The 57,671-nt window shown below is 35.3% G+C and carries 60 protein-coding genes, 1 pseudogene and 3 riboswitches (2 of these 64 only partly in view); of the genes and pseudogenes, 14 read left to right on the top strand and 47 right to left on the bottom strand.

Going from position 1 to position 57,671, the window contains the following annotated elements; all coding sequences use genetic code 11:
• The 18 genes and pseudogenes from MHH69_RS01680 to MHH69_RS01600 all read right to left on the bottom strand — a co-directional run.
• Nucleotides 1-1,118, bottom strand: the 5' portion of a protein-coding gene (locus tag MHH69_RS01680; RefSeq protein WP_122973451.1) for an MFS transporter. The gene continues 67 nt to the left of window position 1, outside the view; only the first 1,118 of its 1,185 coding nucleotides appear in the window; the start codon lies at nt 1,116-1,118; its stop codon lies off the left edge, out of view.
• Nucleotides 1,108-1,524, bottom strand: coding sequence for a MarR family winged helix-turn-helix transcriptional regulator (locus tag MHH69_RS01675; protein ID WP_341361581.1), 417 nt, complete (start codon nt 1,522-1,524; stop codon nt 1,108-1,110). The genes MHH69_RS01680 and MHH69_RS01675 overlap by 11 nt, the downstream gene beginning before the upstream one ends.
• Before the next feature lie 130 nt (nt 1,525-1,654).
• Nucleotides 1,655-2,116, bottom strand: a complete 462-nt coding sequence (locus MHH69_RS01670; RefSeq protein ID WP_341362939.1) for a GNAT family N-acetyltransferase — start codon at nt 2,114-2,116, stop codon at nt 1,655-1,657.
• An 89-nt stretch (nt 2,117-2,205) separates the two neighbouring features.
• Entirely contained in the window at nt 2,206-2,352 is a 147-nt protein-coding gene (locus MHH69_RS01665; RefSeq protein WP_341361580.1) for a hypothetical protein, read from the bottom strand.
• A gap of 82 nt (nt 2,353-2,434) precedes the next feature.
• Nucleotides 2,435-2,521 (bottom strand): annotated as a pseudogene (locus MHH69_RS19285) (hypothetical protein); the annotation flags it as partial.
• 53 nt (nt 2,522-2,574) lie between these two features.
• Nucleotides 2,575-3,033, bottom strand: coding sequence for a helix-hairpin-helix domain-containing protein (locus MHH69_RS01660; protein ID WP_341361579.1), 459 nt, complete (start codon nt 3,031-3,033; stop codon nt 2,575-2,577).
• Between the two features lie 124 nt (nt 3,034-3,157).
• Nucleotides 3,158-3,568 carry a hypothetical protein gene (locus MHH69_RS01655; protein WP_341361578.1) on the bottom strand — a complete coding sequence of 137 codons (411 nt, stop codon included), beginning with the start codon at nt 3,566-3,568 and terminating at the stop codon, nt 3,158-3,160.
• Nucleotides 3,569-3,573: 5 nt separating this feature from the next.
• The gene (locus tag MHH69_RS01650; protein ID WP_191706449.1) at nt 3,574-3,780 is read right to left on the bottom strand and encodes a helix-turn-helix transcriptional regulator; all 207 of its coding nucleotides are present in this window, start codon (nt 3,778-3,780) and stop codon (nt 3,574-3,576) included.
• Between the two features lie 151 nt (nt 3,781-3,931).
• Complete coding sequence (locus tag MHH69_RS01645; RefSeq protein ID WP_341361577.1) at nt 3,932-4,465, bottom strand: VUT family protein; 534 nt, start codon at nt 4,463-4,465, stop codon at nt 3,932-3,934.
• A gap of 38 nt (nt 4,466-4,503) precedes the next feature.
• Entirely contained in the window at nt 4,504-5,163 is a 660-nt protein-coding gene (queC, locus tag MHH69_RS01640; RefSeq protein WP_341361576.1) for a 7-cyano-7-deazaguanine synthase QueC, read from the bottom strand.
• 53 nt (nt 5,164-5,216) lie between these two features.
• Nucleotides 5,217-5,260, bottom strand: a riboswitch (PreQ1 riboswitch).
• A gap of 11 nt (nt 5,261-5,271) precedes the next feature.
• The gene (gene queF / locus MHH69_RS01635; protein WP_191706446.1) at nt 5,272-5,772 is read right to left on the bottom strand and encodes a preQ(1) synthase; all 501 of its coding nucleotides are present in this window, start codon (nt 5,770-5,772) and stop codon (nt 5,272-5,274) included.
• Nucleotides 5,773-5,889: 117 nt separating this feature from the next.
• Nucleotides 5,890-5,936, bottom strand: a riboswitch (PreQ1 riboswitch).
• 54 nt (nt 5,937-5,990) lie between these two features.
• On the bottom strand, nt 5,991-6,956 hold the full coding sequence (locus MHH69_RS01630) for a nucleoside hydrolase (RefSeq protein ID WP_341361575.1): 966 nt from the start codon (nt 6,954-6,956) through the stop codon (nt 5,991-5,993).
• A gap of 102 nt (nt 6,957-7,058) precedes the next feature.
• Complete coding sequence (locus tag MHH69_RS01625; protein ID WP_341361574.1) at nt 7,059-7,220, bottom strand: hypothetical protein; 162 nt, start codon at nt 7,218-7,220, stop codon at nt 7,059-7,061.
• A gap of 586 nt (nt 7,221-7,806) precedes the next feature.
• On the bottom strand, nt 7,807-9,606 hold the full coding sequence (locus MHH69_RS01620; protein ID WP_341361573.1) for a PDDEXK-like family protein: 1,800 nt from the start codon (nt 9,604-9,606) through the stop codon (nt 7,807-7,809).
• A 169-nt stretch (nt 9,607-9,775) separates the two neighbouring features.
• Nucleotides 9,776-10,189 carry a hypothetical protein gene (locus MHH69_RS01615; RefSeq protein WP_341361572.1) on the bottom strand — a complete coding sequence of 138 codons (414 nt, stop codon included), beginning with the start codon at nt 10,187-10,189 and terminating at the stop codon, nt 9,776-9,778.
• Between the two features lie 305 nt (nt 10,190-10,494).
• A complete protein-coding gene (locus MHH69_RS01610) occupies nt 10,495-11,811 on the bottom strand; it encodes an ATP-binding protein (protein WP_341361571.1) in 1,317 nt (438 codons plus the stop codon).
• Nucleotides 11,812-11,991: 180 nt separating this feature from the next.
• On the bottom strand, nt 11,992-12,213 hold the full coding sequence (locus tag MHH69_RS01605; RefSeq protein WP_341361570.1) for a DUF1540 domain-containing protein: 222 nt from the start codon (nt 12,211-12,213) through the stop codon (nt 11,992-11,994).
• 144 nt (nt 12,214-12,357) lie between these two features.
• Nucleotides 12,358-13,206, bottom strand: a complete 849-nt coding sequence (locus tag MHH69_RS01600) for a ParA family protein (RefSeq protein WP_341361569.1) — start codon at nt 13,204-13,206, stop codon at nt 12,358-12,360.
• A 374-nt stretch (nt 13,207-13,580) separates the two neighbouring features.
• Between MHH69_RS01600 and MHH69_RS01595 the strand changes: the two genes are divergently transcribed.
• On the top strand, nt 13,581-14,759 hold the full coding sequence (locus tag MHH69_RS01595) for an FtsW/RodA/SpoVE family cell cycle protein (protein WP_341361568.1): 1,179 nt from the start codon (nt 13,581-13,583) through the stop codon (nt 14,757-14,759).
• A 52-nt stretch (nt 14,760-14,811) separates the two neighbouring features.
• Here the strand turns inward: MHH69_RS01595 and MHH69_RS01590 are convergent, their stop codons facing one another.
• From MHH69_RS01590 to MHH69_RS01565, 6 genes are all read right to left on the bottom strand, one after another.
• Entirely contained in the window at nt 14,812-15,369 is a 558-nt protein-coding gene (locus MHH69_RS01590; protein ID WP_341361567.1) for an NUDIX hydrolase, read from the bottom strand.
• Nucleotides 15,370-15,513: 144 nt separating this feature from the next.
• A complete protein-coding gene (locus MHH69_RS01585) occupies nt 15,514-16,452 on the bottom strand; it encodes an ATP-grasp domain-containing protein (RefSeq protein ID WP_122972813.1) in 939 nt (312 codons plus the stop codon).
• Nucleotides 16,453-16,790: 338 nt separating this feature from the next.
• Nucleotides 16,791-18,149: an aspartate aminotransferase family protein gene (locus MHH69_RS01580; RefSeq protein WP_122972812.1), complete on the bottom strand. Its 1,359-nt coding sequence runs from the start codon at nt 18,147-18,149 to the stop codon at nt 16,791-16,793.
• Between the two features lie 156 nt (nt 18,150-18,305).
• Complete coding sequence (locus tag MHH69_RS01575; protein ID WP_122972811.1) at nt 18,306-19,865, bottom strand: PucR family transcriptional regulator; 1,560 nt, start codon at nt 19,863-19,865, stop codon at nt 18,306-18,308.
• A gap of 128 nt (nt 19,866-19,993) precedes the next feature.
• Nucleotides 19,994-21,517 (bottom strand): CoA-acylating methylmalonate-semialdehyde dehydrogenase, encoded by a 1,524-nt coding sequence (locus MHH69_RS01570; RefSeq protein WP_341361566.1) that lies wholly within the window; start codon nt 21,515-21,517, stop codon nt 19,994-19,996.
• A gap of 163 nt (nt 21,518-21,680) precedes the next feature.
• Entirely contained in the window at nt 21,681-23,891 is a 2,211-nt protein-coding gene (locus MHH69_RS01565) for an MMPL family transporter (protein ID WP_341361565.1), read from the bottom strand.
• 336 nt (nt 23,892-24,227) lie between these two features.
• On the opposite strand from MHH69_RS01565, the gene MHH69_RS01560 reads away from it, so the two are divergent.
• Complete coding sequence (locus MHH69_RS01560) at nt 24,228-24,428, top strand: helix-turn-helix transcriptional regulator (RefSeq protein WP_122972808.1); 201 nt, start codon at nt 24,228-24,230, stop codon at nt 24,426-24,428.
• Nucleotides 24,425-24,880: a DUF3278 domain-containing protein gene (locus tag MHH69_RS01555; protein ID WP_122972807.1), complete on the top strand. Its 456-nt coding sequence runs from the start codon at nt 24,425-24,427 to the stop codon at nt 24,878-24,880. Before MHH69_RS01560 ends, MHH69_RS01555 begins: the two co-directional genes overlap by 4 nt.
• 71 nt (nt 24,881-24,951) lie before the next feature.
• On the opposite strand, the gene MHH69_RS01550 is transcribed toward MHH69_RS01555, so the two are convergent.
• The 3 genes from MHH69_RS01550 to MHH69_RS01540 all read right to left on the bottom strand — a co-directional run bounded on the left by MHH69_RS01550 (nt 24,952) and on the right by MHH69_RS01540 (nt 27,509).
• Nucleotides 24,952-26,099, bottom strand: a protein-coding gene (locus MHH69_RS01550; RefSeq protein WP_341361548.1) for an IS3 family transposase whose coding sequence is annotated in 2 segments (ribosomal slippage) — nt 24,952-25,826 and nt 25,826-26,099 — 1,149 coding nt in all. Because the reading frame shifts where the segments join, the coding sequence is not laid out codon by codon here.
• Nucleotides 26,100-26,260: 161 nt separating this feature from the next.
• Nucleotides 26,261-26,845 (bottom strand): nitroreductase family protein, encoded by a 585-nt coding sequence (locus tag MHH69_RS01545; protein WP_341361564.1) that lies wholly within the window; start codon nt 26,843-26,845, stop codon nt 26,261-26,263.
• Between the two features lie 136 nt (nt 26,846-26,981).
• Entirely contained in the window at nt 26,982-27,509 is a 528-nt protein-coding gene (locus MHH69_RS01540; protein ID WP_241559353.1) for an amidase domain-containing protein, read from the bottom strand.
• 292 nt (nt 27,510-27,801) lie between these two features.
• Between MHH69_RS01540 and MHH69_RS01535 the strand changes: the two genes are divergently transcribed.
• Nucleotides 27,802-28,830, top strand: a complete 1,029-nt coding sequence (locus tag MHH69_RS01535; protein ID WP_341361563.1) for a DUF2804 domain-containing protein — start codon at nt 27,802-27,804, stop codon at nt 28,828-28,830.
• 50 nt (nt 28,831-28,880) lie between these two features.
• Here MHH69_RS01535 and MHH69_RS01530 read toward each other — a convergent pair whose 3' ends face one another.
• The 6 genes from MHH69_RS01530 to MHH69_RS01505 are packed head-to-tail and all read right to left on the bottom strand — an operon-like array spanning nt 28,881 to nt 34,952.
• Nucleotides 28,881-29,510 (bottom strand): malonate decarboxylase holo-ACP synthase, encoded by a 630-nt coding sequence (locus tag MHH69_RS01530; RefSeq protein WP_122972803.1) that lies wholly within the window; start codon nt 29,508-29,510, stop codon nt 28,881-28,883.
• Nucleotides 29,501-31,186, bottom strand: coding sequence for a biotin-independent malonate decarboxylase subunit beta (locus tag MHH69_RS01525; RefSeq protein WP_122972802.1), 1,686 nt, complete (start codon nt 31,184-31,186; stop codon nt 29,501-29,503). The genes MHH69_RS01530 and MHH69_RS01525 overlap by 10 nt, the downstream gene beginning before the upstream one ends.
• The gene (locus MHH69_RS01520; RefSeq protein WP_122972801.1) at nt 31,167-31,475 is read right to left on the bottom strand and encodes a malonate decarboxylase subunit delta; all 309 of its coding nucleotides are present in this window, start codon (nt 31,473-31,475) and stop codon (nt 31,167-31,169) included. Before MHH69_RS01520 ends, MHH69_RS01525 begins: the two co-directional genes overlap by 20 nt.
• Before the next feature lie 15 nt (nt 31,476-31,490).
• Nucleotides 31,491-32,336: a triphosphoribosyl-dephospho-CoA synthase gene (locus MHH69_RS01515; protein WP_122972800.1), complete on the bottom strand. Its 846-nt coding sequence runs from the start codon at nt 32,334-32,336 to the stop codon at nt 31,491-31,493.
• 21 nt (nt 32,337-32,357) lie between these two features.
• Entirely contained in the window at nt 32,358-34,016 is a 1,659-nt protein-coding gene (mdcA, locus tag MHH69_RS01510) for a malonate decarboxylase subunit alpha (protein WP_122972799.1), read from the bottom strand.
• A gap of 18 nt (nt 34,017-34,034) precedes the next feature.
• On the bottom strand, nt 34,035-34,952 hold the full coding sequence (locus MHH69_RS01505; RefSeq protein ID WP_122972798.1) for an ACP S-malonyltransferase: 918 nt from the start codon (nt 34,950-34,952) through the stop codon (nt 34,035-34,037).
• 314 nt (nt 34,953-35,266) lie between these two features.
• On the opposite strand from MHH69_RS01505, the gene madL reads away from it, so the two are divergent.
• Both madL and madM read left to right on the top strand, forming a co-directional pair.
• Nucleotides 35,267-35,668, top strand: coding sequence for a malonate transporter subunit MadL (madL, locus tag MHH69_RS01500; RefSeq protein WP_122972797.1), 402 nt, complete (start codon nt 35,267-35,269; stop codon nt 35,666-35,668).
• On the top strand, nt 35,661-36,422 hold the full coding sequence (madM, locus tag MHH69_RS01495) for a malonate transporter subunit MadM (protein WP_341361562.1): 762 nt from the start codon (nt 35,661-35,663) through the stop codon (nt 36,420-36,422). Before madL ends, madM begins: the two co-directional genes overlap by 8 nt.
• A gap of 77 nt (nt 36,423-36,499) precedes the next feature.
• Here the strand turns inward: madM and MHH69_RS01490 are convergent, their stop codons facing one another.
• The 3 genes from MHH69_RS01490 to MHH69_RS01480 all read right to left on the bottom strand — a co-directional run bounded on the left by MHH69_RS01490 (nt 36,500) and on the right by MHH69_RS01480 (nt 38,933).
• Nucleotides 36,500-37,150 carry a GntR family transcriptional regulator gene (locus tag MHH69_RS01490; protein WP_122972795.1) on the bottom strand — a complete coding sequence of 217 codons (651 nt, stop codon included), beginning with the start codon at nt 37,148-37,150 and terminating at the stop codon, nt 36,500-36,502.
• A gap of 405 nt (nt 37,151-37,555) precedes the next feature.
• Nucleotides 37,556-38,284 (bottom strand): glycerophosphodiester phosphodiesterase, encoded by a 729-nt coding sequence (locus MHH69_RS01485; RefSeq protein ID WP_341361561.1) that lies wholly within the window; start codon nt 38,282-38,284, stop codon nt 37,556-37,558.
• A 70-nt stretch (nt 38,285-38,354) separates the two neighbouring features.
• On the bottom strand, nt 38,355-38,933 hold the full coding sequence (locus tag MHH69_RS01480; protein ID WP_341361560.1) for a tetratricopeptide repeat protein: 579 nt from the start codon (nt 38,931-38,933) through the stop codon (nt 38,355-38,357).
• Nucleotides 38,934-39,137: 204 nt separating this feature from the next.
• On the opposite strand from MHH69_RS01480, the gene MHH69_RS01475 reads away from it, so the two are divergent.
• From MHH69_RS01475 to helD, 3 genes are all read left to right on the top strand, one after another.
• A complete protein-coding gene (locus MHH69_RS01475; protein WP_341361559.1) occupies nt 39,138-39,704 on the top strand; it encodes a copper resistance CopC family protein in 567 nt (188 codons plus the stop codon).
• 3 nt (nt 39,705-39,707) lie between these two features.
• Complete coding sequence (locus tag MHH69_RS01470) at nt 39,708-40,793, top strand: copper resistance D family protein (RefSeq protein WP_341361558.1); 1,086 nt, start codon at nt 39,708-39,710, stop codon at nt 40,791-40,793.
• A 159-nt stretch (nt 40,794-40,952) separates the two neighbouring features.
• Nucleotides 40,953-43,232 carry an RNA polymerase recycling motor HelD gene (helD, locus tag MHH69_RS01465; RefSeq protein WP_241559352.1) on the top strand — a complete coding sequence of 760 codons (2,280 nt, stop codon included), beginning with the start codon at nt 40,953-40,955 and terminating at the stop codon, nt 43,230-43,232.
• Between the two features lie 324 nt (nt 43,233-43,556).
• Here helD and MHH69_RS01460 read toward each other — a convergent pair whose 3' ends face one another.
• The 3 genes from MHH69_RS01460 to thpR form a co-directional block, all read right to left on the bottom strand.
• Complete coding sequence (locus MHH69_RS01460; RefSeq protein WP_341361557.1) at nt 43,557-43,853, bottom strand: rhodanese-like domain-containing protein; 297 nt, start codon at nt 43,851-43,853, stop codon at nt 43,557-43,559.
• Between the two features lie 4 nt (nt 43,854-43,857).
• Nucleotides 43,858-44,217, bottom strand: coding sequence for a rhodanese-like domain-containing protein (locus tag MHH69_RS01455; protein WP_174232697.1), 360 nt, complete (start codon nt 44,215-44,217; stop codon nt 43,858-43,860).
• 217 nt (nt 44,218-44,434) lie between these two features.
• On the bottom strand, nt 44,435-44,986 hold the full coding sequence (gene thpR / locus MHH69_RS01450; RefSeq protein ID WP_341361556.1) for an RNA 2',3'-cyclic phosphodiesterase: 552 nt from the start codon (nt 44,984-44,986) through the stop codon (nt 44,435-44,437).
• A gap of 436 nt (nt 44,987-45,422) precedes the next feature.
• On the opposite strand from thpR, the gene MHH69_RS01445 reads away from it, so the two are divergent.
• Entirely contained in the window at nt 45,423-45,614 is a 192-nt protein-coding gene (locus MHH69_RS01445) for a hypothetical protein (RefSeq protein WP_341361555.1), read from the top strand.
• Between the two features lie 110 nt (nt 45,615-45,724).
• Here the strand turns inward: MHH69_RS01445 and MHH69_RS01440 are convergent, their stop codons facing one another.
• Nucleotides 45,725-47,293 carry an IS1182 family transposase gene (locus MHH69_RS01440; RefSeq protein ID WP_169187918.1) on the bottom strand — a complete coding sequence of 523 codons (1,569 nt, stop codon included), beginning with the start codon at nt 47,291-47,293 and terminating at the stop codon, nt 45,725-45,727.
• A gap of 261 nt (nt 47,294-47,554) precedes the next feature.
• Between MHH69_RS01440 and MHH69_RS01435 the strand changes: the two genes are divergently transcribed.
• The gene (locus MHH69_RS01435) at nt 47,555-48,421 is read left to right on the top strand and encodes a hypothetical protein (RefSeq protein ID WP_122972787.1); all 867 of its coding nucleotides are present in this window, start codon (nt 47,555-47,557) and stop codon (nt 48,419-48,421) included.
• Between the two features lie 127 nt (nt 48,422-48,548).
• Here the strand turns inward: MHH69_RS01435 and MHH69_RS01430 are convergent, their stop codons facing one another.
• The 3 genes from MHH69_RS01430 to MHH69_RS01420 form a co-directional block, all read right to left on the bottom strand.
• Entirely contained in the window at nt 48,549-48,863 is a 315-nt protein-coding gene (locus MHH69_RS01430; protein ID WP_122972786.1) for a DMT family transporter, read from the bottom strand.
• The gene (locus MHH69_RS01425) at nt 48,863-49,198 is read right to left on the bottom strand and encodes a DMT family transporter (protein ID WP_122972785.1); all 336 of its coding nucleotides are present in this window, start codon (nt 49,196-49,198) and stop codon (nt 48,863-48,865) included. Before MHH69_RS01425 ends, MHH69_RS01430 begins: the two co-directional genes overlap by 1 nt.
• Before the next feature lie 42 nt (nt 49,199-49,240).
• Nucleotides 49,241-49,339, bottom strand: a riboswitch (guanidine-I (ykkC/yxkD leader).
• Between the two features lie 413 nt (nt 49,340-49,752).
• On the bottom strand, nt 49,753-50,106 hold the full coding sequence (locus MHH69_RS01420; RefSeq protein ID WP_341361554.1) for a hypothetical protein: 354 nt from the start codon (nt 50,104-50,106) through the stop codon (nt 49,753-49,755).
• A 149-nt stretch (nt 50,107-50,255) separates the two neighbouring features.
• Here MHH69_RS01420 and MHH69_RS01415 point away from each other — a divergent pair, with 149 nt between their 5' ends.
• Nucleotides 50,256-51,080 (top strand): S1C family serine protease, encoded by an 825-nt coding sequence (locus tag MHH69_RS01415; protein ID WP_122971832.1) that lies wholly within the window; start codon nt 50,256-50,258, stop codon nt 51,078-51,080.
• A 557-nt stretch (nt 51,081-51,637) separates the two neighbouring features.
• Here MHH69_RS01415 and MHH69_RS01410 read toward each other — a convergent pair.
• Nucleotides 51,638-52,633 (bottom strand): LLM class flavin-dependent oxidoreductase, encoded by a 996-nt coding sequence (locus tag MHH69_RS01410; protein ID WP_122971831.1) that lies wholly within the window; start codon nt 52,631-52,633, stop codon nt 51,638-51,640.
• Nucleotides 52,634-53,180: 547 nt separating this feature from the next.
• On the opposite strand from MHH69_RS01410, the gene MHH69_RS01405 reads away from it, so the two are divergent.
• Nucleotides 53,181-54,511, top strand: a protein-coding gene (locus tag MHH69_RS01405; protein ID WP_341361552.1) for an IS3 family transposase whose coding sequence is annotated in 2 segments (ribosomal slippage) — nt 53,181-53,559 and nt 53,559-54,511 — 1,332 coding nt in all. Because the reading frame shifts where the segments join, the coding sequence is not laid out codon by codon here.
• Between the two features lie 617 nt (nt 54,512-55,128).
• Nucleotides 55,129-55,497 carry a VOC family protein gene (locus MHH69_RS01400; protein ID WP_341361553.1) on the top strand — a complete coding sequence of 123 codons (369 nt, stop codon included), beginning with the start codon at nt 55,129-55,131 and terminating at the stop codon, nt 55,495-55,497.
• Nucleotides 55,498-55,556: 59 nt separating this feature from the next.
• Here MHH69_RS01400 and MHH69_RS01395 read toward each other — a convergent pair whose 3' ends face one another.
• The 3 genes from MHH69_RS01395 to MHH69_RS01385 form a co-directional block, all read right to left on the bottom strand.
• Complete coding sequence (locus MHH69_RS01395) at nt 55,557-55,736, bottom strand: hypothetical protein (RefSeq protein ID WP_122971829.1); 180 nt, start codon at nt 55,734-55,736, stop codon at nt 55,557-55,559.
• A 107-nt stretch (nt 55,737-55,843) separates the two neighbouring features.
• Entirely contained in the window at nt 55,844-56,785 is a 942-nt protein-coding gene (locus MHH69_RS01390; RefSeq protein ID WP_122971828.1) for a ring-cleaving dioxygenase, read from the bottom strand.
• A gap of 135 nt (nt 56,786-56,920) precedes the next feature.
• Nucleotides 56,921-57,671, bottom strand: partial view of a 1,4-dihydroxy-2-naphthoate polyprenyltransferase gene (locus tag MHH69_RS01385; RefSeq protein ID WP_341362938.1) — the 3' portion only. It continues 161 nt past the right edge of the window; 751 of the gene's 912 nt are visible here — the last part of the coding sequence; its start codon lies beyond the right edge, outside the window; the stop codon is at nt 56,921-56,923.

Here is a 57,671-nt window from a genome sequence, read left to right as displayed (position 1 = left end):
GGTACCATCCACATAAACATCGTTTGGAATCCAAGTAATGGAACGAGAATTCCAAGTAAGTATGGGCCGAAACCTAGACCTAAATCATAAAAAATATAATAAGTGGATGTTGCAAAGCCGAAACGGTGTGGCTCTGTTACTTTTACGGCGATTGTTTGAGCAATTGAGTTGAAATTACCAAAACCTAACCCTATTAACGCGGCAGCTAGTAATAACACGAATGAGCTGTGGGCTGTACTAAATAAATACATCCCTAGTGCAAAAATGACTAACGCTGGGTAAACGATGATGTTTGGTCCCTTTTTGTCCATCAGCTTTCCGGTAATAGGTCTCGTTACAATCGTTGCGAAGGCATAAACAATAAAGAATACACTCGCTGCCGTAACTAAATCTATTTCCTCCGCATATGGAGAAATGTAGGACATCACACCTGAATAGGCAAACCCAATAAGTAGTGCAACGAAAGAAATTGGAATCGATTTCGGTTCCATCACCTTTGAAATAAAGGATTGTTTTCCTTCGATTTCTTGTTCGTTTTTCTTTGATGCGATGGTAATCTCTATTTTTACAAAAGCAAGCATCACAATCATACATAATGATAGAAAAACATTAAATCCGAAAATTAACGTATTTCCATGTTCAAATTTCATTAATAGAAGGCCGATAAACGGACCAATCGCTGTCGCTAAGATGGCACTTAAACTATAGTAACCGATCCCTTCTCCTTTTCGGTTAGCTGGTAAAATATATGCAACAATTGTACCGGCAGCAGAACCAATAATACCGACAAATACTCCTTGAATAAAACGTACAATTAATAAAAAGGCAATATGTATTTCAATAAAATATAAACATGATGTAATAAAGAAACCAATAACGCCAATTATTAAAATTTTCGACGGTCCTATTTTTTCAATAAGTCTACCTGTCATTAGCCGCCCTACTAAAGCGCCAATAACATAAATACTGGATACAAGACCAGCCATACTTGTAGATGCATCGTAAGTTTTTATAGTGTAACTTCCGATTGTGACGATTAATAAATAAAACATTAATACGGCCAAAAAGTTAATGAGTGCAACTGATATAAAATTTTTTGTCCATATTTTATCCTTCATAGTGTTTCAAACGCTCCTCTAATATCATAAGCTGTTCCGTCCATTCATTTACCATTTCCTCTGACATTGGCTCTGTTACAAATGATTGGAGTTCCATTACTTTTTCTCCTACTTTTCTACAAAGGATCTGCCCTTCAACAGTTAAAGACAAATATTTTTGCCGTTTATCTTCACCGCTTGTGAATTCAAGTATCCCCTGTTCGTTCAATTTACGCACTAAAGTAGATACTGTTGGCTTCTCAACAGACCACTCTTTCACAATATCGATACTTGTACATCCTTCATTTTTAAATACATGATTTATAACTAGCCATTGTACAGGCGTAATTCCATTAGCAGAACATATTTCTTGAAGTCGGTTCACATACAATTTATTAAAGCGGTAGATTGTTGAAAACAGATTCATAAAAACCTCCAAAGTAGTTAGTATTCCTAACTAACTATATAATAGAAATGATTCTATGTAAATATCAATTGATTTCGATTTCATTAAAAAAGGACGTTCCGCCGTGGGTAACGTCCTTTCCTATGTACTATTAAAGTTTCATTTTCATACCTTCATGGGTTGCTTTAAAACCAATCCGTTCATAAAATCGCAAAGCATCTGGTCGCTTTTTATCTGTCGTTAGTTGAACTAGATGACAACCTCGTTTCTTTGCCCTTTCAATAGCCCATTTGAATAACTCCGTCCCGAGCCCTTTCCCGCGCATAGAAGTCACCGTTCGAACGCCCTCAATTGTTGCTCGCCACCCACCTTGATATGTTAAATATGGAGTAAAGGTAATTTGTAGTACACCTACCACGTCCTCTCCTATACAAGCTACTACTAACTCATTGTTTGGGTCTGACGATATCGCCTGAAAAGCTTCTATATAACTTACTGGCAGCGGCTGTTCATATCGTTCCCGCTGACTCCCCAACACATCATCAGCAAGCATTTGAACAATTTGATCTAAATCTGTTTCTTCTGCTATTCTAAAATCTAATTCATTTATCATCATACTTGAACCCCTTTCTCTATAAATTAAGTTCAACAAACATGGGGGTAATCCTTTTAAAATCGCTCTATTTAAGGGAAATTATAAGATTATTGTTTTTTATTTCTTGCTATATATTCTAATTGTTGTGCAATATAAATTAATACCATTGCCCCGATTCCATTCCACATACCGCCAAAAAATAACCCTACAATTCCACCAAAAGCTATATAGAATCCTAAACTTTTATTTATCACTTACTCACCTGTCCCCTGGCTCTGATTTATTTCTAAATCAACCATATTTTATCGAATTTCAACCGTCCCCTACAGATACACTCTAATGGGCATAGTTTGGTTTTTCCGGTGGCCAAGTAGCCTCTACTTTAAAACCTAATACAGCTGTATACCACTCGATAGAAGTTTCTAAATTTTTACGTTCTTACGTAGGATAATCGTGTTTTCATTATCCTTTCCTCCCTATTCATACCAAGCCGTTTCAGGTCGATCATCTGGATACCCATAGACTTCCCGATACTTTTTTCTTTCCTGTGTAAATTCAAACCATTGCTTGTTACTCTTCGGGTTATTGGCGAAATGAATGACACATCGTATTTGATCTTCTACACAACTATCCGTCCAAACGCCCATTTTCTTCTCTAATTCATTAAATAATGTCGCACCGTCTTTTTCCTGTAACTCTTGTAAAGAAAAAATATGTAAATGGTTAACGAGCTTTTCTGCAAGTTCATATCCAATGGATGGGACTCGTTGAAATTCTGCAAGTGCTTTTATTTTCTTTGCTTCGTCTAACGACATTTCCAGTATTTCTGCTATTTGATTTGTACTTAGTGTATGTATATCTCCTAATTTCACTTTCGCTTTTCGAAGTTTGCCTTTGTCTTCAACTGTTAACGGTAACTTTGGATTGGAACCCAAAAAACCCCTCCTTCTATCCATTGTTAGTAAGTATAATTCGACAAAAAGTTTAATTATCCTACTACTCCTACTACTTGAGTGAGTAAGAGACGAATACCCAATGGACCCACCCCTCTTTACTTCCTCAAACTCTTTTAACAATAAATGCCCCAGCAATCGTCATTAAAAACACTCCGCCTAAACATAAAATCAACAGTCCCGTTTCGATCGTTTTTACTCCCATTGCATACGCAATTAATAGAGCAGCCCCACTGCCTATTAAAATAAAATATAGCGCCCCCAAAAAATACTTTTGGAGATTTTTTAAAGTTCGTTCATCGATTTCAGGCACATTTCCCCTTCTTTTCTGACTCCATTTAGAAACCATCAAAAATACCATTAATCCACCTATAACTCCAATGATAATTGGCAACATTAATTCAACAGGATAATCACCCGTTTCTTTTCCAATGATATATATACCTAAAAAACCGCCTATTATCATACATAGAACAATCACAGTCCATAACAAATGCTGTAACCTCTTAACGCTCACCTACTTCACTCCTTTTCCTCTAAGTAAAATAATTGTTCAAAAGGAACATCCAAATATTTAGCTAATTTTAGAGCCAATTCCAGACTTGGATTATACTTATTTTTCTCAATGGCATTAATCGTTTGACGAGTAATTTGCAAATCTTCCGCCATTTGAATTTGCGTAATTTTTTTGGCTAACCGAACTTCTTTAATATGATTAATTACTTTCACAAAACTTTTCACCCCATATTAAATGTAAAGATATCTTTACATTTAAAATAAATAAAAATGGACAATATGTAAAGATATCTTTACATATTGTCCTATAAAAAAACTGGCGGAAACTTTTTCAAGCTACACCAGTTTTTTAGAAAACGATTTATTAAGCAAAACTGTTACTTTTCTTTCCATGCACTTGGCTTAAAATTATAGCACCAAACATTTGGATAACGGTTTTCACGATAATTTGACCGATAATAGCAGCTGGTACAGCTTCCCATGGTAACATACCGGCGCCAAGAGGGCTTAAACCAATAATGACAAACACTGCCGAATCTAGTAATCCTCCTACTAGACCACTATAGAAAACGCGCCAAGCGATAGGTAATTTCAATCGAGTATAAATTTCCGTATCGGCCGTTTCAGCTAAAATAAAGGAAATAGCTGATGCTGCTACGATCATTAATGTATCTCCTAGTAGAAAGGAGACGATTGCCGACAAAACTAATGCTGTAAAAATAAATAAATACGTTTTTTTCCGTCCGTATTTATTTTGTACTAAATCTCGGAAAATGAACGTCGCTCCAACAAACAACGTCCCCATCGGAACGATAAACATTCCAAATTGCAATGGTGCAAAGGCAGCCGTCACCACATTGGCAACGACAATTGATAATAAATAAAATATGATTCTCATTTTACTACTCCTTAAATTTCAATTAAAAACTTGGTCTTTTAAGACTCTACCTTCGAGTTTAAGTACTCATCTAAACCTCTTTTACGCAACTTACAAGCTGGACATTCCCCACAACCGTCCGCCTTTATTCCGTTATAACAAGTGAGTGTTTTTTCGCGGACAAATTCAAGGGCACCGAGCTGATCTGCCAATTCCCACGTTTGCGCTTTATTAAGCCACATTAACGGTGTTTCAATGACGAAAGTATCATCCATTGATAAATTTAACGTAACGTTTAGCGACTTAATAAAAATATCCCGGCAATCGGGATAGCCGCTAAAATCTGTTTCACAAACGCCTGTAACAATATGTTTCGCCCCTATTTGTTTTGCCAACACCCCAGCAAAGGATAGAAACAACAAATTACGCCCAGGCACAAAGGTTGATGGTAATTCGCCACCTTCCCCATCTTCCACTGGAATAGTTCCCCTTGTTAAAGCGTTCGGTGCTAACTGATTCAATAGCGACATATCTAACATGTGATGAGCAATCCCTAATTCTTTCGTTATTTCCTTTGCGCAGTCAATTTCAAGCCGATGCCTTTGACCGTAATCAAAGGTTACAGCTACCACTTCTTCATAGCGTTCTTTTGCCCAAAACAAACAAGTTGTACTATCTTGTCCTCCACTAAATACAACAACGGCTTTTCCCTGCTTCATGTGAAAAAATCTCCTTTATTAATGAAAAAACAGCATTCTAAGAAAAATGCTGTTTTTCCTTAGTTTTTTATAGAGGGTCGCTAATAACCTCTTTATTTAATTTCATTCTTAACGATTATCAATTTTTTCAGGATTTAAATCATGGTTCATTAAACGATGATGAGCCATCTCTTCATATTTCGTTCCCGGTTTCCCGTAGTTACACCAAGGGTCAATCGAAATTCCTCCGCGTGGCGTAAATTTACCCCAAACTTCAATGTAACGAGGGTCTAGTAATTTGATTAAATCGTTCATGATAATATTGACACAGTCTTCATGGAAATCACCATGGTTTCTAAAACTAAATAAGTACAATTTTAACGATTTACTTTCTACAATCTTTTTATCTGGAATGTAAGAAATATACATCGTCGCAAAGTCTGGTTGATGCGTTAATGGGCATAAACTCGTAAACTCCGGACAATTAAATTTCACGAAATAATCCCGATTGGAATGAAGATTATCTACCGCTTCTAATACTTCCGGTGCATAATCAAATGAATATTGTGTATTTTGGTTTCCTAATAATGTTAAATCTTTTAAACCTTCTTCATGGTTACGGCCAGACATAAAAAATCCTCCTTGCAAATGTTTCCCAACAATTAACAAGGAGAAGTTCATATTCTATAAAACTCTTATAAAAACATAAAAGCCATGTCCAGTTATGGACATGGCATCATTCGTCATGTTTCCATAGTTTTTTATAGAGGGTATCAGCTATGAACCTCTCCCGTTCGCCGGGCATTCTATTCATTGAATAGAATAAAGGATGAAGGGGCATTGGTCAATTAAAATTTTGTGAGGCGTTCCGAAATATTTTCCACAGCCTTCATAAATTCTTCAACAAACTTCTCCCGTTCAACGTTATGTAGAACATGAACATTTGGTTTATTGTTTGTACGATTCAAATAATCTACGATAGTAGCACCCGCTGCTTTACCTTCTAACTCCACCTCCACAAAGTGGTCGGTTCCTTCAAACAAGTGAGGTTGCAATAAATACATCACTGGCACTACATCATGAAAATGAACTACTTGATCATAATTTTCTTCATGAAAAGGTGTCTTTTCAATTTGATCAAGATAAAATGTCACCATTTCATGGAGCTTTTGTGTAAATTCCGTCCCCATATCTTCTAATCGCTTGATTTCATCCACTGTAATAAAGGCTTTATGAGTTACATCTAAACCACTCATTACAACTTGAATCCCTGAATTAAACACAATTTGGACAGCATGCGGGTCAACGTATGCATTGAATTCTGCCGTTGGTGTAACATTGCCCCCTACAGCTGCTCCCCCCATCCATAAAATCCTTTCAATTTTCGTTTTTACTTCAGGATGGGCAACAAGTAATGCCGCGATATTCGTCAAAGGACCAGTTGCGACAATCGTTATTTTTTCATCGCTACTTAAAATCGTCTCCACCATTGCAGTCACCGCCGGACGATGGCTCACTGGAAGTGGAGGCGTTAAAAACTGGACGTTTCCAAAACCACTTTCTCCATGGATATCTTCTGCTATTTCCAATCTACGAAGGAAAGGACTTTCTAATCCACGGGCAACTTCTACATTAGCCCCAATGTAACTTAAAAAGACCCGTGCATTATGATTGGATTTTCCTTGGGAGATATTCCCTGAGCTTGTTGTAACTAAACGAATATCTAAAGCATCATCATTTCCATAGACGTATGTTAACATCATTGCATCATCTATTCCCGGATCTGTGTCAATGATTATAGGTATTTTAGACATGAAGAATCCCCTTTTCATTACTTCATAATAATATTCTCTTACTATTAAGTATACTTGAAAAGGGAATAAAAGGAAGCCTTCGAGTAAAAAAGGGAAAAGTTGTTAAACTTCCTTAAGTAATGAATCGATTTTGCTACTAGACGAGTTATTGAATTTACCGTCATTCTCCTTTGCTTCTACTGGGGTATCATCACCGTTATCCGTACAAGCTACAACAAAAGGAAGTATACACATTATAATTAGAATGTGGAGACGTTTTCGCATCGTTCTACCTTCTTTTCATTCATTTTCCGCTTATTATTTTCAATATGGAGCAAAGTATGCGTTGAAATTATTTACAAATAGAAGTTAAAAGGGCTTGCTAGCATTAAAAATAGAGTACATTCATATCCTTTCCTTCGTTGGATATCTTTCCATATTCTATAAAATACAACCTTATACCCTTTAAAATACGAACATATGTGCTATAATGTAGGTGTAATAGCTAAAAAATTTAAAAGGACGATTGGCGGAACTCCTTTACAGAGAGGCGGTGATGCCTTGTCTATTTCTGAAACATTAATGTTTTCCGTGGCCTTCGCCACTTTAATTGTGACTGTGATTACAGTAAATCAAAAAAAATAACCTACCTGAGCTCTCGCTCAATGCAGGTTAAACTTCGAACTGGTTGCCAATCCCTTAGGACTAGCTATTACCGTTGACTGCTTGATGTTGCAGCATCAAGTAGTCTTTTTTACTCTGTTCTTCTAATAACTTCATTATACCAAAATTTCGTTATATTGAACATATTGATACACATTTTAAAAGTTTCATATATCAACTATGATAAAAAGAATATTATGTGGATTCATTATTCAATGTTGCTATAGAATTCGTTATAGATATGCTGGATTTTATTTAAAATCTTTTGCAGATCATGATCATCATACAACGTTTGAAATACTCGTAGTAGTTCGGGCTCATCTAAGCATTTAATAGATACTGATCGCGAAAAGATACGATTAAATTTTGCTTCTGGAGAAAGTCCCTTTTCACTAAAAATAATCCCCTGTTCTTTCATTTGTTCCATTAGAACAATCCGCTTATTTGCCTCGATTGGACCAACTTCTAAAGTAAAATAAAGGGAATCTTCATTAATCATGAACCAAAATAGAAATGGTCCGTTATACCACCACCATTTTTCTCTAGTTTCTCCTAATCGATCTTTAAAGGAATCAAAAAGTGGAATAATGAAAGAAAGGTGTTTGTTCGATACACGATAATCCGTTTCAGGTATATTCGTTAATGCCATCCATTTTCTAAACGCCCTTTGTACTTTCACTTTAAAATCATAACCCTTTTGTTTCTCCATAGTCGCTTTTGGTTCATCTATTTCTACATCATCATTTTTTAAAATAGCCGCTACTTGATTTCTTACTTGTGTAAATTCTGCTGAGTTATATAAGTCAAACATCCCTTGTGTTAACTCTGCCATATCATCCCACTTGTTAATATCCATTTTTTGAGTAAAGAAACGGGTATAACGAGCCGTTTCTAATTTAGATCTTTCTTTAACCGATAAACCTGCTCGCTCTAATTTTTCCAAAAATGAAAGGCGTTCGGTGTATTCAATTGGCCCAATTTCTGCTATCATACTCAATCGACTATCTTTCGCTTGTTCAAACCATACGACTAACCCTTTTCCTAACCAATAGGTTGGTTCTTTCAAATGGGCATGACTAATTCCTTCCCATTCTGGCGGTAGTAAGTGAGGAGTAGTTGGCTGGGAGCGATACAACACATTATTATTAAATTGCAGTTTAATAAATTCGTCAAAACTATAGGACAAAATATTTTGCCCATGTTTATAAATATATTGAATCGTATTTTTATATTTCATTAAAAATTCAAAATAATAACCGGTTTCAAAAATTAATGGCTTAGATATACTTGCCGTTTCTTCAAAAAGAACATCGATTGTTTGCTTATGATTTAAATAAATATCAATAGCTTGTAATATTTGTTCCTGATTAGGATAAAATTTTTCTTTTAATATTTGATTATAATCTTTAATAAATTGAAATACATTATCGCTTAATCGATCTTTATATAACCCTAAAATAGTATGTAATATAACCTCAATTTTCTCGTATGTTAGAATAAAATAATGGGAATTCGAAGGTTTTTCCCCATTAAGGGTTAAGTAAATAGGAATAATCGTAAAATTTTTAAATGTATGGCGAGTAAATTCCAAATAATCATTCAATTGATTTACAGACTCCGAAGAATAAAATTTATTTTCTATGATCAAAACCGTTTTCAACTGCTGGTTCACAATTAGTAAATCAATATATCGATTTTTATCTGTCTTTACTTCTCGATAAACATGACTGTCGACTAAGGAATGATTAAGGATATTCCCGATTTTTTGATATTGAACATTTCCGCCATTTTCATCCATTAACATAAGATGTTCCATTACTTTACGTAAAAAATAATCACTCAAATTGTGATTTTCCTTTGGGTTCAGTAACCAAGCCAATATATTCGAATGTCTAATTTCATGATTTTCCAATTTTAATATTTTTAAAGTATTAAAGGAATTTACTTGCTGGTTCAATTGTTGAAAGTTTGCATCATTTTCTAAGTCAAATAAATCTCGTATTTCCACTCTAATGCCTCTCCCATCTGCCTTATTTAAGTGAATATTATTTACATCCTACTCCATTAACGTCTTAATATTTTTTAACAAAAAATTGTTTACCTATTTCATTAAAAACAACCTTTTTGTATTCTCTACCGTTAAAAGTCCGGGTCTCACTTTCAATACCATACCCTTCCTATTTGTCATTTTTTACCTTGACTCGATGACCATTTCCATCCACTTCTTCACTTAAAATACCTATTGCTTTTAATTTTTTATTAATCATTGTTCCGGTTAATTTTTTACTTATAGTAGGATCAATGACTACATTAATCGCCTTAGAAAAGTCATTAATCCCAATTTTCCCTAGAGGCAATGTAACTTGTTTTAATTGTTCATCGGTTATGTGAAATGTGGCAGGTTTTCTCGGAGGTATCTTTTTAACTTCAAGCTGTTTTGAAATATAATCTGAAAGATAAAATAAAGGACGTATAATTTGAGGGTCATGTAAAAAGCTGTGATCATTGATAGGTTCATTATTTAATGGATTAATACCGTTCGCCAGTTTCATTAAAATGCTTTTCGATTCTAATAATTTTTCCTTTTCCATTTCCACTATTTCACCTCTAAATCAAAAGCTTATAAAAATAGAACTGTCCATCCCAGGGATGTTCGTTTATAAAGGAATACTAAACGATTCATCCCTTCTTATCTTCGAAGATAGTTCTATTTTAATAAGCAACAGGAGAATGTCAACGACACCTCAGTTTTATATTTAAGGTAAAAAGAATTGAAATTCTACATTTCGAAAATAATCCAATCGAAATAGAACATTTCCTTTTATATAGGCCGTAAACTTTTTATTTGAACCATATTTTAGGGCCATTTATTCTATTTTGATTGTTTATCTGCATTTTATTTAAGGGGAATTTTTACCCTTGCAATTGTTTCATAGTCGTTTGTAGAGTAGAGGGCGATTTCGCCATTATACTTCTCTACTACTTCCTTTACGATAAACAAGCCTTGGCCTCTTGTTTTTCCCTTTTCGGCATGTTTTGTAGAAAAGCCCTGTTTAAAAATTTCTTCACATTCGGGAACTTTTGGCCCGGTATTTTTTATTTCAAAAATATAATGGCAATCCGTTGCTTCACAGCTAACTGTTATTTGACGGAGCTCTTCTGGCAACTCATTTGTTGCATCCATCGCATTATCAATTAAGTTAGACAATATTTTAATCATATCCGTTGATTTAATTCGATCAAATGGGTTCGGGTCAACGGAAGTCGTCATATTAATTTGATGGTTATTTGTAGCCAGTTTTTTCGTTTGCAATAGAATAGCCAATCCAGGATGTTCGATTGTGGAATCGACGGATACTGATTTAATTAACTGGACTTCATTAACTAGGGAATTAACATATTGTTGGGCTTTGTCGACAGCCCCAATGATTAAAAGACCATGTATAACTTGGAGATGATTTGTCATGTCATGTCTTAATGAAGAAACAGATGTAATTAACGTTTTTATTTCCTCTTGGTATGTATCCTCGGTATATTCAACTTCTCTTACAACTGCCTTTTGATACCATCTTTGAATGAAATAAAAGCAAGTAATCATAATGAAAATAAATAACGCATTAAAAATAAAAATGATAATATTATTTTCTAAAACACTTGTTTTTACTTCATTAATATCTTCCACACTAATATCAATACCAACATATCCAAGCACATTATTAGAATCATCTATAATGGGTGCTGCTACTGTTAAATACGTTCCATAGTCCGGATCTTTTATCATATTTGTTGTAAATGGCTTGCATTCATAATATGCCATCTTCACAAGCTTTTTTGGAACATTCGTCAGTTTCCCGATTTTAAAGGATTTCTGTTTATCAGCAGGTAGCCCTGCAACCATTGTTTTCATCACTTTTGGACTATCTACTTCTATTGTATAAACAAAAAGAGCACCAATTTTTTCTCTAATATTATTTAAGTCATTATTAATTTTCCAATAGTAATTATTTTTTTGCGGACTCTTTAAAAATTTTTTATATGTTTCAATATCAAATCGTTCTGAAATGGTTTTAGCCGTCTCCAAATTTTGATTGGTAATCGCCTCTTCAACTGTACTTCGTATATTTACATTTGTCGTATAAACACTAAATGATGTAAAGAATAAAACTAATAAAGCTGAAAGAACTAAAATAATTTTTATATTTGTTTTTTTCATTACTATAGGTACTTCCTTAAATTTATTTCATTCCGATTAAACCTTATACTATTATAGTAATATAGTAGGATTAATTTTTAAACAAATATGGAAAATATTTTTTTAAAAACCATCAAAAAGGGACTAAAGAAAAACTTTAGTCCCTAATATCGCAGGTTTCCGACAGCGCCAAATAACACTTTAATTCCAGGCAGTGCGTTCACTTTCTAATTGTCTTTTTGACCTTTTTTCGAAGGCATTGTTCGAATGGGTTTGTTCTAAATTTGCATTGATATGAATTTCAGAAGCAAACTCTTCACTACTGTTTTTGGATTGACGATTTCGATTCATTGGAATCTTCTCCGTTCCACAAACGTTCCCTTGACAATTGGACCTAGTATTATTCGCTTCTTTATTTGGCATTGCTATCCTCCCCATTGATATGTTTGAAAAGTAAGGTCGCTTTCAACAAAGCTTTAACTTTTCAATAGTAGTTTGTCCATCTTCGGCTCGATTATTTTGGAAATAAAAATGGGATTTCCAGCCAAACTATAATCCATATCATTATCATCCTTCATACATTTCGATTATTTCCTTTGCCAAATAATAAAATGCATGAAATGAACTGTCTTTTCCCCATTTCTGTTTGAAAGTTGAATAAGATACGTAGTAATCCGCCGCTTTTGCCATTTGGTTCGTTTCTTTAAATAGTCGTCTAAACACATGAATGTTCATACTTTTTAATTGCTCTAAAGTAATTCTATGTACTTTTGAGTTTTCTTTATATTTTGTTACAACAATGCCCAAATGTTCAATTTTCATATCCATATTATCGGCAAATTCATCCACACGATTCATCACATGGGAAATTCCGTACGAAGACAATATGTCTGGTATGGTAGGCGTAATATATCCATTCGAAATTCGAATTCCGTTTAATGTAATAAGGCTAAGGTTTGGGGGGCAATCAATTAAAATATAGTCATAGTCATACTTAATTGGACGGATAGCATTTTTTAAAATTTCAATTGGATTGTTGGAGTAAAATGGCCCCGTCGGCATTTTAGCTAATACATCTTGAATGCCAATTAAGTCCAGACTAGATGGGAGAAGATCAATCGTTTGCACTGTATGAATATTGGACACGTTTTTTTGCAATGTTTTCTCAAGTATAAATTTTTTATCGTCTGGGTCTAACGCTTCTTCAAACATCGTCGCTAACGTATATCCATCTTGATTTAATTCCATCCAACGTTGTTCACCAAGCAACATCATTGTTGCGTGAGTTTGGGGGTCAAGATCAACAATTAATACCTTTTTCTTAAACTCCGACGCTAGCATTTCTGCTAATCCTACAGTTGTCGTTGTCTTTCCAACGCCACCTTTAAGATGAATGGTTGATATGACAATAGCCATCCGTCCACCCCTTTCCCTCTTTTACATTAAAGTATGTATCGTCACAACTTTTCATTAACAAATCTCTATTAATACAAAATTTAACTATATAAGAAAAAAAGAGACATTTCTAGGGAAATAATTTCAATTTCACAAAGAAAAATGGTCGAATTTTGTAATTATAACGAAGTTTAAAGCAAAATGTTTTTTTGTGGATAGTACGTATGAAACGTTTTAAATTTATAATTTTTATTGTGGATAAATCAGTCCTTCACAAAGTAATTACAACACCCCTACCCAAGCGGTGATGGAACATTTTGTATTTTATTAGCGTTTCAAATATATGTATATTCAGTAAATCAAAACCAAATTCCGATGTTTAGGAGCAAATCGAAATGATTAACAAATATTTAGATAAACAAATAATTTTATGCTTAGCACTATTCGGCATTATTAGTTGTTTATTTATTTACTCAAGTAATGCATCATTTTCCCAATACCCAGGTTCTTTTGTCATAAAGCAAATAATTTTCTACTGTATTGGTTTTGTCTTAATGATTGCTATAGCAATGTTAGATTTAGAACAGTTAAAAAAGATTGCTTGGTTGTTTTATATATTTGTCTTTCTTTTATTAATAGGATTAATTGTTGCCCCTGAAAGTATTGCAAAACCAATTAATGGAGCAAAAGCTTGGTACAAAATTAAGTTTATCGGTACTTTACAGCCTTCTGAATTTTTAAAGTTTGCCTTTTTATTAGTCATTGCCAAAACGATGGAAAAACATCAAAACTCAATAGCAAAACAAACACTCATTTCGGATAGTTATTTACTTGCTAAAATCGCAGCGATTGTCATACCACCAATGATTATCGTTTATAAACAACCCGATACAGGTATGTTAATGCTTTATTTAGCATTGATCATTCCTATGATCTACTTTTCAACGATTAATAAAAAACTATTACTAACATTCACTGCTATCCCTATCAGTATTGTAGTAACATTGATCATTTTATATTTTCAATTTCACGATTTTTTCATGAAACATATTATGGGTCAATTATCCCCCCATCAAATAGCAAGGATTAACGGTTGGCTTTTCCCTTATGAATATGAGGATTCTTCCCTTCAAGCAAGAAAAGGAATGTTAGCCATTAGGTCAGGGGAAATTACCGGGAAAGGCTTTCTAAACAATGATGTATACATACCTGAAAAACATACGGATTTTATTTTTTCTACTATCGCTGAAGAAGTAGGTTTTATCGGTTGTACTTTTGTCATTTTACTGTACTTTTTATTTCTTTTTCGGCTCATTACTATCATCATGAAAACGAATGATTCATTTGCCTATACGGTAGGTGCAGGAATCATCGGTTTATTCACCTTTCAAATCTTCCAAAACATTAGTATGACAATGGGGATCTTACCGATAACCGGCGTTACGCTGCCTTTTGTAAGTTATGGTGGAAGTTCCTTATTATCGAATTTTATGTTAATTGGTATCATTCTCTCCTTTAAAAAAACGTATCATCACTATTTGTTTTCTTCCAAAGAGAAAGAAATAGACTTATAACTAACTTTCCCATAAGAAAAAGGTAGCATCTCCTAACGAGACGCTACCTTTATTAATTTCGATCAAGTTTTTCATTTAATTTTTGATACACAACTTTCATATCTGGTTCTGTACAAACTTCGATAGCTTTACTTAATTCAAACCAACCGATATCACTATTTTCATCCGGTTTAATAAAGGTTTCGTCCTGTTCATCCGCTTCTAATAAATACGTTACATTTAAATGAACGTGGGTTGCGACATGTTTTCCCTTTTTCACATGGGCTGGAACTCCTAATATTTCTATAGAATAAATCTCATCGGATACAGCGTGGACGTTCGTAAGTCCTGTTTCCTCCATCGCTTCTTTTAATGCTACATGCAATAAGTCCGCTTCCCCATCCGCATGCCCACCAACCCATGACCAAGATTGATAAATATTATGATAGACCATCAATACTTTTGTACGCTCTTTATTCACTAGCCATGCAGAAGCTGTAAAATGGGCAAATTCATTTTCCCGTGTGAGTAAGTTATCAAAGGTATCCATATATCGTAACATCAATTCTTGATCCTTCGCTTCTTGTTCATTATACGGACGGTATTGTTCCAATTGTTGTCTTAAAGTCATTTGAATAGGCTCCTCATTTTTCGTTAAGAATTTATCCCTTTTATTTTAAAGTGATTTAACTTCCCTTACTACCTACATTTCGCTTTCTACTAAAAACATCCCCTTCAAAGCAAGAGCCTTTAACAGGAAATGTCTTTTCAGCTATTATATATTTTCTAACTCTCTACCTAATAATTTCGCTAATTCAAGCATGGCGAATTTCTGAGCTTCCTCTTCCGCATCGGAATTGTAGTTTGTATTTGTGTTCACATCGTAAGTATAGACAGTACCTTCTTCATCTACGATAAATTCAATACCGGCTACATCAATACCATTTCCTTTTAAGAACTGTTGATATTTTTCGATGAGTTCTGTCCGAGAATTATCTACAATTTTAAACTTCATTTGATCTTTTGGCTCTTCTCCAACCGGACAGAATAAGTCTCCAATTTGACAAGCATCCGCAGGACATAATTCGAAACCTTCTGAAGTATCAACTCGTACAGAGTAGACATACTCCCCACCAACAAATTCCACACGCGTTATATGCTGATCTGGAGATTTTACATATTGTTGAACGAGAGTAATCCCATCGACGGGTTCTTCAAATGCTGGGCTATCTAAATACTCTTGCAACGCTTCTAAAGAATAGAATAATTGAACCCCTAACCCTTTACCTGCACGGTTATGTTTTGTAATGAACGGTAATGTATTTAATGATTTAGCAGCTTCCATAATTTGATTTTTCCCAACAGCCGCTACTGTTTTTGGTACACGAATACCGTATTTTTCTAATTGCGTATATTGTTTTACTTTACTTAATTCTAATCGAAGGGCGTTACTGCCATTTAACACTCTTTTGCCATAAAACTCTAACCAATCAATTACCGCACCTGTTAGTTCAGGAGCAAAACGATGGTTACGAGTGTGGGAAGAAGCACTCATTCGATTATAAAATACGCCTTCAGGTGGTGCTTCATTTAAATTAACAATTCCTTCATCTAAATGCCAAGTTTCATAAGGTAAATTCAACTCTTCTAATCTTTTTGTTAAATGACGAGTCCAGTCATCATTTTCATGAATTACATAAATTTTTTTCGTCATGATGAAACTCCTTTGTTGTATGTAGTTTATTTTCCTTCTTTTATTTTAACTCTATTTACTTTTTTTGCTTATATCATCTTTTAATACCTTATTAGAAATTACTTCTATTAACCAGACAAACTGTACCAACAGAGAAATTTAATTCGACAAAATTTCAGCATTGGAAGCTAAAAGTATTGAAGTATCAACGTTTCCCCACTATCTGTTCTATTTCGCAAAATAAAACATTTCTCGGGAAATAATTTCATTTTTCTACTTCATTACAAATAATTTGTTGAGAAATTCCTATGTTTAGGGATACAAAAAGCAGAATGAAATGAATCATTCTGCTTTTCCCTTTATTCCTTCAGCTCATAAATTGCTTCTACTAAAGTATCGATTACAACCTGAATATCTTCATCTGAGATATTTAGTGGGGGCGATAGAAGGAGAACATTATTAAATCCAGCAACTGTAGTACCATTTTTACCGATAATTACTCCTTTCTCCTTACAAATCGCTATTACTTTGTTAATCGATTCAACTTCAATAGGTTCCTTTGTTTCTTTATCTTTTACTAATTCAATCCCAATCAATAACCCTTTACCCCGTACATCCCCAACAAAAGGATGGCTACTTAATCGAGCTTGTAACGTCTTCAACATTTCCGTTCCTTTTGTTGCAGAACGCTCAAACAGTTTTTCCTCTTCCATAATTTCTAAGTTTTTCAATGCCAATGCACAAGCTGCTGGGCTTCCACCGAACGTGTTCACATGTCGAAAGAAATCGTAGTCTCCACTATCTGTGAACGCTTCATATATTTCCCGTTTTACTGCCGTAGCTGATAAAGGTAAATATGCACTAGTAAGTCCCTTCGCCATTGTAATGATATCCGGCTGTACTCCGTAATTCATAAATCCAAAGGGCTTTCCAGTCCGACCAAAACCGCAAATCACTTCATCTACTATCATTAATGCACCATGTTTTTTACAAGTTGCTTCGATTCCTTTTAAATAACCTTCTGGAGGTATTAGAGCTCCTCCTCCGGTAATAATCGGTTCTAAAATCATCGCTGCTATTGTATCACTATGTTCCCATGTCATCACCCGATCCACTTCTTTTACACTCGGAATATTGAAAATATCTGTATACTCGTCTTCATTATTTCGATAGGAGTCGGGCGGAGAAACGTGAAGAAATCCAGGAGCTAGTGGTTCGTATTTATATTTCCGCTCCGCTTGGCCAGTTGCTGCTAATGCGCCCATTGAATTACCATGGTAAGCACGATAACGGGAGAGTATTTTTAGACGAGAACTGTTACCTTGTTGCTGATGATATTGTCGGACAATTTTAAAGGCAGTCTCGTTTGCCTCTGAACCGCTATTCGAAAAGAAAATAACGTAATCTCCACCAAGAAGTTCATTTAACTTTTCTGCTAGGTTTATAGAAGGAACATGTCCTTGGGATAATGGTGTATAAGCGTTAGAAACCATTTGATCATAAGCTGCCTTTGCCAATTCCTCCCGACCATACCCAACATTGACACAAAACAACCCAGCCATTGCATCAATATATTCTTTTCCATCCACATCCGTTATACGGGCACCTTTTGATTTCTCCACAACTAGCGTTCCATTAGGATTATACGGTTTCATCGAATGCCAAACGTACATTTCATCCTTTTCTAGTAATTCTTTTCCTAAATTCGTATCCAACATCCATGCCCACTCCTATCTTGTTAGCATTAATACATACCCCATTAACGCTTTGTTTTACACATATTATGAAGAAGATAGAGGGTATTTTCATGTAACAAAATGTAAAATAAAACAATAGAAATTAAACAGTAAGTAAAATGGTTTGACTCACGAATTTTAAGTTCTTTTTATAAACTTCCGCGCAAAAAGCATCCATTCTAAAGCAAGGCGATTTTCACCTTTCATAAAATCCTTACCTATTAAACTTTCAATTTTTCGTAATCGATGGTATAACGTTTGCCTTACGATATATAATTTTTTTGCCGTCTCTTGTTTAGAACCATTCGACTGTAAATAAATTTCTAAAGTCTCCACTAACTGACCATTATGCTTTTCATCAAAATCGATTAATGGTTGAAGCAATTCTTCCATCATTTCTTGTAAATTCGTATGCTTTTGCATTTGATAAATAAGTTGGAATACATATAACTCATCATAAAAGGAAGAGTCCGTTTCAACATGTCGAATAATATATAACGTATCCTGGGCACTTTTGTAACTTTCATGAACCTTCGTTAACTCCTTTACAAACTTGCCCACTGCCATTTCTTGACCTTCGATTAAATTAGATGTTTCGAGTTTCACGAGACAATCTTGTAATCTCATCTTCATCGAATCAGTATCTTGACGGTTCAATAATATGAAAATAAAATCATTTTTCCTTTCAATGACAAAAGAAAGAAAACCCTTTTTATCAAAAATCGTATGGCAATTTAATTTAAAATAGGTCCGATCCAATTGTTGATTTTTTTCGTTTCTCGGCAGGGAAAGAATAAGTACTGTACTATCCGTTTGCCTAAAGCTTGGCCATTCCGCTAATAAAAATTGTTTAATTTCCGATTCGGTATGGGCCCCCTCCAACCATTCCTCTAACCATTTTGCATCCTCTTTCCTTTTCCTTTCATCCACATATAAATCCCTAAGTAACAGCTGGGCTAAAGCTGTTATCGTTCTGTCTAAAATGAGGAGCTCAAACTCGGTTATTTCCTTCTCTTCACTATATAACGTTATTTCTCCAAAAATATGTTCGAACAGATAAATCGGTTTTGTTATAAATTGGGTACTATCATTCCGATTTAACTTCTTTTGGAGGAGAGCTTCCCTTTGTTTCTTTGCCATATTCGGATAGAAAATTGGATCTTTACCTTCTACTTCGTAAATCGTTTGGATTTTCAAATATTCATATAAAGGTTTTAATAACTGTTCACTATTTTGCGCATGTAAAGTTTCTTTATTTAGTAATTGGGAGTAGTTTTCTAATTTAGCGATCATGGAATATTGGTGGTTAATAATAAGGGTATGTAGGTCTTGGGTAATTTCAACAAAAGGAACTTCTTCATGAAAAACGATGATGGGAAATTGATGGTCGTTTGCTAATTGAATAATCTCTTCCGGCACTTTTTGAATATATGCTCCATATTCAATGCAAAGTCCGGCACATTTTGCTTCGATAAGCCCTATAACAAATTGTAAAAAGTGGTCTTGATGATGTTGAAAACTGACACCGGTTGTTAAAATGAGCTCCTGTCCTTTTAATAGTTTTTGAACATTTGACACTTCAAGGACATGCACCCATTTAATCGTATTATGAAGTCCGCCATCACCAGCGACAACTTCTGCTTGATAAAAGTGTTTATTTTTTAAAATATCACGAACTAGTAAGGAATAATGACTCAATTGGCACACACCTCTCTTGTAGAAAAGGAAGTTACGTATATTATAATTTAAATTTTCTGACAAAAGTAGTGGTAAAATTTCTTCAAAATAAAAACATGATCCTCCCTATGGAAGACCATGCTTAAAATTTATTTTGTCGAGTTGCTAGGAAAAGCGAAAGTTGTGGACGTTTCGTCATCCCCATTCAACCACTTTTCAGATATTGTTTTACTTTTTGTAAAGAAGCGAGCTTGATCAGGACCAAACATAAAGCCTTCACCAAACTTGGAACGTTTCCACCCGCCGAAATTGTAATATCCAACTGGGATTGGAATGGGTACATTCACTCCAACCATCCCCACTTCTATTTCTTCCTGGAATTTCCGAGCTGCTGCGCCATTCTTCGTAAAGATCGTCACACCATTTCCTAGTTCATGATCGTTTATTAAATCGATCGCTTCTTGTAAAGATTCAACCCGGACGACGATGCGGGCAGGTCCAAATACTTCTTGTTGGAAAACTTCCATAGAAGGTGTAATTTCATCTAATAACGTTGGTCCTAAATAAAACCCTTTTGATGTTTGGCAAATAGTTGGATTTCGTCCGTCTACTACTACCTTTGCCCCTTCTTCAATGCTCCGATTAATATAACCGATAACCGCATCCTTTGATTGTTGCGTAATAACCGGACCAAAATCAACTTCTTCATCTGTATAAGGTCCTACTTTTAAGTTCTCAATCATTTCCTTTAAAATAGCAACCAATTGATCCGCCGTTTCTTTCCCTACTACCATCGCACCTGAAATGGCCATACAACGTTGTGACGCTGCACCATATGCGGCTCCAATAAAGGCATTTGCTGTTTTTTCTAAATCGGCATCAGGCATTACAATCATAAAGTTTTTCCCACCACCAAAGGCTGCAACCCGTTTATTGTAACTTGTACCAGTTTGATAAATATACTCTGCAACAGGTGTGGAACCTACAAAGGAAATTGCTTGAACAGTTGGATTTGCTAACAATTCATCAACCGCTTCTTTGTCGCCATTTATAACCGTCCAAATACCATCAGGTAATCCCGCTCTTTTCCATAATTCCGAGAAAAACAGCGCAGACATTGGCACCTTTTCAGACGGCTTTAAAATAACAGCATTCCCTACGGCAACCGCCATGCTTGTTTGGGCGAAGGGTACCATTACAGGAAAGTTAAAAGGAGAAATGGCTGCCACAACCCCTATAGGGGATTTTGTTGAATAGGCATTAATATTTCCACCTACGTTAACTGAATAGTCTCCCTTTAAAAGATGGGGAGCATTAATGGCCAAATCTACTGACTCTAAACCACGGGTAATCTCTCCCTTAGCATCCTCCTTTGTTTTGCCACTTTCCGTACAAATCACTTGGATTAGTTCTTCTTCGTTTTCCTTCACTAACTGACGGAATCTCATCACAATTTCTGCCCGTTTTCCACTGGAAGTATTTCTCCATTCAGGGAATGCCTTTTTTGCCATCTCTATGGCGTTTTTCACTTCTTCCTTTGCAGCAAGAGGAACTTGTGCAATGACTTCCCCCGTTGATGGATTATACACATTGGAAAAACGACCACTTTTACCTGCTACTAACTCACCGTTAATAAAATGATGTAATTCTTTCACTTTTTGTTCAACTGTCATTCCCATACACTCCTAACTAAAAGTTTATAATTATCCCTATTGGATTTTTCGATGAACGATGATCGAATCCTCTTAAATTATTATTAATTTACATGAAATATTCATCGGGTGTAATGGACAATAAGTAAATATCAGATGAATAGTGTTGGACATAATGTAATGGTTAATCTTCCTTTTTAAATAAATTACCTGGCCAAAAAGCCCAACGACCTAATACTGTGGTAATTGCAGGTACTAATAATGGCCGGACAATAAATGTATCGATTAAAACGCCAATTGCTGTAATAATCCCAAACTGAACTAAAAGCTGAATTGGTAATGTTGTTAAAACAGCAAATGTACCAGCTAGTATTAAACCTGCCGATGTGATAACTGAACCGGTTTGAGCAACCCCATTTTTGACTGCTTCTTTAATGCTTTGGGTTTTACGATTTTGCCAAACTTCTGAAATCATAAAGATGTTGTAATCCTCACCAAGGGCAATTAAAAACACAAAGGAATATAACGGCAACGCGCTCGCAATCGATTCCGCTCCAAAGAAAGTTGTCAGTACTAACCACCCTAAACCTAATGCAGCAAAGAAGGATATTAATACAGTGCCTACTAGATAAATCGTTGCCGGAACAGAACGTAAATACAATAATAATAAAATCGCTATGATTATTACCATGACCGGTTGAATAATAGATTCATCCCGTTCCTGAACCGTTTTTGTATCCACTTGTGCTGCTGTTTCTCCACCAATCCAATAGCTTTTATTCGCTTGTTCAATACCAGCCTCTTCTAGCATTTTTTCTATGTCGGTTTTTAAATCTGGTATTAAATCCATCGCTTCCGTAGAATACGGATTTTCATTTAGATCCGCTTCATAAAGCTGAATATTGGAGTCCTTTTCTCCAAAAGTTGGCTCACTTACTACATCAATGTATGGAAGCGCTGCAATTTGGTCTGTTAAATGAACCGCTTCCCCTTTTGTATCAACGATAATTTGAACAGGCGCTAATTCACCAGGGGAAAAATTTTCTGCAATTAATGTAAAGCCTTCCCGTGATGGCATATCCTCTGGGAATGATGATAATAAATCATAATTATATTTAATTTGAGTAGAAGTAATCGCTAGACCACCTAATACGATACCTGTGACTATAATAACTAACCACGGTTTCTTTGTTACATAGTCACCGACTTTCGCCATAACAAGATGCTTAAGTTTTGGCTCTTTATAAGGTTTGTTTTTCACTTCAGCCCTCAGACGCTCCATCCGCTCTGTCCGAGGAACAAATGGGAAAAAGGCTATACGTCCTAATATAGATAAAATGGCTGGTAATACTGTTAAAGCTGCGATTCCCATAACGAAAATCGCAAAACTAAATGGCACTGCAAAACGTTGGAATGCACCGTAATCAGCTAAACCAAGGGTAGCTAAACCTATAAAGACCGTTAAAGCACTCATCATAATTGCTCCGCCCGACTCTTTCATTGCTAGACGTAAGGCTTCAAATTTATTTTCAACAACAAGTAACTTTTCACGATAACGGCTAATTAAAAAAAGACAGTAATCTGTTCCAGCACCAAATAGCAGAACGGTCATAATCGAAACCGCTTGTGCATCTTTATCAATCCATCCATTTTCAGCAAACCACCCTAACAAAGGGCTAATTGCTCCATAAGCAATCCCTACTACAATTAGAGGGGTAACCGCCAATAATGGTGAACGGTAAATGACAATTAGTAATACTAAAATTAAAATGACTGTCGCAATTAATAGTTTAATATCCGCTTGCATAAATAAATTGGTCGCATCAACCGAAATACCCGCAGGACCTGAGAAACGGGCATGCAAACCTGATTCTTCTAGTTTTGTATCATATGGATTTACCCCAAAAGTTTCTTCCGTCATTTCTTCAATTTTTTGTAAGCCTTCTTTAATCGTATCCGTATTCGCCTTTTCATCGAAGAAAATCGGCGTAACAATGGAAGAACCATTATTTGAAACAGTTCCTAATAAAGCCTCTGTTGGCAAAGCTGCAATAGGTGGAAGAGATGTTTGTTCATGTAAAGGTTGCTCGCCTAACTGCTTATACAATTCTTGAATAGACTGTAGATCCTTATGACCCAGTCCAGCCTCTTTATACCAGACAATTAATAATGGAATACCGGAATCGGAGGGAAATTGTTCTTCTATGAGGGCATTTGCTTGTTCGCTCATAACCTCTTTCGGCAAGTCACTTCCACCGTAGTTTTCTATACTGTTAATCTGTGGTAGGGTCATTGATAAAATAGCTACGACTACTATCCAGAGTAAAACGGTTACCCAACGTGAACCTTTGTTTCCAACCATTCCTCCCCACTTTTCCAGCGGATGTTTTGACATCGTTTCTTCCCCTTCCATCAATTGTGTTTAAAGTCATTGAATAAAATTCTTGATGGTGAATTCCATCATATCTTTATTCTTGCCAAAGCATAGGAAAATCTCCTTTCAAATCAATTGTATATTTGATTCTATAAAAGCATTTGTTTAAGCATTCATTTCGTAATGGGATGGAATTAGATTGAAATATGAATTAGTTTTGCTTATTAAAATGATATCTAGAAAAGATATTAAAAATAAGTTTGATTTATCTGGAAATTCATTGACTTACTGACACACTGTATGTAATATATAAATTGCATATGTAAATTATATATGACATTTTCTAAGGTGGAAAAAATGAAGAATAATGTAAAAATAACAAGGATTAAAGCCTCTATAACTCAAGAGCAATTAGCAAAAAGAGTTGGTGTAACAAGACAAACGATTGGACTTATTGAAAAGGGCGAATATAATCCAAGTCTTCAGTTGTGTGTTGCAATAGCCAAGGAATTGAATAAAACTTTAGATGAATTATTTTGGGAGGTCGATACAGAATGAAATCATGGATATCCTTCTTATTACCAAATGATGAATATAAAGAAAAAAAGATGTTATATTTTTTCTCGGAAGGCGCAGTAATCCTTTTCATTTCACTTATTGTAATGATCATGTGTAACAAATATTTTAATCTTGACGTAGAATTTGCCTTATTAATAGCCATCGCTATCTTCCTCTTCTATGTTTCAGGAAGATACATAATATCAGGCATCGAATATACAAACATTTCAACAGAGAGGACTTATAAAAAAGAATTAAAAGTTATATCCATTAGAACGATTGGATTTGTCGTTATATATATGACATGCTATTTAATTTTCATAAACTTACCTAAAAATCTCAATGAATGGATTGAAATATTAAGTTTATTAATAGGTGTTAGTATAATTTGGTTTTTATCTAGTTATATTTCTTTAAAGCGTTCCTATAAGAAAAATAAAGAACTACTATAAAGTCAAGCTATACAAAAAACACTAGGGTTGAAGGGTACTGACCATCATTTTTGAGACAATAAGAAAACACCCTACTTTACAGTTAGTTGACGGTATTTAACCGGCGATTGGCTGTTTAGTTTCGTTTGAATACGGATATTGTTATAATATTTTATATAGTTTTCGACGATTTGGATCACATGCGCATTCGTTGTGCGATTGATTCCGTCGAGATAGAACGTTTCAGACTTTAGCGAGGAGTGAAACGTTTCAATTGGAGAATTATCAGCGGGCGTGCCTTTACGAGACATGCTCATGGTAATTCTTTTTTCTTTTACTGCCTTTTGATAGTCATAGGACGTATATACAGAACCTTGATCGCTATGCAGGATACAGCCTTCAGGTAATTCTGGTAGCTGATTTAATGTATCTAAAACAAACTCTGTATCTTGAGTAAATCCGATTGTACGCGCTACAATCTCGCCATTAAAGACATCTAGAATACTTGAAAGATACATCATTGATTGACCAAAAGGCAAGTAGGTAATATCTGTTACTAACTTTTCAAATGGTGCTTCCGCTGTAAATTCACGATTTAATAAATTCGGTGCGACGTATGCTGGTTGTCCAGTGCGTTTACGTTTCTTCACTTTTACTCGACACTGCCAACCATATTTTTGCATTACTTTTTGTACTGTATTTTCACTTATCGGTTCTCCATAAATGCTTGTGATTTTTCGGTATCCGTATCGATATTTATGAAGTTTACACAACTCACCCATTCTCTTATCCCGAATGTCTTTCTTTGTTTCAACGTTATTATTCTTTTTCCAACGATAATAAGATGATCTACCTACCCCCAAGTGGTCACAGATTTCGCCAATTGTCATGACTTCTTTTAGTTCTTCTACCAATTGCACAACTATTCTTGGTACCACTTCCTTTCCCATTCTGCGTACTTTTTTAAAACTTCAATTTGTTGCTTTAAATAACGGTTCTCAGCCTTTAATTTAGCTGTTTCATTTTCATATTCTGGTCCTTTACCATAGGTATATTGCTTTCCAACTGGCTGTTCAAGGCGATGAAGTTCTCCATTTCGATACCACTTCATCCACGTTTTTAGTTGTGTATAATTTCGAATATTCAATTCTTCTAAAACTTGATTAACAGGTATTCCTGCTAATCTCATTTCGATTGCTTTCATTTTAATTTCTACTGGATAACTAACTCTTGTTCCCATAGAAAAAACACCTCCACGTTGGATTTATAGGTTTAATACCCGTTTTTCAACGAAAGGTGTTTTTATTTGTCTCATTTTTTTAGGTCAGTGCGAAGTACCCTAGTGTTTTATTAATGCATTTTTTCAAACTAACTTTTCATCAACATTGAATAGAAGGGATATTACTTCTTCTCCCCTTGGCCGAAAATCGTCACAATTTGGTCTGATTTTTTTCGCTCTGCCGCTTTCGGCAATTCATCAAAATAGCCTAATTGCAACATTGAAATAATTCTTTCACCTGGCTGTACACCTAAAGCAGTTCGGAAATCCGGTGCATCTAAGAAATCTGGAGTTTTCCAACAGGATCCGATACCATAATCCCATGCAAGTAATTGAATGTTTTGAATGAATGTGCTTGCTGCAGCGAAATCTTCTAAACGTTGTTTTTGGCGTACATCTTCAGAAACGATAACAAACACAAAGGCTCCTGCTAATGTGAATTTTTGCATTTGCTTTTCTAGCGATTCCTCCGATAGTTCCTTCCATTTAGGAATGGTTGTATCTCTTAAAAGCTTGTGCAATTCAAAAATCTCTTCTCCACATGCAACAACTAATCGCCATGGCTCTCTATTTTTATGATTAGGTGCCCATACTGCGTCGTCAATAATATTCATTAAATCTTCCCGATCAACCGGTTGACCATTGAACCTTTTAATTGACCGTCTTCCAATAATTGCTTCACGCACTGATAACGATTGTTGGTTCATATTCTTCTCTCCTTAAAAAACTAACTCTAACCCTTTTTCATTCATCTTCAATAAACCTTACCATATAATTTTACGTTTTAAAATATACTTAGCTTTTTTACAATTCTCAATAAATTGTTATTATTGCAAACAATTTTTAATAAAACACATCATCGATTTTGAAAAAGTAGTATTTCGTGTTTGGAGTATAGGCGTAGGAGTTTGAATAATCATAATGGCGATCCGCACTATCTACTGTATGGGCATGGATATAAGGTACTCCATTTACCATACTCGTCACAATCGTTGTATGGTCGATTACCCCGTTTCCTTGAAAGTCATAACAAATGACATCACCAATTTCCAGTTCCGATGGGGATTGGACACGTTTAGCAGTTAATCCTGATTTGGCGTTTTCTAAATACAAACGAAAACTGTGGGAGACGGACCAGCTATAACTCCATGTTTCATTCGAGTAATATCCATTACCACTCCCTCTTCTCCAACCGTCTGTAATCCACCAACCTTTTCCTCGATTCGGTGCACCTGACATCGGGGCTCCTCCTGCCCGTAAACATTGGGATACAAAGTTTGTACAATCCACTGAAAAAGCCGGGTAATTGGGGTTTTTTCGATTCCACCAAGTTCTCGCATACTGAACCGCCGCTTGACGATTGTAATAAATTGGAATGGTTCAACCTCCTTTTTTACCATTCTATGCTTCATTGTCATCATTTTTCATATCAATTTAATTTCCCTTCAATAAGACTGTCATTTTGTTACAATTTAATATTAATTTAATGTCCTTAAACTAATTGGTTCTACATTTTGCTACAATAATAAGAAAGGATTCTAGACTCTTCATAATGTTAAAAATATTACAAATGCTTGGCAGTTGATATATTTTGCATTGAATCATCATATTTTACTTCCAATAGAAAGAGATCCTAGATAATTTGATTGAGAGGATGTTGGCATTGACGCAGCACGCTGAAAGAGAAATTATTGAACTTACACGGCTATGTGATAGAAAAGGAAACTTAAATCCGGAAGCTATCGGTTTTGCTCGTAAACCTATCATCGATTGCAACTTATCTGGTCACTACTTAAGGAAGAAAAAATGGAATTATTGGTGCGTCTATGGAGAGGAAATATTATTTTCCGTAACGATATGCCATTTTGATTATGCGGCGACTTGTTTTATCTATTTTTTAGAATATGAAACCCAACGATTCTTTGAAAAAACGATTACGATTCCCCTTGGCATAGGTACGAAACTAAAAATGCCATCGAGAGTGTTAGAGCCTATTCGTTTTGCCAATAGCGAAGTTCATATTAATATTACGTTCTTTCAAAATCAAACCTTTTTAAATGTCACTTCCAAAAACTTTGATAATGAAGCTTTACATGCAGAATTAACGATCCACCATCCTAAAGAGGACGATACACTGAATGTCGTCATACCTTGGAACCGACAAACCTTCCAATTTACTGCAAAGCATCATACATTACCGACTACAGGTTTTGTGAAAATAGGAGAACGAAATTATCAATTTTTTGAAGAAGACTGTTATGCGGTACTTGATTTTGGTAGAGGTATTTGGCCGAGGGAAGCGTTGTGGAATTGGGGGATGGCATCTCAACGAGTGCGAAATCAACGGGTTGGCTTAAACTTTGGAGGCAAATGGACAGACGGAACGGGTATTACTGAAAATGCTGTTTTTGTAGATGGTAAAATGACAAAGATTCATGAAGATGTATTGTTTAATTATGACAGAAAAAATTTCATGAAACCTTGGTACATCACAACAAAGTTTTCAGATCAGGTAATTTTAACTTTCCATCCGTTTTTTGAACGGGTTGCCAAAACGGATGTGAAATTAGTAAAATCTGAAGTCCATCAACTTGTTGGCTACTATAATGGACAAGTTAAGTTGGAAGATGGCAGTACCCTCGTCATCCAACAAATGCTAGGTTGTATAGAAGAACATATAGCAAAATGGTAGATTAGCCTTTATAAAAATGTCCCAATCGTAAGGCGATTGGGACATTTGTTTTAAGCTTGAAGAATTTTAATTTTACTATCTTTTATACGACATAAATGGGGACCAAAAGCCGTTCGAACAATAAAACCTTGGTCTTTATTACTCAAATAATCTTTTAATAGAAAGGCCCCTATATTTGGAACTTCCACTTGGACATCAATCGGTTTCGAAAAGCCGTTTAAACATTTGCCAACCTCTTCTAGTAACGATTCTTCTATAGAATCTACATAAATAGAAAGATCAATATCGCTCTTACCTGTTGTTACGTTAATGGAGGTAGCTATTTCAAAACCGATGCTTCCCGTTGGTCCCCATATTAAATCAAACTTCTGAAATTGATCGCGAATTTCGTTTAAGATTGGATAATAAAATTTATTGTTAAACCTATCAATCCGATTTACTAAAGAATTAGGTGTTATAACTTCGACAACATGATTTTCATGTATAAATGTGCCAAACCGCTGCTCTCTACTGTTTCCGCGCAATCCAATGGGGATTAATTGATTGCTAACGGGCATTCTTCGTACAACACCGTAGTTAGCTGCTGATTGAGCATCATAAACCCATTCTGGTATCACCGAAATTGGCTCTAACTGATCGAGGTTGTTGAACTTAACAATATCATGCACCTTTACTTCCATTGTTGCTCAATCATTTCCCTTACCTTTATAGAAGCCACTCGACCGGAAGCTACAGCAATCTCTGTTTTTAAACGATTTGATAAATCTCTTACGGCATCTTTTTGAATATCATCATAGGCTGCAAGAATCGAATCAATGAATAACTCAGCATGTTCCGATGAAGGGTTATCTGCATTAATACCTTCTATTAAGTTATAAAGGGCACCTAATTTTTTAAATGACTCAATGTCATAAGCCATAGAAGGAACGTCTTTTGCTGCTAAATCTAATTCTTCAATTGTTCGTTGTGTAATAATAGCAGCGGATTTTTTAGACATTACATGGACATTTACCCCTTCATCATGTAAAGCAATTAATCGATTCGCCTGCATACCGTGGGATAAAAATGCTCCAGAAATGGCTTTCCCAACGATGGCTGCAACGATTGGATGGCCAATTAACCTAGCTGAAGCATAGGCATCTACTGCGGATGAACAAGATAAATAAATTCCAAATAACTCCTCATGATAGCCAAACGCTTGACTTGGCACATCAACAACAGGAACAATTAGACGTTTATCTTCTAAGTGGGCATCTTCTACCATCGCTTCTCGAACATATTTAGCAATCGCCCATCCTTCTAATAAGCCTACTTCGCCATTTCGTGCCCGATAAAATGGATTCTCAGGGTTTGGAACAACTGCAATTACTCGTGCCTTCACTCCTTTAATCTCCGTATCTGCTACTAATACAGAAGGGATTTCACTAATCGATTTCTGCCCCCCAGTTAATATTTCGAACCATTTTCTTCCTCTACTATTAACGGTTTCCTTTGGGGCAGGTACCGTATTTGAATTTTTAGGAGCTATGTTTTTTAAAAGTTCCTTTGCTTGCTCTGGAGAAATTTTTTCTTCGACATTTAAAGATTTAAATAAAGTTAAGAAATGGTCGACCTGTTTTGTTCGCTGTTTTAATTCAATCTCTCCATTCCAAACACTTTGAATGGCATTTTTAAAATTCACTACATCATCTTCTACAACGATATCCGCAAGACCAACCTCGTTACGCATTGCCCCACCAATCATTTTCCAAATCAATTGTTTATTTTTCGAATCCAGTTCACGGATACCTGCTTCTTGTTCTACTACTTCAGGTCCGTTCATTCCTAAACGACCTTCCCGAGTCATAATTAAGGCACTACATAAACCAGCAGTTAATGACATACCACCGAAGGATCCAATTTTCCCAGGAATGATACCTACTACCGGAACATACTCTCGCAGTTCAACAATTGCCGCACTAATTTCTGCAATGGACAATAAACCATAATTTGCTTCTTGAAGGCGTACTCCACCTGTATCATAAATGATGACCGGATAAACCGTTTGATCGTTTTTACACTCTTTCAATACCTTTTCTAAAGTACCTGCTAATTTCGCACCAGATACTTCGCCAATTCCGCCACCTTGGAAATTTCCTTCTATTGAAATAATTACAGTTGGCTTTCCATTTAATGTTCCTTTAACAATAATCATGCCATCATCATATTGGGGAACGATATTTTGAGCCACAAGATGGGGTGATTCCATTCGATCGAAAGGTCCTAAAATTTCATAGGCCGTTCCTTTATCTAATAGTTGAAATGCTCTTTCCCGCGCTAAACTCTCTACTAAACTCTCAGTTATCATTTGTGTCATTTAAACTCACCTCCACCGCTTGAGCTAATCGAATCGAAACAACGCCTGGTGTTGCGCCAAAATCATTAATCGTAATGAAAGCAGCAATGTTATGCTGACTAACAAATCGTTCAATAACCTTTTTCCACGTATCTTGGAATCCCGTAATACCTGTACGAATTTCTACAACTGTTTCATTCTGATTACTAGGTTGGACTAATACTTCTAAATCTCCAGATCCTACGACGCCAACGTGTGCCGGTCTTTCGATCGTTTTTGAAGCTGGAAAGGAATATACTAATTTTTCCACTAAAATCACTCCCCTTTAATTTATCGTTGCGTAAACTTCCTCAGTAGAAAAAGTAAACTGACTAATTTTATATAAATAAATCGTTGCAGCTAATAAATCGGCGCTGCCCCCTGGTGATAAGTTACGCTCTTTAAATTGTTCGTTCATTATTTGAAGTTCATGAAGATTACCTGCATTTAAAACATGTTGGGCATATTGCTTTGCGTATTGTAAACCTTCAAGACCACCCCGGTGCAATAAACACGTATCGTCTAAGTTGGCCATTAACGCTAAAAATGCATTGAGTTTTGCTGTTTTTTCATCCAATTCGTTTACGGTTGCTTTAAATACAGGTAAGCTAAATTTCCGAATATGAGGAAAAGCTTGCTGTGCCTCTGCCTTTGCTCCGTGTACACCATATTTTTGAACAGCCTTTATACCATTTGTTATTTGGTGAGGTATAAAACGATCTTCATATCGGGCAATTTCCCCTGCGGTATGGCATAACGTAATTTCATCGGACTGCCCTTTATGAATAGCTGCTGCTGCAGTAAGTAATCCAAGGGACCAAATGGCTCCTTTATGGGTATTGACCCCCTTTGTCACTTGAAACATTTGCCTTTCACCTTCACGACCAATCTCACCGATTTTTTCTCGCAAAAATTGAGATGTTCCTTCGTTATAGGCAACCATTGCCATATTGTAAAATGTCGTGTATAAACTTTTGGCCGACTCCACCATCAATGAAAAGGTTAAATCATTATGGGAACCTTGATCAATCCTATCCACAAGACCGGGCTTTGGAGTAAGCGATACTTCTTCAATTAATGATTCAACCGCTAAACGGGCTAACGTTGTTGATAAACGATGAGGATCTTGCATACTCCTCGCCTCCTCTTTTTATTACCAACTTCTAAATTTCGCTGGAGGTGTATATAAACCACCGGACCATTGAACAAGTTCGTCAATATTTTTAGCAGCAAGTAAGGACCTTTTCGCATCGGAACGACGAATACCTAAATCTTCCGGCATAGCAATTAACCCTTGTTGACGTAAACGTTCGGCTGTTTTCGGATTGCTCTCCATACCGATTGGTGTAACCCCTGCGACAGAAGCAATCATTTCTCTTCTTTCAGATATGCTGTCGGATTTATAAAGATAAGCAATTCCTTCTTCCGTTACAACATGGGTTACGTCCTCCCCATAAATCATCACTGGTGCTAAAGCTAATTTCGCCTGATCTTTCACACTAATAGCATCAAGGGATTCAACGAAAACGGGCTTATTTGCTTCTTGGAATGTCTCTGCAACTTGAACGACCAATTTTTTACCTCGTGCTAACGGATCATCGGAAGTCATCATGTTATACCAAGCTTCCGTTGAATGGCGTCGACCTCCCGGATCATGGCCCATATTTGGCGCTCCACCATATCCTGCAACACGACCTTTTGTGACAGTAGATGAATTCCCTAAACCATCCATTTGTAAAGTAGAACCGATGAATAAATCAACGGCATATTGACCAGCTAACTGGGCTAACGTACGATTTGAACGAAGGCTACCATCTTTTCCTGTGAAGAAAATATCTCTTCTTGCTTCCACATACTTTTCCATTCCTAGTTCACCACCGAAGCAATGAACACTTTCAACCCAACCTGACTCAATAGCTGGTATTAACGTAGGGTGCGGATTTAACACCCAGTTTGTACAGATCTTCCCTTTAAGCCCTAGTGATGCGGCATAAGTAGGTAGTAGTAACTCGATAGCTGCCGTATTAAAACCAATTCCGTGGTTTAATGATTTCACACCGTGTTTTTCATAAATTCCACGAATCACCATCATTGCTTGTAAAATTTGAATATCTGTTATATGGCGGGGATCCCTTGTAAAGAGAGGTTCTAGCTCATACGGTTCATCCGCAACTACGATAAAATCAACCCACGAACTTGGTATGTCTACCCGCGGTAATTCGTCTACGATTTCATTCACTTGAGCTATGACAATACCATCTCTAAAGGCAGCTGCTTCCACTAATGTTGGTGTTTCTTCTGTATTAGGGCCAGTATAAAGATTGCCGTATCGATCGGCTTTATCTGCTGCCACTAATGCAACGGAAGGAATTAAATCAATAAATAATCGACCATATAATTCAATGTAAGTATGCAAATCCCCCAATTCGATTTTTCCATCTTCAATCATTTGGGCGATTCGTAAACTTTGAGGCCCAGCGTAGGAGAAATCTATTTTTCTAGCAATTCCTTCTTCAAAAATATCTAAATGTTCAGGTCTTGAAATGCTGGACATAATCATATGCAAATCATGAACTTTTTTTGGATCCACTTGCACAAGAGATTGGGATAAAAAAGACGCTTGTTTTTGATTATTCCCTTCAAGTACAACACGATCCCCTGGTCGAATTAATAATTCCATTGCTTCGACAATACGATCAGTAGGAATAATGACACCATCGACTAAACTTTTTACACTTTCCATTCTTTCTTTTTTTGCTTCCAACCTTGTTGTCCATGATCTTGTTACTTTCGGTATATTTGTCAAAACCATTTTTCACACCTCTATTTTTTAATTTGACATAACATAGAAACAATCATCGATATTACTTTTCGAAATAGCCATCGTTCGAACTTCCGAAAATGCTTGGTTTGCTAACTTAGTTAATACATCACCAGGTGGCATTTCAATAAATAATCGAGTACCCGTTTCATAAAGCAAATTAACTGCATCATGCCACCTAACCGGATAACAAATACTTTTAGCTAAATCTTCTTTTACTGCATCCGCTTGCCTTAATAATCTAGAATTCACGTTACTCGATATTGGGATTTTCGGCCTTTTCAAATCGAGCTTATTTAACTCACCCAATAGTTCCTCACTTACATTTTTAAATAATGGACAGTGGGAAGGAGTTGAGACATTTAGTAAGCGGGCAGAAGTCGCTCCATGGGTTTTCACATAATCTATAACCTTTTCTAACCCCTTTATGGAGCCAGATAAAGTCAATTGGGTTGGTGAATTTCGATTTGATACATAAACGGGTTCTTCCTCGTTAAAGAATTGTTGAACGATTTCCGACAGTCGATATTCATCTAAACCTAGTACGACGGCCATTCCATATCCATGATCACATGTTCGCTCCATCAACTCGCCACGCAACGTAACTAATTTAAGTGCTTCCTCAAAGGTAAGCACCCCTGCTGCAACTGCTGCACCAAAAGCACCAACAGAATGCCCGGCAACAAAAGATGGAATTAAGCCATTTTTTTCAAACACTTTATACGTACTGACAGATGCAATTAATAAACATTGTTGCACCGCTTTCGTTGTTGAAAGCGCTTTATTGTTATGCAGTGATTCAATTGGTAAATGTAATAAATCACTGCTTTCTTCTAAAATATGTTTTACAACTGGATCATTAGGTAAATCATTTAACATGCCCACATATTGTGATCCTTGACCTGGAAAGAGAAACGCACTTTTCACTTAATCCCTCCTCTCCAACGAAAATGGAATTTTACGTTTTCTGTTAAAAGACTCTTCTATTTTTCATCGAGCTTCATTAAAGCCTCTATCTTTGTCTCCACGTCTCAAAAATTAATAGAAATTTTTATAAACGGTCGACTGTATACATAAATAATAAAACAATAGATTTTAAATTTCAATCGTAATTTCAGTTTTTTTCTGCTTAAGGAAAAATTTTAGTTGATTTATATTTTTTAATAAATTATGATGGTCACAGAATACAGTCGACTGAATATTCACGAATTTAATAGTTTTAATAAAGGGGTGTCAGAAATATGGTGATTTACGGTGTAGCTATTTTAGCTGGATGTTTTTTAGTTGGCACTATTGTAGGGGAGTTAATAGGAGATTTAATGGGAGTCGATTCAAATGTTGGCGGCGTAGGAATTGCCATGCTGCTATTAATCATTATTGTTGATAAGCTTGTTAAATCAGGGAAAATTAGTAAACCTTCACTAGATGGCTTAAGTTTTTGGAATCAAATGTATATCCCAGTTGTTGTTGCAATGGCAGCAAGCCAAAATGTGTTAGGTGCTTTAACAGGCGGACCTTTAGCTATTATAGCCGGAATTACAGTAGTAGTCGTTAGTTGGGCATTTGTTCCTATCCTAAGTGGAAAGCAAAAAGAAGAACCCGCTTTTCGTAATCCAGCTATAAGGGGTGAAGCAGATGCTTGATATGATAAAAGGCGTCTTTACCGATAACGGATTTGTTACGGCATTCCTCGTAATTGGATTAACAATGTGGCTTGCCTATTTTATTTCCAATAAACTAACAAAGGGAAAAATTCACGGTTCAGCCATTGCGATTGTTCTTGGCCTAGTTTTAGCCTATATTGGTGGGGTCGTTACGGAAGGATCTAAAGGACTTGCAGACATTAGTTTTCTAGCTGGCATAGGTTTCTTAGGAGGGAGTATGTTACGAGACTTTGCCATCGTAGCCACTTCATTCGGAGCAAATTTTGATGAAATTAAAAAGGCAGGTTTTAGAGGGGTTATTTCCCTTTTCTTCGGAGTAATCCTTTCCTTTGTTGTTGGGGTAATCTTTGCTTACCTATTTGGATACAAAGATGTAGTAAGTATGACAACTATTGGTGCTGGAACTGTTACTTATATTGTAGGACCTGTAACCGGTGCTACTCTAGGTGCTAGTTCTGAAGTGATCGCCATTAGCATTGCAGCTGGGCTAATCAAATCCGTATTAGTTATGGTTGGAACGCCATTTGTAGCAAAATATATCGGTTTAAATAATCCGATGTCTGCAATGGTTTATGGTGGTTTAATGGGAACTACCTCTGGTGTTGCAGGAGGTCTAGCGGCAACAGATCCAAAATTAGTACCTTATGGGGCTGTTACTGCAACCTTCTATACCGGTTTAGGATGTTTATTAGCCCCAACAGTATTATTCCTAATTACAAATGCTATTTTTTAAAAACCTTTAAGTTGAACTAAATTTAAAGTCGATTGGACCCAACATATGTGGGACAAATCGACTTTTTGGTTTGTTTATTAAAATACTTGACGACGTAGATTTAAAATCACATCTTCCGTATGTTTACGTAATAAAGAAACAAGTTCTTCCACTTCGTTATTCTTTAAAAAATCATAAATTTTATGATGATCATCCCTCGATTTATTTATTGTTTCTCCCGATTTGAAATGTAAAGATTGGACTCGAACTAATGGCAGGACAATTTTCTTATAAACACTTTCAATTACTGTGCTTTCACTGAATTTTATTAGCGTAAAATGAAAATCATAGTTTAAATGGGTATAATCTTTTTGATTATTACATTGATCCATTTTTTCTAATATTCGTTTCATATCCTCTAGCAAATCTTTCTTTTTGTTCGGTTCTTTAATCCTTTGTGCTGCTAGAATTTCTAAATGATTCCGTATATCTAAAAGATCTTGTACTTCATTAATAGTATACCCTTTTATAAAGGCTCCCTTTCTCGGAACTCTCTCTATTAAACCTTCCGTTGCTAATAAATAAATTGCTTCTCTTATCGGTGATCGGCTTGTATTGAACAATTCAGCATAAACACTTTCAACAATTCTATCTCCAGGTTTTAACTCACCATTTAATATTTGTTCCATAATCTTCTCAGCTACGCTTTTTGATAATGCATTATCGAACGCATCCTTAAAATAATCCATCAAATCCACACCCTCATGACACACAGAATATTTAATTACTCACATTTTCATAATATTAGCTTAAAAAATTCCGTAATTCAATCGAAAGTTCAAAAATTTACTTAAAATCCTATTAATATGTCCACAGTCCACCAATTATATTGATATGATTAGTGTGTCATACATTTCCATTTTTTTGAACTGATTTTTTCATTTTTTTTTAGTATCTCACAATAGAATTCACATTCCAGACAAACTTCCATTCCTTGTGTACTGTCGACTGAGTTCAATCGTAATTATAATCTAAAAATACTTTTTCGATAGATATATTTACGAAAAAAATAAGCTTTTATAATTAAGATTAAATATTTCATTATAAAAAACTTGAAAGGTGCACGTATATGAACATGCACCTTTCTATACTTCTTATTCATCCCAGCTCAACATATACTCCATCATCTTCTCTGGTTCATCTGTGAAAATTCCATCAACACCAATTTCCTTTAAAACATCCAACTTCTCTACTTTATTAACAGTCCAAACTCGGACAACCGAACCCCTCTGTATAGCATTTAAAACTGGACTTCGTACTGCTGATGTCAACGAGACATGTAGCGCTTTAGCAGGAATCGTTTTTTGATAATCCGCTACATTAAGGACCATTGTAGAAAAAATAGGAGCATTTTCAATATCTGGCGCTAGCCGCGCAATTTTTCCCACGGCTTCATGATCAAAGGATGAAAGTATGACCCGATCTTCATATTGAAACGATGCAACTTCCTTCAAAACTAGCTCTTCCAACATCGGATAAATAAAAACATCTGTTTTTAGCTCTATGTTGATTCGATGGTGTGTTTCTTTAAAAACATTTAATACTTCATGAAGAGTAGGAATTTTTTCCCCAGCAAATTCTTCACTAAACCATGATCCAAAATCATATTCCCGAAGTTGTTCAAGGGTTAAATCCTTAACATAGCCCTTCCCATTTGACGTTCGTTTAATCGATTCATCATGGATGACGACTAGTTTTCGATCTTTAGTTAAATGAACATCTAACTCAACACCATGAATCGGTAATTGAGCAGCTGCTTCAAAGGCTGCCAACGTATTTTCTGGATATTTTGCAGAATAACCTCTATGGGCGAAGATTTTCATATATGATGTACTTCCTCCTATTTATAAGTCATAACAATTTTGCACCTAATAAAGGTATTTAATAGAAATCTTACTTCGTCCCTTGCCTTTCTTTTAAACATTTCATACATAAATCAAAAGCCTTTTGTGTAGAACGAATTAATTCCTTGTTCCCCTTTCTTTTTCGAATGGCAAGGGATTGGGAGAAATCCTCTAGAGCCCCATTCAACTCCCCGAGTTCCATTAAACATTTCCCTCTATGTTGTAATATAAAATCCTCATAATAAGGGATGCTATTTACGGTTGATTGGTTCATCGCTTCCCTAAGTAACTGTAGGGATTTTTGATGTTCATTTGCGTATTTAAATGCTTCGCTTAAACGAATGAGGGTAACAATTTCCTGATTGTGATTCAATTGTAACCTTAGCGCTTTTTCAAAAAAAGCAATAGCCTCCCTTGACTTATTCAATACCCGATATACATATCCTAAAGTACTGTAAAGAAAGTATAAGTCTTCTTTAGACCACTCTTTCTCTAGTAAGGGCTCTACTTTATAAATAAATGCCCAACATTTATCCGGAGCATTTGTCTGTTCCCGTAAAAACTGCCTTTCATCAAAGTATATGGACGACTGCAACCCATTCAACTCATCTTTTATTTGGCGAATCATCATCATCCACTCCTATATTCATCGGTTAGTATGAAGTATTCTAGCTTGTTCCCATTAAACCTTTCCTAAAAGTGAATTATGACTTTCTATTCACAAAAAGTATAAAAAATGTTCAAATGTATACAATTCATAGACCATTATAATCAACAATCCCTTTTTTCTATGCTACAATTTAGCAGATTTCAATAGTTTGGGGGTCCTTTTATGTTGAAAAAGTTATCACTTATTACAAGTATTTTTTTATTTACATTTGTCGGTAACGCCTTTGCTCATACTGGGTTAGAAAGTTCTTCTCCACAAAATGGTGAAGTAATCGATACTGAGTTAAAGGAAATTACGTTAACCTTTGAAGGGAAAATCGAGCAAAGTAGTACCTTTACATTAGAAAGTTCTACCGGGGAATCGATTCCGGTAGATGATATTGCAGTAGAAGACAATATTTTAAGTGGCACTCTTTCCACTCCATTAGAAAATGGAGATTACTCCGTTAATTGGAATATTATCGGTGCAGACGGCCATCTTATTAATGGGGAAGTTCCCTTTTCAGTAGAGATGCCGGCTTCAGAAAATACAACGGAAGTTGAACAAACAGATACTGAAAAAACAGAAGTAGAAGAGGTAGAAACTCCATCTCCATCTACTAATGAAACTGCGGTTACAGAGGAAGAACCGGAACAAAATGCATCTTCTTATGTCGTACCTACAATTATTGTAATTCTTATCCTTATTGTTGTAGGGAGTATCTTCATGATGATGAAAAGGAAGAAATAATGAATGATTGTTTTAGGAATGATTAGCCAAGCATTACTATATTTATGCTTTTCCCTGCTTGTAGGTAGCTTGATTCTTTCGTTAATTCCAAATAACTATCTTCCTTCTTTGCGAGTACCTAAGTTTGTTTTAGTGTTATCCATCATTGGGATTATAATTTTTTCATTCTTCCCTGTACTCCAAATTCTTTTGTACTTAATTCCAAATCAAGGGCTTTCGGATACGTTACAATCCGTACTGCTCACCTTTGAAGTTGGAAAAGCTTGGTTTTTTACATTTATTGTTTCGGTTATTCTCCTTCTATACATCACTGTATTTGATTATAGGATAAAGGCTTTTTATGGGTATGTTGGGATATTTCTATCTTTCCTTTTAATATTAGCGCTAGGTTGGTCAAGTCACCCTAGTTCTTACGAGCCTTTATGGGGATTTATTGGTGATACAATCCACTTTACTGCTGTTACAGTATGGGTTGGAACGTTAATTGTTGTTAGTTGGTTTGCAACAAATCATAACAATTGGTTAAACTTTTTAAAATGGTTTACCCCAGTTGCTATCGTTTGTTTTGGTATGACATTTGTTTCTGGTCTTCTCCTTATGAATATTGTCGTTGAGGACTATACCAATTCATGGTTAATTCCTTACGGACAGTCATTATTGATGAAACATCTTTTCATCATTCCATTGATTGTTTTTGCCCTCATTAATAGTATTTTCATCCGAGGGAAAGTGAAAAAAGATACCCATTTCAATCCCCTTCCTTGGGTGAAAACGGAAAGTGTATTTTTATTAATCATCTTTTCAGCAACAGCTTTATTAGGCCAACAATCACCACCAAGAAATACGAACGTTTCCAACGAAAGTGTTTCAAAGCTATTTTCGTTATTTTATCAAGGACAGTTTCAGCCAAATATGACTGCCGACCTTGTTATCAATACGACAAGCATGTTGTTACTTGCTGTCGCTATACTTTTCTTAGGGTTAATGATCGTATCCTTTTTCAAAAAGATGCCCGCTATCATGTCCTTTATAATGGGCGTTTTACTTGTTTTCTCTTTATATTTATCATTAATCTTAAGTATTCAATAAAAGCTGTTTTCCAATGGGGAGACAGCTTTTTCCCCTTTCTCACTCCTCATGAAAAATAGAAGGACAAGACTTCCCTTCATAAGGAAAATTTAGTAAGATTATTATCTAACTTTAAAACATGTACGTAACCGCCCAACTGTACGATTGGAGGAGATTGAAATGGCCGAACCAAATAACTCGTCGTCGATGCATCCCGATTTTCCAAAAGAGTTAGAACGTTTACAGTATACGAAACAGTATATGGATGAAATTTTAGAAGCATCCCAGCGTGACCTACAAGCCGTTCAAGATAAAATAAAAGAATCGATGGCAAACTTGGAATATATCGATTCCAGTGATAGTTACATTAACCTTTTAACGAACTCTCGCTTTTTTGAAATGGCTTTAAACCAGAAGGAAAGTCTCGAAGCGGTAAAGAAAAAGCCTTATTTCGCCAGAATTCATTTCCAACGAACAGGTGAAGCAGAAGAGCTTTTATATATCGGCAAAACCTCTCTATTCCATAATGAAACCTTCGAGCCTATTATCGTCGATTGGCGTTCCCCCGTTGCCAATGTCTACTACGACGGAAGATTAGGAGATATTACGTATCCAGTACGCGATGAAATTTATACGGGACATTTATTTTCAAAACGCCAATATAAAATTGAAAATGGAGAATTGTTAAGCTTTCAAGATGTAGATTTAACAACAAATGATGAATTGCTACAGGACGCCCTTTCCGGAAAAGCCGATGTGAGACTAACGGAAATTGTAGCCACGATTCAAAAGGAACAAAATGAAATTATCCGCGCCCATTTAAAACAACCAATCCTAGTACAAGGGGCTGCTGGTAGTGGAAAAACGACGATTGCCCTTCACCGAATCTCCTATTTTTTATATACAATGGGGGAACATTTCAATCCTGAGCAACTGATGATATTAGCTCCAAATAAATTATTTATTGAATACATTGGTGATGTTTTACCCGAACTCGGGGTCGAACGCATTTGCCAAACAACATATGCAGAATATGTTCAAAATGCAACAGGTATTAAGTTGAAGTTACAAAATCCGAACGAACAGTTGGAGACAATTGTAGAAGAAGGAATCGATGCTCTCCCCTCTTTCAACATTGCCCAAATGAAAGGATCGCTATTTTACCGTGATATACTCGATCGTTATATAAAACTTCACGAACGATCGTTGGCAAAATTATTTGATGAAGATGTGTTTATTGAAAAATATCGTATTATGCGGGGTAGCCATTTAAAAAAGCTGTTTTTAGAAGAATTCTCCTATATGCCTATTGAAAAACGGATTGAACGTATAAAAAAGGTCGTACAAACAGAGGTAAAAAGGAAGTCTAAAGCGGTTCTCTCAACATTAAATACCCGCTATGAAGAGATGATTGGTAAAGCATTAAGCGGGCTTCGTGATCCTGAGAAACGAAGAAAAACTGTAACGAAGTTTATCGATGAACGGGATGCACGGATTCCAAAAATTAAAGCATTATCGAAAACTGCTGCAAGCACTTATATGAAACGATTTGAAAAAGTAAAAATTAAACAAATGTACCGTAAATTTTTAACCGATCGATTACTAATAAGAGAACTTGCTCCAGAATGGACCTTTGAAGAGCAGGAAAAGTTTTTCCATGCCCATACGAAAGAAAAATGGGTATTGGAGGATTTAGCTGCCCTGTACTATTTACATGCGAAAATTAAAGGAATTGCAGATAACTGGAAAATGCGTGTTGTCTTTATCGATGAAGTACAAGACTACAGTCTATTCCAACTGGAAGCTTTAAAAAGTGGTCTTGAAACAGACATGTTTACGATGGTTGGAGATTTAGCACAAGGAATTCATAGTTATCGCTCGTTAACAGAATGGAATTCCGTTTTAGAATTATTCCCCCGCGCTAACTATTTTACCCTACAAAAAAGTTATCGTACGACCATCGAAATTATGGAAGTGGCTAATCGCATCTTAGCTAAAATGGACGAAGATTTACCTTTAGTAGAACCTGTTGTCCGCCATGGAAATGATCCTACCTTTGTACAAATGGAGGAGTTAGATCCAAGTAAAATAAACGAATTGTACGAAAGAATCAAGCAACATGGTCACCAATCCATTGCGCTTATTTGTAAAACGTATCAAGAGGCGATCTATTATACAAAGCAACTAGAAAAAGCTGATGTTCCTGTTGAAATGTTAAGTGAAGAATCCGTGTTTGGCGGGTCCAAACTGCTCGTAGTACCGAGCCATTTAGCAAAAGGTTTAGAATTTGATGCGGTAATCATTGCAGCTTTTGAGACACCGTACTTTCCAACAACAATTGACCGAAAACTGTTATATGTCGCTTTGACTCGCGCAATGCACGAATTATATTTAGTTGGTCCTAGGGAAGAGATGTTTTTGCTCGATGATACTAGAGGAATTGTAAGCGAAACATTATAAAAGATGATTAGAAAAAGCTGTTCTATTCCTTTAAGGATTAGAAACAGCTTTTATTTTCTAGGCGGGACACGAACGAAAGGTCTCTTTTTAATAATTCTTTTGGAAAAAAAGTTACGTATTCTTTTAAAAAACCATTTACTTCCTCTGTTTCTGATTTCCTTTTGTTGAGGTAATGCGGGAATTCTCATACTATCACTCCTTTATAGTTAATATATTAAAAAAAGTTCTATATTATTCTTTTTGTATGATAGTTTTACGATAAAAAATAAAAAAATAGGATTGAAACCGCTATACCGGTTACAATCCTATTATAAAAAAACAACTTTATTCTACTTCGCCTTCCCAAGCAAGCATACCGCCGCTCATATTCGTTACGTCAAAACCTTGGCTTTGTAAAAATTCAGTAGCTTTTCCACTTCGACCACCCGAGCGACAAACCATAATATAAGGCGTTTCTTTGGAAAGTTCATTCATGCGAAATTCTAGAAGACCTAATGGGATATGAAGAATACCTGGTATATGGCCTGCTTCCACCTCATCTACTTCCCTTACATCGATTAAATGGAGGTTTTCTCCCTTTTCTAATCGTTCCTGCACTTCCTTTGCAGTCACTGCTTTCATGTCATTACCCCCTATTTTCCATATTCCATTGCCCCATACCGCCACGAACATTTGTAATCCGTTCATAACCTAGTCTTTTTAACTTCTTACAAGCTTGATTACTTCGAATTCCAGTTTGGCAAATGACGACAATTTCTTTATCTCTCGGTAAATTTTTAAAACTTGATTTTAGTGGGATATTTTGAAATTGTTTAATATTTTGAGCTTTGTATTCCAGCGGTGATCGAACGTCGATAAACACTTTATCTGGATCATGAAGAACCGCTTTTAACTCTTGAGTTGTAATAGTGTTAATTCCTTTTGTTGGTGTTAACCGGTACACTAACAGTGCTACTACAATTATGATTAAAATCCATTCTATCATTTACAGCTTTCACTCCTACCTTTTTACCTACAAGATACTTATTTAATAAATGATACCTTTTACATTACAGTTAATATTATAACCAAATATATACCCCTATAGGTATGAAGTCAATTAAAAGTCATTTTATGAGCCCATTCAAATTGATAATATTTTTAGTATGTAGAAATACAAAAAAGCGAGGTATGATAAAATCATATCACATCTCGCCTTCCTTTTACTCTAGAAGAAATCGGGCAAATTCATGATATTTTGGTGTTTGATCTAAGTGGGTTTCATATAGAATTATTTCGTTTACTGTAAAAGAAAGATTATTCTCAATGGCAGTTAATAAATTCTGATCAAATTCTTCTGGACTATTCCATTTCCTTGCTAACGTAATATGAGGGCGAAAGGGCTTTTTATCCAACTCAAACCCTACTTTCAAAAGATGATTATATACTTTCTTTTGCAAATGAATAAGCTCATTCGAATGTTCCACACCTGCCCAAAAAATACGAGGTTTTTTATGTGGGCCGAAAATTCCTATTTGATGAAGGGTTAAGGGAAATGGATGCTCATCCTTTAACACTTCATCTATTGTTTGAATGGCTTCATATTTCATCTCTTCTGCCGCAAATCCTAAAAATGCTAATGTAATGTGATAATCCTCATGGTGTACCCATTTCGCAAAGGGAAAATCCTGTTTTTTTGCTTCAACCCATTCCTGTAAAAAAGCTTTTACTTCTATTGGTAATTTAACTGCAAAAAAATAATGATGTTTGCTCAATTCATTTACCACTCCTTCGATATTGCCAACTTAGTTCACTACACAAATTAACCAAAAATTTTTTATCCAATTCCTGAATATCATTAATTTACCTATATAACTGTTTACTATTCCAAAAAAACCTTTCACTTTACTTCCTTTATTTTCACGTATTAAACAGTATCTATATGTTTTTGCCTATCAATCCCTACTTACCCCTTCAATCCAAACGGTTTTACCATTTTCCATATCTACCACAAGTTCGAAGATTAACAGGCTACAACGTCCCTTTAGGAGTATACAAACACATATAAATTAGGATTCTTTCATGCCTTTCAAAGGGGTAGTAGATAATCATTTAAGAAAATAATATTTTTTTCTACCTATTACATTTGCCTTTTCAATTTTTTTCCCCCTGCATTTAATGTAACTAGAGAGTAATAAGGAGGTGAAAGAGATGGTTAATAATTTAACTTTACAGTTTGGTGATAGAATTTCAGTTACTACACCTACTGCTGCTGCACTTCTAGGTGTTTTCGTTAGCATGACAGGTGAAACACTTACTTGGATTGCTATTGGACCAACAACTGGTGCTCCAACAGTTCTTATTACAAACTTAGAAGGTGCAACAATCGAAAAATTAACTTAATTAATAAGTAAGAGGCTGGGACATAACTAGCTTCAAATAGTGAGAAAGGTGAATTTGAGGAAACTCAAATTCACCTTTCGCTATTTTTGTGTGTAAATTCTTTTTTTTCTTTAGTTAATGGCCGTGAATTTTCTTAAATTCACAGCCATTAATGCGAGGCCCATTTCGTTTTCTACCTTCGATTTTCCTCGTACAGAAAATCGAGTGAAACGCAAATTAGCCTTCAAGAATCCAAAAACTGGTTCCACATCGATTTTGCGTCTTCGATAAATGGCACTTGTTTTCTCTTCTGAAAGCTTTGCTCTTACATATTCTTTTTGCTGTTCCCATTTTTCATTTACCATTAATTTTCGATTGTTGCCTTCTTTAGCTTTGGTACACGATGAACGGAATGGGCATCCCGAACAGTCTTCACACTCGTAAATTTTGAGCTTCCGTTGGAAGCCTGTGTGGTCATTACGGACAGAATAATATTGAAATTCAAGACGTTTTTGATTAGGACATGTATATGTATCGGTTTCTTCATCATACGTCCAGTTATCGGGATTAAATATGTTTTGTTTATACTTTTTCTTTTGTTCTTTCAAATACATACTATACGTAATAAGTGCTTCTCGTTTTCTATTCGAAAGGATATCATGAAAGTTTTGTTCACTACCGTAACCTGCATCTGCAACAATGTGTTTTGGTAACTCAAAATAATGCTGCTCAATCTCATCTAGAAATGGAATTAACGTACGTGTATCTGTTGGATTTGTATATATACTATAAGCAAGCGTATATTGACCTTCCGTTGCGATTTGTACATTATATCCAGCTTTTAATTGTCCGTTTTGCATATAATCATCTTTCATTCGCATAAACGTCGCATCTGAATCTGTCTTAGAATAGCTATTGCGTGTACCAAAGATTTCAAAGTCTCTTTCGTATTTTTGTTTACGTAGGACAAAATCAATCAACTGCTTGCGTAATTGTTTCGGGTATTTACGTTTATTTCTTAAGGCTTTTCGTTCTAGAACATCTGATGATGTTTCAATTTGTTTATCATATTCAGTTACGACATCGTCCACTTTTTGAACTAATTGAGCGAGTTCTTCCAATGATAACTGTTTATCGCTTTCACGTTGAATTTCAGGTATGATTTCACTCTCTAGTAGCTCATTGTATAGCTGGTTTGACTTTTCAATTAAATTTTGGTGATATTTTTCAATGGTTTTCTTCCAAACAAACGTAAATTTATTCGCATTTGCTTCAATTTTTGTACCATCGATAAAAATCGCTTCTTGATCAATAAGCTTTTCTTCAATCAATTGGCAACGGAATTGAACGAAACATTGACGAATTAAATCTTTCACTTCTGGTTGAATACGGAATCGGTTGATTGTACGGTAGCTTGGTTCATATCCTTGGGCTAGCCACATCATTCGGATACTGTCTTTTAATAGGGCTTCAATTTTCCGTCCTGAGAAGATAGATTGTGTATAGGCACATAAGATAATTTTAAGCATCATACGTGGATGATAGGCAGGACACCCCTCATTTCGTAGAAATGGTTCGAACGCTTCATGAGGGATACTTTCAACTAGATGATGGATATGGAAAGCAATATCATTATTTTGTAATTTTACTTCTAAATCTAAAGGCAAAACGAGTTGATTCATGTTATAATCTTTAAACATAAGGATCCTTCTTTCTGTATAATTTTGTTGTGGTGACTTAATTTTATCAGAAGTGGTCCTTATTTTTTATTTAAAATAATCAAAGCCGGTGAAATTTTACTTATCGTAAAATTTCACCGGCTTTTCATTTCAGAGGTGGGTTTTGTCCCAGCCTCTTTTTTATTGTTAATAAACGATACATATAGGCTTCTGTCCTGTCACATCCACCTAGTCATTCCATATAGTATTAATAACTATGTCCACAAAGACAGGAGAATTCACATGGAAACCCCCATTTATTATTCACCCATCGTGAACAATTTATATAGGTTAAAAGACGATTCTAACGTTGAATCCAATAACCAACATACGTTTGTATCGAATACATTAAGTGAGTTTATGTTGGCGGCACAACAACAGCATGAAATGATTTTGGAACAGCTTCAATGTATGAATAAACACATTTGCCAAAGCTCCATTCAAACTAAAATACAACAAGGTACTTTAAATAATACGTTGGCAGAACTCTCGAATAGTTATCAATCCTTTAAGAAAACAGTGATTAATGAAATCCAGAATTTAAATGGGGTAGTTGATACCCTTTCCGATAATCAAGAACTTACAGTAAACAGATTAAACAATGAACTAAGACAAATGCTTCTTCAACAACGCCATCTTTTAATGAATAATCAACAAATGCTTCAGGAAATGAGACCTTTATCAAGTCAATTGAAACAAACTCAAGAAAGATTGTTAAACGGCCAAAATCAATTACAAACGAATATGAACGAACAATTTAATCATTTATCCAATACATTACAAACAATACTAAGAAATATCCAAAACATGGGATCGAATTTACAAAATGAGTTAACTTCTCAAAATCAAATGCATATCGAGCACCAATTACAAAATCAAGAACAATACAATCAGTTATTAGAAAACATTCTACAACTAAGAGAACTGTTAGTGCAAAACCCTTATTCTTATCTCCGACTGGGAGATCGTATTACCGTCATTGACAGAAATGGAAATACATTCTCAGGTGTCTTTATTGAAAGTTTAGAGAATGAAATAATTTGGGTAAATAGTGATACGATGAGTTTAAGTATTTCTAACAGAAAAGGGTTAACCATTAGTAAAGGATGACCTTCTGACTTTCCCATATCACCTTCACATTAGTGGATGTGTTTTTTTATGGGATATGGTAATTACTCTTTAGTTTGATTCAAAACAAAAGCTCTGGGGTATTTATAAACCTCAGAGCTTTCCTTTTTTATGAAACTAACTTCAATCCAATGCTGGCACATAAAATAATAAAAATAAATAAAATACGTTTCCAATCCTTAGATTCACCATAAAAAAGCATTCCGACTATGGTTCCCCCTACAACACCGATACCCGTCCAAATGGCATAGGCCGTGCCCATTGGTATTGTATTCATTGAATAGTTAAGCAACGTTAAGCTGATAAAAAAGCCAAGGAATAGAAAAACGAGTGGCTTCCAACTTCTACTTACGCTATATTGATTTAACATCGCGACACCAAAAGTTTCAAAAACCCCAGCAACAATTAACGATAACCACGCCATTATTCTTCATCCTCCTTCTGACCTTCGTCTGTCACTAACTTCAATCCAATGACACCTACTAATAACAAACCGATTAATAAAATTTTAATAATATGAAACGGTTCATCAAAAAATATGATTTCGGAAAGAACTGCCCCAGCTGTACCTAGCCCTACAAAAACAGCATACACCGTTCCTGCTGGTAGTTCCTGTGTTGCTTTAATTAATAAATAATTACATATAAGAATGGCAACGATTGTTCCAATCCATTCCCACAATTCATCTGCATGGGCTAAACCAATAACCCAAAATACTTCTAGTAATGCAGCTAGAAAAACTTTTAACCAAGATTTCATTTTTCTCCCTCCAAACAAAAAAGCCTAAGAGATATTTAAAATATCTCCCAGGCTTTTATCCTTCCGTGACACAGCAAAAGTGCTGTGAGTTTTCTCTCGGACCAGACCATGAAATCATGCGGAACCCTAGAAAACATTTAACTATCCAATTAACTTATATTATGTCACATTTCTATTTTTGGTTCAAGTAATGCAACACCTAAAGTGCGCGTAACTCCTGTTATACCAACGTTTTTATAGCGATTTATGAACAACTCTATAGCATTAACAGGGAACAAATGATTAAATCAACAAAACAATTTTGATCATTAGGTTACCTCTGACTCACTTTTCTATTTGAATAATATTGAACTAAGGCAATACCTAAAGATACACCTAAAGAGCATGAAAAAGCAGTCAAAATAAACCAGTCACCTTTTACAACTAAATTACAGCCTATAAAAAAATATAAAAAGTATTTTAGAAAGTTATACAACAATTTAAAAAAATTATTCCCTCCGCTATTATCCTCATAAAGTTGTTCTTATAATTTCATTGTCTCGAAAATATCTCATTTATTTATAAAAATAATAGAAAAGAAAAAAAACAATCACAATTAAAATACTTCCGCTTAAAACAGTTATCCCTTGAATAAGGAAAAATACTGATATTTTCCTTTTATCTCTTTTTGATGCATATTCCTTTGCAAAGGACCAATGCAAGGGAATAAAAAAGATTGAAAATAAAATACCTACACTTAAAAAAATAATTATAAAGATCAGAAATGAAGGAATTCCAAGATGAAGAAATAGACTGGGAAAAACAAAAAATGGCATTAAAAGCCACCATCCATATGTAAAAAACATAAGTACAATCATTATTAGTACCATAAATATATTTTTCTTTACCGTCTGTATATAAATTGTCATGTTAGCCCCCCTCCCCTCTATTTTAACAAAAGGTGAGAATTATTGGTAATTCCAGTAGAATTTCCTTTTCACTCCCCTATACCGTTCCCTTTCCAAAGGTTTGCTTTATCGGATATGATGACATTAGGTAGTTTTTTTGGAGGGATGGTATGGCAAAGGATGAAAATGGATTTGAGCCAATTAGCGAAGAAGAATTAATCGAACTAGTTCTCGAAGAACAACAAAAAGCATTAGAAAAAGAGCGCCAAGAACGGTTAGCTGGCGTCAAAAAACCGACAAAAAAACCGAAGTCGGTTCGCCTTTTTGCTTGGATAATGGCCGTCATGCTGTCCTTTAGTACATTCGCTGTTATTTTTGAAATTTTCTCTATACCTGCCATTGAATTTTTAAAAGTATCTTCAAGACTCTCTAGTCAAGAAGACATCCAAACTTATAAACAAGCCGTAGTAGAAATTAAAACGAATGACGGAAAAGGGACTGGATTCGCTATATCGGAGGATGGATACATTGTTACAAATGATCACGTCATTGAAGACGCCCTTACCATTACTGTCATATTTTCAAATGACCAGCTTTATGAAGGCGAAGTAATTGAGACTTATCCAGAAATTGATTTAGCTATATTAAAAGTGGACGAAGAGGATTTACCTTATTTAACATTGGCCGATACGTATACACCAACCAAAAAGGAAAGTATTTATTTTATAGGTAACCCATTATATTTCACTGGAATCGCCAATGAAGGAAAAGTGATCGATTCCACCCTTCTTTCTGATTGGGATAAAGAAGTACTTATGCTGGATGCACCTGTATATAGAGGAAATAGCGGTAGCCCTGTTATTAATAAAGAAGGCAAGGTAATAGGTATAATCTTTGCTACATTAAAAGATAGAGACTATGGACACGTTGGACTTTTTATACCAGTGGATTTACTACAAGAACAGCTAAAAAAGTTTCACTTTGATACCGAGTAAAGGGAGCACTATTATATAACTAAACTAAATTCTCACATATTTTGTTCTAATTTGAATCTGCTAAGCTTAATATTTACATTTCGGCTTCAGTAATTTTTGTCAACATTGTTTACACAAACAGTTTAGTAATATAATATGTGCCCTTTTTCATCTCTTTTTAATACGACCATTTAAAATTAAAATAATACTTAAAAATCCCCACCGACTTAGTTTACATTTTTCTTTATGTAAGGAAATATAAAAGGATCCTGTCTTCCACCAAAATTCTATAAATATAGATTATCTTTTAATCATTATGGCGAGTATCCACATGACGATTGTGTATTGAAGGGTTTCAAAGACTGATCGTTCAAAAAGAAATAAATACGACACGATAAAGATGCAAAAGAACAAAAATATTGCCTGCAAAAATCTCAAGTTTCCACTCCTGACAATTTAAAATTTTTGCTATATGTACAAGCATTCACCCTATTTTATTCTTTCGTTTACTATATTATGAAACTGCTCTTCCCCTTCCATAAAAAGAAGGAGATACCTTTTAGATATCTCCAACCCATTTATAATAATTCTTTTGCTAATAAACGATACACATTCAAACGGACTTCTTGGGAATGGGGTATCGTACAGATCATCGCCTCATCAAAACCATAAGTTTGTTGCTCTTGGCGCAATAGGTCTGCAACTTCCTTAGCCGTTCCAACAAAGTGTTGGTTTCTTGTATCCTCAATCCACATCCGATCCATTTCTGTTAACGGATAGTCCTTTGCTTCCTCTGGTGTCATTCGCAATTGATCTACTTGACCCCTCATAAACAGTAAACGAGCTATATCCGCTGGCTTCGCTTCGTACTCTGCTTCTTCCCTTGTTTCCGCTACGGTTACAAAATAAGATACCATAATTTCTGGCTTTTCCATAAATGCCGATGGAACAAAGTTTTCTCGATAAGCATCAAATATTTGTTTGTTCATATAGCCATTAAAAAATTGAGCATATGAGTAACCTAACCCCATTCGACCTGCTTGTATCGCACTATTTCCACTGGATCCTAACAACCAACTTTGTGGTAATATGACATTCGTAGGTGAAGCAACAACCCTTTGGTAATAAGGATTATTAGGTGCTTCATCATTTAAAAATTGCAATGTCCATTGCAGTTTTTCGTACAAATTATTCACCTGAGGCTGTCTTCCCTCTGCCAAAGCATACATGGCATAATGATCTCCTCCAGGTGCACGACCTGCCCCAAAGTCAATTCTTCCAGGGGCTAGAGCACTTAATGATTTGAATACTTCCGCCATTTTATAAGGGGAATAATGCATAATCATAGTGCCACCAGTACCAACACGAATTCGTTTCGTCTTTGCCGCTATATAGGCTGCTGTTATTTCAGGTGCTGAACTTGCAAAACCTTTCGTATTATGATGTTCAGCTAGCCAAATTCGTTCATATCCTAACTGTTCTGTCACTTCCGCTAGTTCTACAGCTTTTATTAATGCGTCTGGAGAGGTATTCCCTTTCGTCACAGGCGCTTGATCTAATACACTTAATTTCATTCTATTTACTCCCTCCATTTTTCATTTAGAGAAGAAAAAAGAAACCTTATCTAAATGATGGGATATAATTTCATTTTAAGAATATCGAATAAAAAATGCTAATTACTCGACTTACCCATTTGTCGAATTCATTTTTTATTTCATTATTTAAGCCGTTTTCATTCCTATCAACGACGTAATCTGACAGGCAAATGCTACAATGATAGCAACTTCGTCAATCTAGTTGACAAAAATTCATCACATTGTTCCTTAGTTTCAACCTATTCTCATAATGAATATATTTTCTCCATTTTGTTTTTGTTATATTAGGAACATGATACACCTTCTCGTTTTATCGACATTTTATTTTTATAAAATAACTTATCGTAAACTAAGTTGACAAACTTTTTTCAACTTGACTTTTAAAAAAAACAATTTATAAGCCACATGAACTGAACCCCGAATAGTGGACACTTTAAAAAAAGTGGACCTATTCGGGGTTTTTCTATTTTCTTCAATGAACTACCCCGTTATACTTAACATACTATTTATGAACGGGAGAATTTTTATGAGTAAGATAATTTTTAATGAACATCAACGTAGACTATTAGAAACAAACCAAAATGTTGCATCAGTATCAGATCGCGCCATCCAATATACAGCCGAATTTAAAATAAAAGCGGTTAAGGAAAATCAATTAGGAAAAGGACCAGCTCAGATCTTCAATGAAGCTGGGTTTGATTTAGAAATTATTGGTCTAAAGAAAGCTCAAAGTTCCCTTGCACGCTGGCGTAAAACCTATCAAACACTTGGAGAATCAGGATTTTTAGAGGAACGACGCGGAAAAGCAAGTTCTGGTCGGCCAAAGGCTGAACACTTGTCAGCTGAAAAGAAATTAGAAAAAGCAGAAGCGCGTATTCGATTATTAGAGGCGGAGCTTACGCTCCTAAAAAAGCTCGAAGAAATGGAAAGGCAGGCGAAGAAGAAACGAATCTAAAGCCAAGCGAGAAATATCAGGCAATTAATGAAACGATTCGTCTGTATCAATTAAAAAATATGACTCGTTATCTTTGTAAAATAGCGAATGTTAGTCCAAGTGGCTATTATAAATGGCTTCAGAACAATGGAAAGCAAGTACTACGTGATGAAGCAGACTATCAAGATTATTTATTATTGAAGGATATTTATGAAGCCTCGAATGGAAAAATAGGTTATCGTGGATTTTATATGACTTTAACAGAATTACTAGTAACCCCAATGAATCACAAGAAGATATTACGTTTAATGAGCAAATTCAATTTGTATTCAAAAGTGAGACGTGCCAATCCTTATCGTACATTAGCGAAGGCAACTGAAGTGCATCGCCAAGTACCTAATCATTTAAATCGCCAGTTTAAACAAGATGAGCCTGGTAAAGTATTCTTAACTGATATCACCTATCTACAATATGGAAGTGGACAAACTGCCTATTTATCATGTGTTAAAGATGTAGCTACAAGAGAGATTGTGGCATATGAATTATCTACGAGTCTAAAGATGGATATTGTCAGCCGTACATTAAAAAAGTTAGAAGAATTTATAAATGATAACCTACATCCAGAGGCGATGATACATTCCGATCAAGGCTTTCATTATACACACCCTGATTTCCAACAGCGTGTGAAAGAAATGGGTCTCCTTCAATCCATGTCACGACGAGGAAACTGTCTCGATAACGCACCGATGGAATCATTCTTCGGGCACTTTAAAGATGAAGTTGATTACAAAGAAGCTGAGAGCTTAAAAGATTTGAAATACATAGTAGAAAATTATATGGATTACTACAATACTGCAAGAAAACAATGGACATTAAAGAAGATGACTCCGGTAGCATACCGAAGCCATCTAATCGTCGCTTAAAATAGGTGGCGAACTCCCTTTTAATTAAACTGTCTACTTTATAGGGTTCAGTTCAACATATTAATAGTATTCTTTTTTTATTCTTTTACTGAGAAAATAATAAGTACTGCTTCATAAATCGACAAAGGTATTTTCTCAAAATACAATTATCGTAAACTAGGTTGACAAAAAATCCCCTTCCTTAACCTTTCACTCAAGTAATGAAAAAACACCTTTCCCATACATCCTATTCCTATGATGTTTTCTAGAAAAATATTTAATTCCATAACATCTTTCGACAGTTGTTCGATTTAACAACTGCTACTTCGTAAACAAGGTTGACAAAAATTTTCAACCCCTTTCCTTTGAATTCCATTTTTCGTACATTCACAACGACTTATATAAAAAGAAAAATTGATTATTCTCCATTTTTTATGTCTCCATACAGAATGATCCATAAAACGACATCCATTTATTAAGAATTTATTCAAAGGGTATGTTTTAAATGGTTTTAAAAACAGTTGTCATAAGTAATATTTATAATTTTATATAACTATTTATAAAATTAACTTATGTAAATATATGGTATACTAATTAATGTCGGATTTCTAAAAATTCAGAACTTAAGGGGCGATTTAATGATTAAAGGTTTGCATCACATCCAAATAACGATTCCAAAGGGAACTGAAAATGAGGCTAAGAATTTTTATTGTGATGTATTAGGTTTAAAAGAAATTGAAAAACCTGATTCCCTTAAAGGCCGTGGAGGATTTTGGTTAACTGTTGGTGACAAGGACATTCATGTCGGAACAGAAGATGGTTTTGATAGAACGAAAACGAAGGCCCATATTGCTTACGAGGTGGATGATCTTTCCTATTGGAGAGTAAGATTATCTCAAGAACATATCAAAATATTAGATGGCATCCCTATACCAGGTTTCGACCGTTTTGAATTTAGAGATCCCTTTGGTAATCGGGTTGAAATGATTCAAAAATTGAATTCTTAAAAAGACTATACAAAAAGGAGTGCCCATTCAAGATGGACGCTCCTCTTTCTATATTTTCATTATATAATGCCAGGGAAGAAGTATTTTACGGCAACGACAATGAGGATAATAACACCAGCAATAGCTGGCACTATCGAGAAATATTTTAGCCACTCTCTCTCTGCCAGTTTACCTACAATATATAATACTAAACTAAGAGTTAATAAAGTAATTGAAAGAATTAATAAATTTACTAACATTAGACTCTCCACCTCCCCCTGTCGTACTCTATGACTATAGAGTTGAAACGGTGTGAGGAAAAAGACTAATGTAAGAAAATTTTATTTTCTATTAAATACTTCTAATCTTAATCTAATGGTTCTAATTGGCTTTCAATTTCTACTCTTCTATCTTCTAAAAATGGAGGTAAGTCTAATTTTTCTCCTAAAGTCTCGATATCTGCATCCACTGTAAAACCGGGAGCATCTGTTGCAATTTCAAATAATATTCCGTTAGATTCACGGAAGTATAAACTTTTAAAATAATAACGATCCACAATCCCTGATGAAGAAAAGCCGCGAGCTTTCACCTGTTTCTCCCAATAAGCTAATTCTTCATCGTCTTTTGCTCGTATTGCTAAATGGTGTATGCTACCTTTACCAGGCTTTTCATTTGGTCCGTCTAATTGTTTCACCACAATTTCACCAAAGCTTTCCCCTTCGATCGATTGAAGAAGAATCTCTTCTTCTGTACGATTTTTCACAACATACCCAAAAAGTTCAGTCAATGTACGTTCCAATTTATTTCGGTTTTTTACTGTAATTTCAATGGCACCCATACCTAAAATTTGATGTTCCATCGGTACAATCGATTTGTCCCAATTTCTCCACTGTTCTGGTATTCGTTCACCATTGTTGTTGATTAATAGTAATCGTAACCCTTCTGGATCTTCAAAAGGTAACGCCTTTTTCCCTGCGTAACGCGTGATTTCACCATGCTTTATTCGAAGTTGTTCAAATCGGTCTTTCCAATAATGTAAACTTTCTTCTGAAGGAACAAGTAGACCGATTTGTGTAATTGCATTCGTGCCTCTGTAAGTTCTCCCAGCCATCGGAATTTCAAAAAAGGTTAACCCTGTTCCAGGGCTACCGATTAAATCGCCGAAAAACAAATGATACATAGATGGATCATCTTGATTTACTGATTTCTTTACTCGACGTAAGCCCAAAATATTTTTATAAAACTCATCATTCTTTTTTGCATTTTTTGTAATCATTGAAATGTGATGATGCCCCAATATCGTTGCCATACCCTATTCCCCTCCGACCTTTTTATTTAATCCCATTTTATCTCGAATTCGAGATAATTTCAATAAAGAAATATTTTTCGATAATGGATATTTCATATAAAGAAAAAAGCGTTCCTCGATAGGAACGCCATTTACTTAGAAAATATAACTAATAAACAAACCTAGTGACAATAAAAGAGCAAATAGTGTGTTCGTGATAGCTGTTGATTTCATTGCTACTTTCATAAATCGGGGCTCTGTCGCTCCCTTTTTGAAGCCTTGGATAGCTGAAATCGGCTTTTTAATACTTAGTAAAACGACTAATGCCCAAGGACTTATCTGTCCCATTATCACAAGTGCGATAATCCATAAATAGGATATAACAAAAGCAACCGCTAACACTGTGATTCCTTTTTCTCTCCCAAGGAGAATCGCTAACGTTTTTCGACCACCTTTTGTATCCTCATCGATATCCCGAATATTATTGGACATATTAATAGCCCCTACTAAAATACCAATTGGAATGGAGATTAAAACGGAACTTAAAGTAATTGTATTTGCTTGAATAAAGTACGATATTAATACGAAACCTGTTCCCATTAATGCACCAGAGAATAATTCTCCAAAAGGTGTATATGCAATCGGAATTGGACCTCCAGTATATAAATAGCCAACCGCCATTCCAAATAAACCAATAGCAACTAACCACCAGCTACTATTCATACAAATATAAACACCGATCAAAGCAGCAACAACATATAACAATAAGGCTACTGTTAACACATTTCTTGGTTTTAAACCATGACGAACAATACCTCCACCAATACCTACTGAGTCTGCTGTATCTAATCCACGCTTAAAGTCGTAATACTCATTAAATAAATTGGTGGCGATTTGCAAAGCTAAA

It is taken from the genome of Ureibacillus sp. FSL E2-3493, assembly GCF_038077515.1.
GTDB classification, from domain to species: domain Bacteria; phylum Bacillota; class Bacilli; order Bacillales_A; family Planococcaceae; genus Ureibacillus; species Ureibacillus halotolerans.
This window is presented reverse-complemented; position numbering and strand designations above follow the sequence as displayed.

Bases quoted from the DNA above. Each gene is read 5' to 3' on its own strand.
- MHH69_RS01675 (WP_341361581.1), bottom strand. From the start codon at position 1,524: ATGAATCTGTTTTCAACAATCTACCGCTTTAATAAATTGTATGTGAAC.
- MHH69_RS01670 (WP_341362939.1), bottom strand. From the start codon at position 2,116: ATGATAAATGAATTAGATTTTAGAATAGCAGAAGAAACAGATTTAGAT.
- MHH69_RS01645 (WP_341361577.1), bottom strand. From the start codon at position 4,465: ATGAGAATCATATTTTATTTATTATCAATTGTCGTTGCCAATGTGGTG.
- queC (WP_341361576.1), bottom strand. From the start codon at position 5,163: ATGAAGCAGGGAAAAGCCGTTGTTGTATTTAGTGGAGGACAAGATAGT.
- queF (WP_191706446.1), bottom strand. From the start codon at position 5,772: ATGTCTGGCCGTAACCATGAAGAAGGTTTAAAAGATTTAACATTATTA.
- MHH69_RS01630 (WP_341361575.1), bottom strand. From the start codon at position 6,956: ATGTCTAAAATACCTATAATCATTGACACAGATCCGGGAATAGATGAT.
- MHH69_RS01625 (WP_341361574.1), bottom strand. From the start codon at position 7,220: ATGCGAAAACGTCTCCACATTCTAATTATAATGTGTATACTTCCTTTT.
- MHH69_RS01615 (WP_341361572.1), bottom strand. From the start codon at position 10,189: ATGGAAAAGGAAAAATTATTAGAATCGAAAAGCATTTTAATGAAACTG.
- MHH69_RS01610 (WP_341361571.1), bottom strand. From the start codon at position 11,811: ATGAAAAAAACAAATATAAAAATTATTTTAGTTCTTTCAGCTTTATTA.
- MHH69_RS01605 (WP_341361570.1), bottom strand. From the start codon at position 12,213: ATGCCAAATAAAGAAGCGAATAATACTAGGTCCAATTGTCAAGGGAAC.
- MHH69_RS01600 (WP_341361569.1), bottom strand. From the start codon at position 13,206: ATGGCTATTGTCATATCAACCATTCATCTTAAAGGTGGCGTTGGAAAG.
- MHH69_RS01595 (WP_341361568.1), top strand. From the start codon at position 13,581: ATGATTAACAAATATTTAGATAAACAAATAATTTTATGCTTAGCACTA.
- MHH69_RS01590 (WP_341361567.1), bottom strand. From the start codon at position 15,369: ATGACTTTAAGACAACAATTGGAACAATACCGTCCGTATAATGAACAA.
- MHH69_RS01585 (WP_122972813.1), bottom strand. From the start codon at position 16,452: ATGACGAAAAAAATTTATGTAATTCATGAAAATGATGACTGGACTCGT.
- MHH69_RS01580 (WP_122972812.1), bottom strand. From the start codon at position 18,149: ATGTTGGATACGAATTTAGGAAAAGAATTACTAGAAAAGGATGAAATG.
- MHH69_RS01570 (WP_341361566.1), bottom strand. From the start codon at position 21,517: ATGACAGTTGAACAAAAAGTGAAAGAATTACATCATTTTATTAACGGT.
- MHH69_RS01565 (WP_341361565.1), bottom strand. From the start codon at position 23,891: ATGTCAAAACATCCGCTGGAAAAGTGGGGAGGAATGGTTGGAAACAAA.
- MHH69_RS01560 (WP_122972808.1), top strand. From the start codon at position 24,228: ATGAAGAATAATGTAAAAATAACAAGGATTAAAGCCTCTATAACTCAA.
- MHH69_RS01555 (WP_122972807.1), top strand. From the start codon at position 24,425: ATGAAATCATGGATATCCTTCTTATTACCAAATGATGAATATAAAGAA.
- MHH69_RS01545 (WP_341361564.1), bottom strand. From the start codon at position 26,845: ATGAACCAACAATCGTTATCAGTGCGTGAAGCAATTATTGGAAGACGG.
- MHH69_RS01530 (WP_122972803.1), bottom strand. From the start codon at position 29,510: ATGGAAGTAAAGGTGCATGATATTGTTAAGTTCAACAACCTCGATCAG.
- MHH69_RS01525 (WP_122972802.1), bottom strand. From the start codon at position 31,186: ATGACACAAATGATAACTGAGAGTTTAGTAGAGAGTTTAGCGCGGGAA.
- MHH69_RS01515 (WP_122972800.1), bottom strand. From the start codon at position 32,336: ATGCAAGATCCTCATCGTTTATCAACAACGTTAGCCCGTTTAGCGGTT.
- mdcA (WP_122972799.1), bottom strand. From the start codon at position 34,016: ATGGTTTTGACAAATATACCGAAAGTAACAAGATCATGGACAACAAGG.
- madL (WP_122972797.1), top strand. From the start codon at position 35,267: ATGGTGATTTACGGTGTAGCTATTTTAGCTGGATGTTTTTTAGTTGGC.
- madM (WP_341361562.1), top strand. From the start codon at position 35,661: ATGCTTGATATGATAAAAGGCGTCTTTACCGATAACGGATTTGTTACG.
- MHH69_RS01490 (WP_122972795.1), bottom strand. From the start codon at position 37,150: ATGGATTATTTTAAGGATGCGTTCGATAATGCATTATCAAAAAGCGTA.
- MHH69_RS01485 (WP_341361561.1), bottom strand. From the start codon at position 38,284: ATGAAAATCTTCGCCCATAGAGGTTATTCTGCAAAATATCCAGAAAAT.
- MHH69_RS01480 (WP_341361560.1), bottom strand. From the start codon at position 38,933: ATGATTCGCCAAATAAAAGATGAGTTGAATGGGTTGCAGTCGTCCATA.
- MHH69_RS01475 (WP_341361559.1), top strand. From the start codon at position 39,138: ATGTTGAAAAAGTTATCACTTATTACAAGTATTTTTTTATTTACATTT.
- MHH69_RS01470 (WP_341361558.1), top strand. From the start codon at position 39,708: ATGATTGTTTTAGGAATGATTAGCCAAGCATTACTATATTTATGCTTT.
- helD (WP_241559352.1), top strand. From the start codon at position 40,953: ATGGCCGAACCAAATAACTCGTCGTCGATGCATCCCGATTTTCCAAAA.
- MHH69_RS01460 (WP_341361557.1), bottom strand. From the start codon at position 43,853: ATGAAAGCAGTGACTGCAAAGGAAGTGCAGGAACGATTAGAAAAGGGA.
- MHH69_RS01455 (WP_174232697.1), bottom strand. From the start codon at position 44,217: ATGATAGAATGGATTTTAATCATAATTGTAGTAGCACTGTTAGTGTAC.
- MHH69_RS01445 (WP_341361555.1), top strand. From the start codon at position 45,423: ATGGTTAATAATTTAACTTTACAGTTTGGTGATAGAATTTCAGTTACT.
- MHH69_RS01440 (WP_169187918.1), bottom strand. From the start codon at position 47,293: ATGTTTAAAGATTATAACATGAATCAACTCGTTTTGCCTTTAGATTTA.
- MHH69_RS01435 (WP_122972787.1), top strand. From the start codon at position 47,555: ATGGAAACCCCCATTTATTATTCACCCATCGTGAACAATTTATATAGG.
- MHH69_RS01430 (WP_122972786.1), bottom strand. From the start codon at position 48,863: ATGGCGTGGTTATCGTTAATTGTTGCTGGGGTTTTTGAAACTTTTGGT.
- MHH69_RS01425 (WP_122972785.1), bottom strand. From the start codon at position 49,198: ATGAAATCTTGGTTAAAAGTTTTTCTAGCTGCATTACTAGAAGTATTT.
- MHH69_RS01420 (WP_341361554.1), bottom strand. From the start codon at position 50,106: ATGACAATTTATATACAGACGGTAAAGAAAAATATATTTATGGTACTA.
- MHH69_RS01415 (WP_122971832.1), top strand. From the start codon at position 50,256: ATGGCAAAGGATGAAAATGGATTTGAGCCAATTAGCGAAGAAGAATTA.
- MHH69_RS01410 (WP_122971831.1), bottom strand. From the start codon at position 52,633: ATGAAATTAAGTGTATTAGATCAAGCGCCTGTGACGAAAGGGAATACC.
- MHH69_RS01400 (WP_341361553.1), top strand. From the start codon at position 55,129: ATGATTAAAGGTTTGCATCACATCCAAATAACGATTCCAAAGGGAACT.
- MHH69_RS01395 (WP_122971829.1), bottom strand. From the start codon at position 55,736: ATGTTAGTAAATTTATTAATTCTTTCAATTACTTTATTAACTCTTAGT.
- MHH69_RS01390 (WP_122971828.1), bottom strand. From the start codon at position 56,785: ATGGCAACGATATTGGGGCATCATCACATTTCAATGATTACAAAAAAT.